The 56140-nt window shown below is 70.5% G+C and carries 51 protein-coding genes (1 of these 51 cut by a window edge); 25 read left to right on the top strand and 26 right to left on the bottom strand.

The window, feature by feature from the left end; all coding sequences use genetic code 11:
• On the bottom strand, positions 1 to 91 hold the beginning of the coding sequence (locus FGD71_RS28675; RefSeq protein ID WP_119103440.1) for a cupin domain-containing protein. 284 nt of this gene lie to the left of the window's left edge; 91 of the gene's 375 nt are visible here — the first part of the coding sequence; its start codon is at positions 89 to 91; its stop codon lies off the left edge, out of view.
• Between the two features lie 95 nt (positions 92 to 186).
• Between FGD71_RS28675 and FGD71_RS28670 the strand changes: the two genes are divergently transcribed.
• The 3 genes from FGD71_RS28670 (at position 187) to FGD71_RS28660 (ending at position 2185) form a co-directional block, all read left to right on the top strand.
• Entirely contained in the window at positions 187 to 633 is a 447-nt protein-coding gene (locus tag FGD71_RS28670; RefSeq protein WP_119103439.1) for a MarR family winged helix-turn-helix transcriptional regulator, read from the top strand.
• Positions 634 to 813: 180 nt separating this feature from the next.
• The gene (locus FGD71_RS28665; protein ID WP_119103438.1) at positions 814 to 1674 is read left to right on the top strand and encodes a lipase family alpha/beta hydrolase; all 861 of its coding nucleotides are present in this window, start codon (positions 814 to 816) and stop codon (positions 1672 to 1674) included.
• Between the two features lie 61 nt (positions 1675 to 1735).
• A complete protein-coding gene (locus FGD71_RS28660; RefSeq protein ID WP_119103437.1) occupies positions 1736 to 2185 on the top strand; it encodes a GNAT family N-acetyltransferase in 450 nt (149 codons plus the stop codon).
• A gap of 6 nt (positions 2186 to 2191) precedes the next feature.
• On the opposite strand, the gene FGD71_RS49740 is transcribed toward FGD71_RS28660, so the two are convergent.
• Positions 2192 to 2326 (bottom strand): hypothetical protein, encoded by a 135-nt coding sequence (locus tag FGD71_RS49740; protein WP_276147161.1) that lies wholly within the window; start codon positions 2324 to 2326, stop codon positions 2192 to 2194.
• A 177-nt stretch (positions 2327 to 2503) separates the two neighbouring features.
• On the opposite strand from FGD71_RS49740, the gene FGD71_RS28655 reads away from it, so the two are divergent.
• Positions 2504 to 3136, top strand: a complete 633-nt coding sequence (locus FGD71_RS28655; protein ID WP_420878356.1) for a class I SAM-dependent methyltransferase — start codon at positions 2504 to 2506, stop codon at positions 3134 to 3136.
• Positions 3137 to 3241: 105 nt separating this feature from the next.
• Here the strand turns inward: FGD71_RS28655 and FGD71_RS28650 are convergent, their stop codons facing one another.
• Positions 3242 to 3742 (bottom strand): ribonuclease FAU-1 family protein, encoded by a 501-nt coding sequence (locus FGD71_RS28650; RefSeq protein WP_119103447.1) that lies wholly within the window; start codon positions 3740 to 3742, stop codon positions 3242 to 3244.
• On the bottom strand, positions 3723 to 4643 hold the full coding sequence (locus FGD71_RS28645; RefSeq protein ID WP_119103435.1) for a GNAT family N-acetyltransferase: 921 nt from the start codon (positions 4641 to 4643) through the stop codon (positions 3723 to 3725). The genes FGD71_RS28650 and FGD71_RS28645 overlap by 20 nt, the downstream gene beginning before the upstream one ends.
• A gap of 71 nt (positions 4644 to 4714) precedes the next feature.
• On the opposite strand from FGD71_RS28645, the gene FGD71_RS28640 reads away from it, so the two are divergent.
• Entirely contained in the window at positions 4715 to 5089 is a 375-nt protein-coding gene (locus FGD71_RS28640; protein ID WP_181359296.1) for a GntR family transcriptional regulator, read from the top strand.
• A gap of 96 nt (positions 5090 to 5185) precedes the next feature.
• Here FGD71_RS28640 and FGD71_RS28635 read toward each other — a convergent pair whose 3' ends face one another.
• Both FGD71_RS28635 and FGD71_RS28630 read right to left on the bottom strand, forming a co-directional pair.
• Complete coding sequence (locus FGD71_RS28635; RefSeq protein WP_119103434.1) at positions 5186 to 5986, bottom strand: DUF72 domain-containing protein; 801 nt, start codon at positions 5984 to 5986, stop codon at positions 5186 to 5188.
• A 51-nt stretch (positions 5987 to 6037) separates the two neighbouring features.
• Positions 6038 to 7132, bottom strand: a complete 1095-nt coding sequence (locus tag FGD71_RS28630; protein ID WP_119103433.1) for a DUF5925 domain-containing protein — start codon at positions 7130 to 7132, stop codon at positions 6038 to 6040.
• 189 nt (positions 7133 to 7321) lie between these two features.
• Between FGD71_RS28630 and FGD71_RS28625 the strand changes: the two genes are divergently transcribed.
• On the top strand, positions 7322 to 8740 hold the full coding sequence (locus tag FGD71_RS28625; RefSeq protein WP_119103432.1) for a GH39 family glycosyl hydrolase: 1419 nt from the start codon (positions 7322 to 7324) through the stop codon (positions 8738 to 8740).
• 75 nt (positions 8741 to 8815) lie between these two features.
• Here the strand turns inward: FGD71_RS28625 and FGD71_RS28620 are convergent, their stop codons facing one another.
• From FGD71_RS28620 to FGD71_RS28595, 6 genes are all read right to left on the bottom strand, one after another.
• The gene (locus tag FGD71_RS28620; protein ID WP_119103431.1) at positions 8816 to 12841 is read right to left on the bottom strand and encodes a lipopolysaccharide biosynthesis protein; all 4026 of its coding nucleotides are present in this window, start codon (positions 12839 to 12841) and stop codon (positions 8816 to 8818) included.
• Positions 12834 to 13628 (bottom strand): polysaccharide deacetylase family protein, encoded by a 795-nt coding sequence (locus FGD71_RS28615; RefSeq protein ID WP_181359295.1) that lies wholly within the window; start codon positions 13626 to 13628, stop codon positions 12834 to 12836. Before FGD71_RS28615 ends, FGD71_RS28620 begins: the two co-directional genes overlap by 8 nt.
• A 37-nt stretch (positions 13629 to 13665) precedes the next feature.
• The gene (locus FGD71_RS28610) at positions 13666 to 14670 is read right to left on the bottom strand and encodes a glycosyltransferase family 2 protein (protein WP_119103430.1); all 1005 of its coding nucleotides are present in this window, start codon (positions 14668 to 14670) and stop codon (positions 13666 to 13668) included.
• A complete protein-coding gene (locus FGD71_RS28605) occupies positions 14667 to 15488 on the bottom strand; it encodes a glycosyltransferase family 2 protein (protein ID WP_119103429.1) in 822 nt (273 codons plus the stop codon). Before FGD71_RS28605 ends, FGD71_RS28610 begins: the two co-directional genes overlap by 4 nt.
• A gap of 333 nt (positions 15489 to 15821) precedes the next feature.
• Positions 15822 to 16943, bottom strand: coding sequence for a GNAT family N-acetyltransferase (locus FGD71_RS28600; protein ID WP_119103428.1), 1122 nt, complete (start codon positions 16941 to 16943; stop codon positions 15822 to 15824).
• Position 16944: 1 nt separating this feature from the next.
• Positions 16945 to 17295 (bottom strand): hypothetical protein, encoded by a 351-nt coding sequence (locus FGD71_RS28595; protein WP_338120087.1) that lies wholly within the window; start codon positions 17293 to 17295, stop codon positions 16945 to 16947.
• A gap of 361 nt (positions 17296 to 17656) precedes the next feature.
• Here FGD71_RS28595 and FGD71_RS28590 point away from each other — a divergent pair, with 361 nt between their 5' ends.
• Positions 17657 to 18466 (top strand): SGNH/GDSL hydrolase family protein, encoded by an 810-nt coding sequence (locus tag FGD71_RS28590; protein WP_181359294.1) that lies wholly within the window; start codon positions 17657 to 17659, stop codon positions 18464 to 18466.
• 3 nt (positions 18467 to 18469) lie between these two features.
• Here FGD71_RS28590 and FGD71_RS28585 read toward each other — a convergent pair whose 3' ends face one another.
• The 4 genes from FGD71_RS28585 to FGD71_RS28570 form a co-directional block, all read right to left on the bottom strand.
• Positions 18470 to 20146, bottom strand: a complete 1677-nt coding sequence (locus FGD71_RS28585) for a serine/threonine-protein kinase (RefSeq protein WP_119103425.1) — start codon at positions 20144 to 20146, stop codon at positions 18470 to 18472.
• 44 nt (positions 20147 to 20190) lie between these two features.
• The gene (locus FGD71_RS28580) at positions 20191 to 21801 is read right to left on the bottom strand and encodes a HoxN/HupN/NixA family nickel/cobalt transporter (protein WP_119103424.1); all 1611 of its coding nucleotides are present in this window, start codon (positions 21799 to 21801) and stop codon (positions 20191 to 20193) included.
• A gap of 17 nt (positions 21802 to 21818) precedes the next feature.
• Positions 21819 to 24053 carry a hypothetical protein gene (locus FGD71_RS28575; protein ID WP_420878355.1) on the bottom strand — a complete coding sequence of 745 codons (2235 nt, stop codon included), beginning with the start codon at positions 24051 to 24053 and terminating at the stop codon, positions 21819 to 21821.
• Positions 24054 to 24160: 107 nt separating this feature from the next.
• Positions 24161 to 25723 carry a DUF4331 domain-containing protein gene (locus FGD71_RS28570; protein WP_119103423.1) on the bottom strand — a complete coding sequence of 521 codons (1563 nt, stop codon included), beginning with the start codon at positions 25721 to 25723 and terminating at the stop codon, positions 24161 to 24163.
• Between the two features lie 263 nt (positions 25724 to 25986).
• On the opposite strand from FGD71_RS28570, the gene FGD71_RS28565 reads away from it, so the two are divergent.
• The 3 genes from FGD71_RS28565 to FGD71_RS28555 all read left to right on the top strand — a co-directional run bounded on the left by FGD71_RS28565 (position 25987) and on the right by FGD71_RS28555 (position 27744).
• On the top strand, positions 25987 to 26529 hold the full coding sequence (locus FGD71_RS28565; protein WP_119103422.1) for a sigma-70 family RNA polymerase sigma factor: 543 nt from the start codon (positions 25987 to 25989) through the stop codon (positions 26527 to 26529).
• Positions 26526 to 27359, top strand: a complete 834-nt coding sequence (locus FGD71_RS28560) for an anti-sigma factor (protein WP_119103421.1) — start codon at positions 26526 to 26528, stop codon at positions 27357 to 27359. The genes FGD71_RS28565 and FGD71_RS28560 overlap by 4 nt, the downstream gene beginning before the upstream one ends.
• A gap of 115 nt (positions 27360 to 27474) precedes the next feature.
• Positions 27475 to 27744, top strand: coding sequence for a hypothetical protein (locus FGD71_RS28555; protein WP_119103420.1), 270 nt, complete (start codon positions 27475 to 27477; stop codon positions 27742 to 27744).
• 252 nt (positions 27745 to 27996) lie between these two features.
• Here FGD71_RS28555 and FGD71_RS28550 read toward each other — a convergent pair whose 3' ends face one another.
• Both FGD71_RS28550 and FGD71_RS28545 read right to left on the bottom strand, forming a co-directional pair.
• Entirely contained in the window at positions 27997 to 28779 is a 783-nt protein-coding gene (locus FGD71_RS28550; RefSeq protein WP_119103419.1) for an ABC transporter permease, read from the bottom strand.
• Positions 28776 to 29732 (bottom strand): ATP-binding cassette domain-containing protein, encoded by a 957-nt coding sequence (locus FGD71_RS28545; RefSeq protein ID WP_119103418.1) that lies wholly within the window; start codon positions 29730 to 29732, stop codon positions 28776 to 28778. The genes FGD71_RS28550 and FGD71_RS28545 overlap by 4 nt, the downstream gene beginning before the upstream one ends.
• A 63-nt stretch (positions 29733 to 29795) precedes the next feature.
• Here FGD71_RS28545 and FGD71_RS28540 point away from each other — a divergent pair, with 63 nt between their 5' ends.
• Positions 29796 to 30527 (top strand): TetR/AcrR family transcriptional regulator, encoded by a 732-nt coding sequence (locus FGD71_RS28540; protein ID WP_119103417.1) that lies wholly within the window; start codon positions 29796 to 29798, stop codon positions 30525 to 30527.
• Between the two features lie 53 nt (positions 30528 to 30580).
• Here the strand turns inward: FGD71_RS28540 and FGD71_RS28535 are convergent, their stop codons facing one another.
• The 3 genes from FGD71_RS28535 to hmgA all read right to left on the bottom strand — a co-directional run bounded on the left by FGD71_RS28535 (position 30581) and on the right by hmgA (position 34014).
• Positions 30581 to 31780 carry a type ISP restriction/modification enzyme gene (locus FGD71_RS28535; RefSeq protein WP_119103416.1) on the bottom strand — a complete coding sequence of 400 codons (1200 nt, stop codon included), beginning with the start codon at positions 31778 to 31780 and terminating at the stop codon, positions 30581 to 30583.
• Positions 31781 to 31889: 109 nt separating this feature from the next.
• Positions 31890 to 32636 (bottom strand): GntR family transcriptional regulator, encoded by a 747-nt coding sequence (locus FGD71_RS28530; protein ID WP_119103444.1) that lies wholly within the window; start codon positions 32634 to 32636, stop codon positions 31890 to 31892.
• 28 nt (positions 32637 to 32664) lie between these two features.
• The gene (gene hmgA / locus FGD71_RS28525; protein ID WP_119103415.1) at positions 32665 to 34014 is read right to left on the bottom strand and encodes a homogentisate 1,2-dioxygenase; all 1350 of its coding nucleotides are present in this window, start codon (positions 34012 to 34014) and stop codon (positions 32665 to 32667) included.
• A 198-nt stretch (positions 34015 to 34212) separates the two neighbouring features.
• Between hmgA and FGD71_RS28520 the strand changes: the two genes are divergently transcribed.
• The 9 genes from FGD71_RS28520 (at position 34213) to FGD71_RS28475 (ending at position 46496) form a co-directional block, all read left to right on the top strand.
• Positions 34213 to 34734 carry a hypothetical protein gene (locus FGD71_RS28520; RefSeq protein WP_119103414.1) on the top strand — a complete coding sequence of 174 codons (522 nt, stop codon included), beginning with the start codon at positions 34213 to 34215 and terminating at the stop codon, positions 34732 to 34734.
• 64 nt (positions 34735 to 34798) lie between these two features.
• Complete coding sequence (locus FGD71_RS28515; RefSeq protein WP_119103413.1) at positions 34799 to 35416, top strand: TetR/AcrR family transcriptional regulator; 618 nt, start codon at positions 34799 to 34801, stop codon at positions 35414 to 35416.
• A gap of 166 nt (positions 35417 to 35582) precedes the next feature.
• Positions 35583 to 37838: a molybdopterin oxidoreductase family protein gene (locus FGD71_RS28510; protein WP_119103412.1), complete on the top strand. Its 2256-nt coding sequence runs from the start codon at positions 35583 to 35585 to the stop codon at positions 37836 to 37838.
• Positions 37839 to 37960: 122 nt separating this feature from the next.
• Positions 37961 to 39427 (top strand): CitMHS family transporter, encoded by a 1467-nt coding sequence (locus FGD71_RS28505; RefSeq protein WP_119103411.1) that lies wholly within the window; start codon positions 37961 to 37963, stop codon positions 39425 to 39427.
• Between the two features lie 35 nt (positions 39428 to 39462).
• Complete coding sequence (locus FGD71_RS28500) at positions 39463 to 40689, top strand: MFS transporter (protein WP_119103410.1); 1227 nt, start codon at positions 39463 to 39465, stop codon at positions 40687 to 40689.
• 179 nt (positions 40690 to 40868) lie between these two features.
• A complete protein-coding gene (locus FGD71_RS28495; protein ID WP_119103409.1) occupies positions 40869 to 42206 on the top strand; it encodes an ABC transporter ATP-binding protein in 1338 nt (445 codons plus the stop codon).
• Positions 42207 to 42316: 110 nt separating this feature from the next.
• Complete coding sequence (locus FGD71_RS28490; protein ID WP_119103408.1) at positions 42317 to 43708, top strand: aldehyde dehydrogenase family protein; 1392 nt, start codon at positions 42317 to 42319, stop codon at positions 43706 to 43708.
• 11 nt (positions 43709 to 43719) lie between these two features.
• Complete coding sequence (locus FGD71_RS28485; RefSeq protein ID WP_119103407.1) at positions 43720 to 44799, top strand: Zn-dependent alcohol dehydrogenase; 1080 nt, start codon at positions 43720 to 43722, stop codon at positions 44797 to 44799.
• A 374-nt stretch (positions 44800 to 45173) separates the two neighbouring features.
• Positions 45174 to 46496, top strand: a complete 1323-nt coding sequence (locus tag FGD71_RS28475) for an MFS transporter (RefSeq protein WP_119103405.1) — start codon at positions 45174 to 45176, stop codon at positions 46494 to 46496.
• A 72-nt stretch (positions 46497 to 46568) separates the two neighbouring features.
• Here the strand turns inward: FGD71_RS28475 and FGD71_RS28470 are convergent, their stop codons facing one another.
• From FGD71_RS28470 to FGD71_RS28460, 3 genes are all read right to left on the bottom strand, one after another.
• Positions 46569 to 47537, bottom strand: a complete 969-nt coding sequence (locus tag FGD71_RS28470; protein WP_119103404.1) for a DMT family transporter — start codon at positions 47535 to 47537, stop codon at positions 46569 to 46571.
• A gap of 121 nt (positions 47538 to 47658) precedes the next feature.
• Positions 47659 to 48393, bottom strand: coding sequence for an ArsR/SmtB family transcription factor (locus tag FGD71_RS28465; protein ID WP_119103403.1), 735 nt, complete (start codon positions 48391 to 48393; stop codon positions 47659 to 47661).
• Between the two features lie 91 nt (positions 48394 to 48484).
• Complete coding sequence (locus tag FGD71_RS28460; protein WP_119103402.1) at positions 48485 to 49126, bottom strand: TetR/AcrR family transcriptional regulator; 642 nt, start codon at positions 49124 to 49126, stop codon at positions 48485 to 48487.
• A gap of 182 nt (positions 49127 to 49308) precedes the next feature.
• Here FGD71_RS28460 and FGD71_RS28455 point away from each other — a divergent pair, with 182 nt between their 5' ends.
• Both FGD71_RS28455 and FGD71_RS28450 read left to right on the top strand, forming a co-directional pair.
• Positions 49309 to 49596: a YiaA/YiaB family inner membrane protein gene (locus tag FGD71_RS28455; RefSeq protein WP_119103401.1), complete on the top strand. Its 288-nt coding sequence runs from the start codon at positions 49309 to 49311 to the stop codon at positions 49594 to 49596.
• A 152-nt stretch (positions 49597 to 49748) separates the two neighbouring features.
• Complete coding sequence (locus FGD71_RS28450; RefSeq protein ID WP_119103400.1) at positions 49749 to 50375, top strand: TetR/AcrR family transcriptional regulator; 627 nt, start codon at positions 49749 to 49751, stop codon at positions 50373 to 50375.
• 47 nt (positions 50376 to 50422) lie between these two features.
• On the opposite strand, the gene FGD71_RS28445 is transcribed toward FGD71_RS28450, so the two are convergent.
• The gene (locus FGD71_RS28445; RefSeq protein WP_119103399.1) at positions 50423 to 50884 is read right to left on the bottom strand and encodes a MaoC family dehydratase; all 462 of its coding nucleotides are present in this window, start codon (positions 50882 to 50884) and stop codon (positions 50423 to 50425) included.
• Positions 50885 to 51007: 123 nt separating this feature from the next.
• Here FGD71_RS28445 and soxR point away from each other — a divergent pair, with 123 nt between their 5' ends.
• Both soxR and FGD71_RS28435 read left to right on the top strand, forming a co-directional pair.
• Positions 51008 to 51550, top strand: coding sequence for a redox-sensitive transcriptional activator SoxR (gene soxR / locus FGD71_RS28440; protein WP_119103398.1), 543 nt, complete (start codon positions 51008 to 51010; stop codon positions 51548 to 51550).
• A gap of 130 nt (positions 51551 to 51680) precedes the next feature.
• On the top strand, positions 51681 to 52199 hold the full coding sequence (locus tag FGD71_RS28435) for a hypothetical protein (RefSeq protein WP_119103397.1): 519 nt from the start codon (positions 51681 to 51683) through the stop codon (positions 52197 to 52199).
• A 78-nt stretch (positions 52200 to 52277) separates the two neighbouring features.
• On the opposite strand, the gene FGD71_RS28430 is transcribed toward FGD71_RS28435, so the two are convergent.
• Entirely contained in the window at positions 52278 to 52880 is a 603-nt protein-coding gene (locus FGD71_RS28430; protein WP_119103396.1) for a hypothetical protein, read from the bottom strand.
• 307 nt (positions 52881 to 53187) lie between these two features.
• Between FGD71_RS28430 and FGD71_RS28425 the strand changes: the two genes are divergently transcribed.
• On the top strand, positions 53188 to 56049 hold the full coding sequence (locus tag FGD71_RS28425) for a penicillin acylase family protein (protein WP_119103395.1): 2862 nt from the start codon (positions 53188 to 53190) through the stop codon (positions 56047 to 56049).
• The last annotated feature ends 91 nt before the right edge of the window (positions 56050 to 56140 follow it).

Here is a 56140-nt window from a genome sequence, read left to right as displayed (position 1 = left end):
CCTTGCTGCCGGTCAGGGGAGTGGCGTACGAGATGAAGCGGGCGCCGTGGATCTCGTGGGTCACGGCGTCGGACGCGCGGACGACTGGCATGGATGCCTCCGAAGACTGAGATGGTCAAGCTGGTTGACTATATGGCTTATGGTCAAGCAGCTTGACTACTTAGTCAAGGGTGTTTCAATGCATGCGTGCAGAACTCCGAGGCCATGGCCCTGTCCGCCGCCCTGCTCGCTGTCGCGGGCGAGCTCACGCAGCACATCCATGACGGGGTGGAGGCGCGTGGCTTCGAAGGTCTGCGGCCCGCGCACGGCTTCGCCTTCGCCCGGCTCGCCCCGGACGGTGGGACGGTCACCGAACTCGCCGCCCATCTGGGCGTGACGAAGCAGGCGGCGAGTCAGCTGGTGGACGAGATCGTGCGCAAGGGGTACGCCGAGCGGCGGCCGCATCCCGATGACGCCCGCGCGAGGCTGGTCGTACTGACCGAGCGAGGGTGGGCGTGTACCCGTGCCGCCGAGGAGGCGGCCGCGGAGGCCGTACGGCCGTGGGCCGACTTGCTCGGTGAGCGTGAAGTCCGGGCGCTGCGTGACGGTTTGCTGCGTATCGCGCCCTACGGTCCCATCAAGCCCATCTGGTGACAGCGCGTCAGCATGCGTCAGGCCCACCGCTGCCGCCAGCTGGTACGGGAAGTTTTTACTGACGCGTAACTTCACACTTTTACTACTGGATCGTAATTTGACAGAAGAACAGCATCCTCGTGATCCGGATCACAGGGCGTACGCCGTCGCAACTCCCTTGAGCCGCAAGGAGATCACACGATGCTGCCCTGGAAGCGAGTGCCCAGATTCCTGACCGCGCTCCTGCTGACCGCCGCCGTCACCGTCGTCCCCGCCGCCACCGCCCGAGCCGAATCCCCGCCCAGCACCGGCTGGAACGACTACTCCTGCAAACCGTCCGCCGCTCATCCACGCCCCGTCGTCCTCGTCCACGGCACCTTCGGGAACTCCATCGACAACTGGCTGGCCCTCGCTCCGTATCTGAAGAAGCGCGGCTACTGCGTCTTCTCCCTCGACTACGGTCAGCTGCCGGGCGTCCCCTTCTTCCACGGCCTCGGCCCCATCGACAAGTCGGCAGAGCAGCTCCGGGCCTTCGTCGACAAGGTGCTCGCCGCGACCGGCGCCGCCGAGACCGACCTCGTCGGCCACTCGCAGGGCGGCATGATGCCCCGCTACTACCTCAAGTTCCTCGGCGGAGCCGCCAAGGTGAACGCTCTCGTCGGGCTGGCCCCCGACAACCACGGCACCACACTGTCCGGCCTCGCCAACCTGCTGCCGTATTTCCCCGGCGCCGGCGACCTGCTGTCCAAGGCCACGCCGGGCCTCGCCGACCAGATCGCCGGCTCCGCCTTCCTGGCCAAGCTCAACGCGGGCGGCGACACCGTCGCGGGTGTCCGCTACACGGTCATCGCCACCCGGTACGACGAGGTGGTGACGCCGTACCGCTCGGCGTTCCTCGACGGGCCGAACGTACGCAATGTCCTGCTCCAGGACCTGTGCGCGGTCGATCTCTCCGAGCATGTGGCGATCGGCCTCTTCGATCGCGTCGCCTACCACGAGGTGGCGAACGCCCTTGACCCTGCGCGCGCCACCCCGACCAACTGCGCTTCCGCCTTGGGGTAGGCCTGCCCGGCGGAACAGATCACCGACCCGGTGATCCTGCTTCCGGGCATAGCGTTCGGGTATGACCGACGACATCCGCCTCGCCGAAGCCGAAGACGAACCCGCCGTGAAGGCCGTGATCGACGCGGCGTTCCATCCCTACATCGAGCGCATCGGGATCGTCCCCATGCCGATGGAAGCGGACCACGCGGCGAACATCACGGCGGGGCGGGTGTACGTCACCGGGGATCCGGTCGTGGGGCTCCTCGTCCTGGAGGAGCACGCGGACCACCTCTACCTCGACATCATCGCCGTCCACCCGAACGCCCACGCGCAGGGCATCGGGCGGCGGCTTCTCGCCTTCGTGGACGCACGCGCGCGTGCGCTCGGACTGCCCGAGATCAGGCTCCTCACGAACGCGATGATGTGGGAGAACCAGAAGATCTACCCGAAGTACGGGTACGAGCTCATGGAGCGTCGTGTGGAGGGGCCGTACGACCGGCTCCACTACCGCAAGCGCCTGACACCCTGACGGTTCTCATCCGTCGGGCCACCAAGTGCGGGCGATGTCTTTTCGGACCTCCGGGCGCTCGGCGGTCCGTTCGTCGGCCTCGTCCCGTACACGGCGGGAATCCGACTTCCTGAGGGGCTTCTGCAGGGTCACACGACGCATGACGGCCTCCTTGTGTCTACCGGGTTCCGTGTTTGTACGGAGGTAGACCCTTTCGGGGAGCGTGACTCATCGACGTCCACCTGTCAGTGGCGACGGTCACGCTCCTGCCTGCGTTGTCAGTGGCGGTCGTCACGCTCCCTCCCCGTCGTTGTCAGTGGCGGGTGTCACTGTGGGCGCATGACGAGTAACGGTGACATGTCCATCAACAGCGATATCGAAACGCGGTCGGGCGTCGACTGGGACGCCGAGTCCGCCGATTTCGACGACGAGCCGGACCACGGGCTGCGCGACCCCGCCGTGCGGGAGGCCTGGGCGGCCCGGGTGGCGGCCTGGCTGCCGCGCGGCCCGTCCGACGTGCTGGACCTGGGCTGTGGCACCGGCAGCCTGTCCCTCCTGGCGTCCGAGCAGCGGCACCGGGTCACCGGCGTCGACCTCTCGCCCCGCATGGTGGACCTCGCCCGCGCCAAACTGGCCGGCCGTGACGCCGTGTTCCTCGTCGGTGACGCCGCCGCCCCGCCGGTCGGCGAGCAGCGGTTCGACGTGGTGCTCGTACGCCATGTGCTGTGGACGCTGCCCGATCCCGAGCGCGTCCTGCGGCTCTGGTGCGGGCTCCTGCGCCCCGGAGGCCGGCTCGTCCTCATAGAGGGCGTGTGGGGGACGGTGAGCCCGGTCGGTATATCCGCCGACCGGCTGACCGGGCTGCTCGCGCCCCTGGTGAGGGACGTGCGAGTGGAGCGGCTGTCGGACGACGCACTGCTGTGGGGGCGGGAGGTGGACGACGAGCGGTACGCAGTGGTGGCGGTGGTCTGAGCTAGGGCCTGTCCGGCGGATCATGCCGACTCCAGCTGACGGCGCCCAACGCCGCAGATGTGCGTGCCAGACCCCGCGGCCCCGGCATGATCCGCCGGACAGGCCCTAAGCGAGGAGCGCGTCGAAGCCGCCTTCGCGGGCCAGGTGTTCCAGCTCGTCGAGCGCTGCCACGGCGGCCGCCGCGGCCTCGGGGTCCGTCTCCGTCAGGCCGCTCTCGGCGAACTCGTCCTCGTCCAGGCGCAGTACGGACGTGCCGTCCGCCGAGCGCCAGAGGTCCAGGTCGAGGTCCTCGGCGATCAGTTCGGTGCCCCGGAGCGTGGCCGGCCGGGTGATGTCGCAGTACCAGCCCTTGAGCGTGCCCGTGGAGTCGCGCACCTCCTTCACCGAGTACCAGCGGTCGCGCCAGTAGTACTCGGTGAAGACGTCACCGGCCTCGAACCGTACGAAGCCGAAGTCGCGGACGCCTTCGCCCGCCCACGGGGCGCGGACGGCGATCCGGTTGCCGTCGTCGTCGAGTAGTTCGGCGGCGTAACGCAGCTTTGTGCGGCCGCCTTTGACGAGGACGACCTCCAACCGGCCTGCGGCCTCAGTGGAATTCACGGACATGGCAGACCTCCGTCGCGCAGACCTCGTAGCCGAACCAGTCGTTGATCGCCAGCATCGGGCCGTTGCCGCTGTCGTTGCCCGTGAACGCCTCCGTGTACCCGGCGGCACGGGCGCGGTGCAGGGAGTCGTTCTTGGCGAGCTTGGCCAGTCCGCGGCCGCGGAAGGCACGGCCGGTGCCGGTCATGACGGTGCCGTAGCGGGTGGCACCGTCCGTGCGGGCCGCGCTGAACGCGGCGAGGTGCCCGTCGACGAGGGCGACCGTGGTCAACTCGTGGCTGAGCAGCGGGTGGTTCCAGGTCTCCCGGAGCCAGGCCTCGTAGTCCGTGAACTCGTGTGCGATGTCGCTCGGTTCGTCCGCCAGTGCCTCGGCGTCCAGGGCGAACAGGGGCCGCGGGTCGTCCGCGAAGTCCGCGCCGCTGCGGAGTTCGACGTCCGGCGGGAGCGCCTGGCGCGGCGGCAGCGTGCCGTTTGCCAGGTCGAGGCGGAGGAAGTGCGCGGAGCGGCTCGCGCGGTAGCCGCGTTTCTCGGCGAAGGCGCGGTTCGCGGGGGCGTCCAGGACCCAGGCGAAGAGCTTCGTCGAGCCCAGCACGGCCAGGCGCTCCTCGGCCGTGCGCACCAGCAGCGAGCCCGCGCCGTGGCCCTGCCGCTCCGGGTGCACAAACACGTTCAGATAACCCTGGCCGGGCTGCGGGCTGTCGTACACCAGGCCCACCTGGGCCGTGCCGATCAGTTCGCCGTCCTTCTCGGCGACCAGCGGCTGGAAGTGGGCTTCGGGATGGGCGTGCGCGACGTCGTAGGCGATGGACTCGGCGGTGAAGAGCATGAAGGGGAGGGACAGGCGCCGGATGCGGGCGAAACCCTCGGCGTCTTGCGGCCGGAAGTCGCGGACGATCACTGTCATGAGGCCGCACGCTACGCGTGGGCGTGGCCGGGGTGCCTCTTATTTTTCGTGGCGTGCGGGACAATCACTGCGTGACGTTGGAGATCGACATTGATGACGGTTCGGGGGTCGCACCCTACGAGCAGGTGCGGTCGCAGATTTCCGAGCAGGCTCGGGCCGGGGACCTGCCGGTGGGGTATCGGCTGCCCACCGTGCGAGGGCTGGCCGAATCGCTCGGCCTCGCCGCTAACACGGTCGCCAAGGCGTACCGGGCGCTGGAGTCCGACGGGGTGATCGAGACGCGGGGCCGCAACGGAACGTTTGTCGCGTCCGCGGGGTCGGCGGCTGAGCGGGAGGCCGCGTCTGCCGCGCAGGCTTATGCCGAGCGGGTGCGGCGGCTCGGGCTTGCCGAGTCGGCGGCGCTCGACGCCGCGCGGGATGCGCTGCGCGCGGCTTACGGTGGCTGAACGCTGCGCGGCCGGGTGGAGTGACGGTGCGGGGCGGTCGTGGCTGGTCGCGCAGTTCCCCGCGCCCCTGAGGGGGCGCTTTCCGTCGGCGCGTTCTCAGTCGGCGAGCCCTCTGTGGGCGTCCGCCGCGGTGGGCGGTAGCCGGTGTGGGGTGCGGGTGACCGTCAGGCCTGTCGCTGTGGCGGCTCGGGCGAAGGCCAGGGCGTCCTGGACCGCCGCGGCGTGGGGGTCGTTGTTGAAGTACGTGTACACGTCGCGGTCGTCGGGCCAGGCGTCCTGGATCCGTCGCGCCCAGGTCAGCAGGGACTGCCGGCCGTAGTGCGGCCACTGCCGGGCACGGCCCACATGGAAACGGACATAGCCCCAGTCGGTGGTCCGCCACAGCGGGGTCACCGGCCGGGACAGGACATCGGCCCAGCAGAGCGCGACGCGCCGTGCCTGGAGCACCTCGCGGACCGCGGGCGTCCACCAGGAGTCATGGCGCGGCTCGACCGCGACCCGGGTGCCGGCCGGGAAGGCGGCGAGGCAGTCGTCGAGGAGGCCGGCGTCGGCGCGCAGCGTGGGCGGGAGCTGCAACAGCACCGGTCCGAGCCGGTCGCCGAGTCCGGCGGCGTGGCTCATCAGCCGGTGCACCGGCTCCTCGGGGTCCCGCAGGCGCTTGATATGGGTCAGGAAGCGGCTCGCCTTGACGGCCACGACGAAGTCCGGCGGTGTGCGCTCCCGCCAGGCCTCGAACGTCTCGCGCGACGGCAGCCGGTAGAAGGCGTTGTTGATCTCGACCGTGGCGAACCGCGCCGCGTACTCCTCCAGCCAGAGCCGCGTGGGCACGCCGGGCGGGTACAGGACACCGCGCCAGTCCTTGTACTGCCATCCCGACGTACCCAGGAAAAGGGTCATACCCCCATCAAAGCACCACTCGCCGTACGATCCGCCGGCACATCCTCCGCGCTACAGGTACAGCCCGGCGTCCGCGCCCTCACGAGCGCCCGGAACCGACGTCGGTGACGTGCCCCGGCGCAGGGCGTACAGCTCGGCCAGGGTCGCGCCCTCGCGGCCCACGCCTTCCTCGGTGCCCAGCCAGTTGACCGACTCGCGGTGGGTCAGGGGACCGACCTCGATGCGGGCCAGGCAGCGGCCGGGGCGGACGACGGCCGGGTGGAGGCGCTCCAGGTCCTCGTTCGTCGTCACGCCCACCAGGACGTTGCGGCCCTGTCCCAGCAGACCGTCGGTGAGATTGAGCAGGCGCGACAGTGCCTGACCCGCCGTGTGCTTGGCCTCGCCGCGGATCAGTTCGTCGCAGTCCTCCAGGAGCAGCAGCCGCCAGCGTCCCTTGCCCGTGCTGTCGTCCTCACCGATGGCGATGTCCATCAGATAGCCGACGTCCGAGAAGAGGCGCTCGGGGTCCAGGACGCAGTCGACCTGGCACCAGTCCCGCCAGGAGCGGGCCAGGGTGCGCAGCGCCGAGGTCTTGCCCGTGCCCGGCGGGCCGTGCAGCAGGAGCAGCCGGCCCGCGATGTCCTCCGGTGTGGTCTTCATCAGGTGGTCCATCGCGTCCGCCACCGGCGCGGTGTAGTTCGGCCGCACCTCCTCCCACGTACCCGCCGAGATCTGGCGCGTGGTGCGGTGCGGACCGCGCCTCGGTGAGACGTACCAGAAGCCCATCGTCACGTTCTCGGGCTGCGGCTCCGGGTCGTCGGCCGCGCCGTCCGTGGCCTGGTCGAGCACCTTCGCGGCCAGCTCCTCGCTGGTCGCGGTGACCGTGACGTCGGCACCGCGGTTCCAGCGCGACACCAGCAGCGTCCACCCGTCCCCCTCGGCGAGCGTCGCGCTGCGGTCGTCGTCGCGGGCGGATCGCAGCACCTGGGCATCCGGTGGCAGCAGAGTCGCCCCGGACCGCACCCGGTCGATGTTCGCGGAGTGCGAGTGCGGCTGCTCGCCCGTCGCGAAGCGGCCGAGGAACAGCGCGTCGACGACGTCCGACGGCGAGTCGCTGTCGTCGACGTTGAGCCGGATCGGCAGAGCGTCGTGTGGGTTCGCAGACATGCCGCCATGATCCGTCACCGAGGCGTCTTATGCACCGAATTTCCGCGGCCCGTCCGTGGGGTCTCCTGACACGGGCTCGGTCGAAGGCTCTTCGGGCGGGAGGTCCGGGGCGCACCTCGAGGAAATGCAGCCCCAGGTGTGCACCGGAAGCCGCCCCACCGCCGCCCCACGACGTTACTGTTGTCCTTGATGGGACGTCATGGGTGGAATTCGGGTGCGCGGCGGTGGCGACTCACCGCTCTGCTCGGCGTGGGCGTGGCCGCTCTGGCCCTGGTGCTGACCTTGATCAACACTCTGCCCGGGGACGAAGGGAGCGCCGCCGGCACGACACGCGACGGCGACAAGGTGCACGGCTCGCCCGCCGTCCCGCGGGGGAAGACGAAACCGGACGTCGGATGGGGCTTCACCCACACCCAGTTCAGCGCCGACGAGGGCAGCGACGCCGCCACGAAACGCGTGGAGGAACGCCTGCGCGCACAGCCCCTGCCGCAGATCCAGCACATCATGGGCTGGGGCTCGGGCAACCCCGAGCCGGTCAAGGGGCTCTACGACTTCGAGGACATGGACCGCCGTATCGACTTCATCCGTGAGTCGCGCGGCACCCCGGTCGTCACCCTGTGCTGCGCCCCGGACTGGATGAAGGGCGGCAAGTCCGGCTCCGACAACACCGACTGGAGCCAGGAGGCCCTGGAGACCGCCCCCGAGCGCGCCCACTACAAGGACTTCGCGGCGCTCGCCGCGACCGTCGCCAAGCGCTATCCGGACGTACGCCACTTCGTCGTCTGGAACGAGTTCAAGGGTTTCTGGAACGACGCCGTGGCCCGTTGGGACTACGAGGGCTACACCGAGCTCTACAACCTGGTCTACAAGGCGCTCAAGAGCGTCAACAAGGACATCCAGGTGGGCGGTCCCTATCTGGTGATGGACAGCCTCGACCCGCGCGAGGAAGACGCCTCGGCCACCGTGAAGGGCCCGTGGGGCGCCATGGACCAGCGCGTCCTCGACGCCTTCGACTACTGGAACAAGAACAAGGCGGGCGCGGACTTCGTCGTGGTGGACGGCTCCAGCTACACCAAGGACGACGAACTGATGCCCGACGAGTTCGCGGCCACCGCCAAGTTCACGGCCGTCTCCCGCTGGGTGCGCGAGCGGACCGGCGGCCTGCCGCTGTGGTGGGCCGAGTACTACGTGGAACCGGCCGACGCCGACGACGAGCGGGAGGGCTGGTCCGAGCCGCGCCGTGTCGCCGTCCAGGCGTCAGGCATGATCGCGATGGCCCGCGGCGGGACCACCTCCGCCTTCTACTGGAACCCCGAGAACGAGAAGGGCCCCGACTGCGCCGGCTGCCTCTGGTCTCCGACGGACACCAGTGACGGCGGTAAGGCCTTGTCCATGCTCGACCTGCTCTCCCGCTTCAACAAGGAGTTCCCGCCGGGCACGAGGTACGAGAAGGTGTCCGTCGCCGCCGACGACGTGCCCGACGTACGGGTCCTGGCCGACGACAAGGCGGTCGTCGTCGTGAATACCCTGGACCGGGAGATCAGCGTGAAGGTCGACGGGAAGCGGTTCGACATGGGCGCGTACGGGGTGAAGTGGCTGAACCGCTGAGCCACTGAGCCGCTGAGCCAATGGACCGCTGAGCCACTGAACCGCTCGTCGGCCCCACCCCGCACCCCGCGCGCCTCACGCCATCGTCACGAACCGCTGTACCAGCGAAGCCAGCAGCACCGCCAGCAGCGGCAGCGAGAACCAGAAGCTGCTCTGCAGCCACCGCAGTTGCCGCACGCTCGGCCGCACGGCCACCCGTACCACCTCGCGTGCCGTCAGCAGCACGATCAGCGCGATCGCCGCGAGCCCGCCCACGACCGACCAGGGCGTCCAGGTCACCTGTGGGCCGATCGGCCCGGGTTCGGGCTTCGCGGCCTTGCCGTCCGGCTGATCGCGCATGGTGTACATGGTCACGTCGTCGTTGACGAAGACCTTCTTGAGCTCCTGCCGGTCGTCGAGGTGGCGGATGAGCCGGGACTCCCAGGTCGCCGAGTAGCCCACATCCATCTGGAGATAGATCACCTGGCTGCGGTTGATCATGAGGTACGAGTTGGGGCCGGCGTCCTTGAGCGACTTCACCAGGCCCGACACCAGCACCGGATCGGCGGGCGCGAGCGTCGGCACGTATTCCACCCTCTCCATGTCCCGGGCACCCCAGGGCATCGAGGGCGTCACGGTGTTCACCGTGTCGTCGCTCATCCACAGCAGCCGTGCGGTCGGCTTGTCGTGCTCGTACACGTACTCCATGGCGGCGACCTCGCCCGGACGGATCCGCTCGAACGGCTCGTTGCCCCAGCGGGCCAGCAGGAAGCCGCCGATCAGGACCAGCCCCGCCATCAGGGCGGCGAGCGGGGCGAGACTCATCCGGTCGCGCTCCCGCTCCTTCGCGGTGACTCCGGTGCGGGGGAAGAGGGCGAGTCCGGCGAGCAGCGCCGCGCCCGGCAGGGCGAACATGAAGACACGCAGGGCCATTTCGCCGCCGTACGACTGCATGCCGAAGCCCAGGAACGGCACGAAGGTGAGGACGAGCAGCGACCGCTCGCGGTACTTGTGGTCGCGCCGCCGCCACCAGCCCCAGCAGGCGAGAGCCATCACCGAGCCGGCGAGGGCCACGCGCGCGTACAGCACGAGTTTGTGGCTCGAACTGCCCTCGCCGATACGGCCGGAGACCGACGAAGACACATTGCCGCCCACTCCGCCGACCCCGCCGAACATCTCTTCGAAGTGTCCGGACCAGTACGGCTCGGCGAGGAAGCCCACCCATACGGTCACCATGACGGCGAACAGAACGGGCAGGCCGCGCAGTTCGGAGCGGCCGATCAGGACGAGGACCGCGAGGACGCCCAGCATCACGAACGGCGTGAGCTGATGTGCCGGGACCGTCGCCATGAACAGGCCGATCAGGACCATCAGCAGCACGGCCCGCTGGCGCCGGTTCGTCGGCTCGACCTCCAGCTCGCCGGGACGCCGTTTGGTCCACAGCACGCGCGGCGCCCGGAACCACACGAGCAGGATCGCCACGAAGACGAGATACAGCAGGTAGGTGAAGCCCTGCGGCGAGAAGTAGTCCTGGCCGACCCAGCCGCTGAGCACGAAGACCCACACGCCCGTCCACTTGGCCCGCCAGCCGGCGCGCATATGGCGTACGAGCAGGAACATCGGTGCCAGATAGAGGAGTTGCATGGTCAGCGGCCACCAGCGGATGACCTCGGTGAGGTCGTCGACCCCGCAGGCCTTCGCGACGAACGCGGCCGCCGCGAAGAAGCCCGGCCAGCTCCAGCGCGCGTCCAGGTCGGGCACGGCCGAACCGGTCCGGTCGATGTAATCCAGGAACCCGAGGTGCTGCCAGGCCGTCGCGAACCGCGGTTCGGTCTCGATCACCGCGGGCAGCGCGTGCAGCGAGACGACGGTGGCCAGCAGGGTGACCAGGAGCAGCCCCCTGTGCTCGCGGTTGCGCCAGAGCAGCGAGGCGAACACCGTGACCAGCAGCGCGGCCCCGGCCAGTGTGGGCAGGGGCAGGATGGACACCAGCCCGAGCCCGTCCATCCGGTCGAGGTCCCTCTCCCCGAGGGCGGAAGCGGGCACCCAGTACAGGACGAGCGCGGCCAGCAGCAGACAGCCGAGCACCACGCCGACCTTGGTGGGCCGCAGTCGCTCCCACGGCGACGACGGCGGTCCGGCCGGCGGCAGGGGCTGCGCTCCGGGCTGCTGTCCGGGCGGCGCGCCGGTCTCGTCGGTGCCTCCCTTGCGTCCCGCGTGTTCCTCGCTTCCCTCGCGCCCTTCGTGTTCCTCGCGTCGGCCATGGACGAGCGCGGAGGTGCCGAACGGCGCGTCGACCTCGACCTCGACCTCGGCCTCGACCCCGGCCTCGACCCCGGCCTCGACCTCGGCCTCGATGTCGGCCGGTCCCAGGGAGGTCTCGCTGCCCGGTTCCCGCTCCTCGACGGGCAGGCCCACCTCTTGCCGTGGCGCCGGAAGGTGGAGGGGCGCCCTGAGAGCCCAGGTCGGCCGGTGATCCGTCCGGTGATCTGTTCGGTGATCGGAGCCGTGCTCAGGCCGGTGATCGGGCCGCTGTTCGGGCCGTTGGACGGCCGGTGACCCGGTGGGCGGCGTCCCCGGCCCGGGCCGTACGTCGGGCCGCCGCTCCAGGTGGTCGAAGTCGAGCTGGACACCGAGCGCGAGGGTGTCCGAGTCGAGCTTGTGCACCCAGGCCGGACCGCGCCCCTTCACCGGCTGGTCCTTCTCGGCTGTCGGTACCTCACGGGCGCCCAGGTCCGCGAGGTCCCCGTCGGGCGCCGCGTCCTCGGGTACGGCGGCGGGCGGCGCTGTCCTGACGATCCGGTACAGCATCGGTGCGGCGATCGCCACGATCACCGTGAGGGCGGAGATCTCCGCGACACCCGCACCCGTCAGGCCCATACGGGGCAGCAGGATCAGCGTGAGGCCGAGTACGAGCACGCACAGCAGGCCCTGCAGCCAGGCGAGCCCGGCGGTGCGGCTCTGGGCACGCAGCACCGCGAAGTACGTCTCCATGACCACCCGCAGCACGGCGCCCACCGCGAACCAGCGCAGCAGAGGTGTGGCGGCATCCGCGTATCCCTGGCCGAACACGCCCAGGATGTACGGCGCCCCGAAGAACATCACCGCGCAGACCGGCAGCATGATCCGGGCCATCCGGCGCAGTGCCGCCCGGGTGTTCGCGGCGAGCCGCGCGGGATCGTGCGAGCCCTCGACGGTGAGCGAGGCACCCATGTTGATGGCCAGCAGGTTGACCGTGCCGCCGATGGTCGTGGTGATGTAGAAGTACGCGTTGTCCGCGTCGCTGACCTGCACGGCGACGATCACCGGTACGAGGTACACCACGGCGAGCGAGAACAGCGAGCCGGTGTAGTCGCCCGCGAGGAACCGGCCCATCTCCTTCAGCGTCGGCGGCCGCGCGTGGTCCTCGGTCTCCTTCACATGCCGGGGCACCAGACGCCGGAACACCAGCCAGCCCAGCGGCAGTACGGACACCGCGATGGCCGCGACCCACGACACGAACACACCCATGGTGGGGATCGCCACCGCGAACGCGACGAGGAGCACCAGCTTCACCGCCGAGAACACGGTGTTCCCGACCGGCACCCACAGCGCGCTGCGCAGGCCGGTCAGCACCCCGTCCTGGAGCGTCAGCAACGACCAGGCGACGACGGCCAGGACGAAAACGAAGCCGTTGACCGGATCGTGCAGGAACCGGTACGAGGAACCCCAGAGGTTCGGCGTGAGCACGAAGGCGGCCGCGGCCAGCGCCACGACCACCGAACTGCCCGCGTACGTCCGCAGGATGAGCCGTCCGGTGCCGCGTCCCGCGACCGGGATGAAACGCGCGAGAGCACCTGTCAGCGTCACCGCCGTGAGCCCGGCGAGGAGCTTCATCGCGGCTATGGCGGCGGAACCCTGGCCGACCGCGGAATCGGAGTAGTAGCGGGCCGCGGCCAGCCAGAAGCCCAGCCCCAGCACGGCGGAGATCCCGGTGTTGAGCATCAGGGCATAAGCGTTCCGGAACAGCTGGCTGCCCCCCGATCCCTTGCTCATTCCGGGCAGGCGCAGCCGACGGCCGGGCCGTTGCTCGGCCACCCCGGTCGCGGGCGTCTCGGGCTGGGCTGTGGTCGTGTCAGACACGGGAACGGATGGCCTTCCGGACCTGTCGTGCTCTTCGGACCATGGCGTACCCCTTGGTGAGGGCACGGTCCCTGGCGAAGTTACGGGCGATGGCGCGGCCCTCGACGAGCCGCTCGAACTCCTCGATGCCGGTGTTGCGGTGGACGGTGACGCGCTGCAGCGCGTACGGCCCCTGGCGCCTGCGGGCCAGGGCGTTGCCGACTGCCAGCGCCTGCGCGTATCCCGCCTCGCGCACGGCCTCGCGCACCCGGCGGCTGGAATAGCCATAGGGGTACGCGAAGGAGACGGGCGCGGTGCCCAGTTCGTCCGCGACGATCTCCCTGCAGCGCGTCAGCTCGAACCGGAGCGCGTCGTCCGTGAGCTGGTCGAGCTGAGGGTGCGTGTGGCTGTGGCCGCCGATCTCGACGCCCTCGCCCGCGAGCTCGCGCACCTGGTCCCAGTCGAGCATCGTGTCCAGGCCGCCCCCGGTGTCGTACGTGCCGCGCAGCCAGCCCGTCGAGACGAACAGTGTGGACGCGAAGCCGTGCTTGGCGAGCACGGGCAGCGCGTGCCGGTGCACGCCTTCGTAGCCGTCGTCGAAGGTGATGAGCACGGGACGGTCGGGCAGCGGTCCCGTGGCGCGCCACCACTGCGCCAGCTGGGCGGTGCTGACGGGAGTGAACCCGAGGTCGTCGATCAGGGCGATCTGCTCGGCGAACGCCTCGGGCGCCACGGACAGGGCCCGTGTGGCGTCGTTGGGTGCGGTCGAGACGGCGTGGTACATGAGGATGGGCACCGGGGCGTTCATCGGACATCACCCCGGGTCCCGCACATACGCGTACCGCTCATGCCGCTGCCCCCTCGTCGCCCGGGACCCCCTCGATCTCCACCACGGAGAAGGTGGGGCCACCCCTGCGCGCCCGGACGCTCCCGAGTACGTACCCACCCGCCGCGGTCACCACTCCGGCCACGATCGCGGCGGCCCGGCCCGCGCCGCCGGGGCGGGCGAGCAGCGCGTCCCGCAGCCCCCGGGCGACTCCGGCGGGCAGTACGCGCGTGGTGTAGCGGCGCTCGGACTCAAGTCCCTTGTCGGCCCCGACACTCCGGGCGACCAGCGCCTTCGACAGCCCCTCCGCGTACGTGCGCGTGCGGAAGTACGCGAAGTGCTCACGTGCCGCCGGCACCCGGTGGTGGATCACCGCGCGGTCGTCGATCAGCAGGATCGCGTCCGGCCTGGCGCGGGTGAGACGGATGCACAGCTCCGTCTCCTCGCAGCCCAGCGGCCGCTTGTCGCCGTCGCGCCCGATGCCGGTCGCGAAGCCGCCCGCCGCGTCGAACGCCGTACGGCGGAACGAGGCGTTGCCGCCGAGCACGTTGCGCACCGGTACGCGCCCCGGAGGCAGGCCCTTGTACGTGCAGCCCACGACCCAGTCGAACTCCTCCGGAAACCAGGCGGGCCGGCGGCCCGAGGCCCAGACCGGCATCGTCCGGCCGCCGACGGCCATCACCCGCGGGTCCGCGTACGCCGCCGCGAAGTGGCGCAGCCAGTCGCGCTCGGCCACCGCGTCGTCGTCCAGGAACGCGATGACCTCGCCGTACGAGGCGGCGATGCCGGTGTTGCGGCCGGCGGACAGGCCTCGGGGGCCCGCGTTGGCGAGCACCCGGACCTCCCGCGTCTCCTTGTACTCCTGGGAAAGCCGGTCCAGGAGCGCCTGGTTGTGGTCCACGACCAGGAGCGTCTCCAGGGCCGGGTGGGACTGCGCCCGCACCGAGGAGACCGCCGCCAGGATGTCCTCCCAGCGGTCCTCGGTGTAGACGCAGATCACCACGGAGATGTCGGGTGAGCTCAAGACATCTCTCCCCGGGTGGTGTGGAGCGCGACCGTGTGAGGACGGCGGCGCAGCGAACGGCGGTTGGAGCGCTCCTTGAGGATCACCTTGAGGACCCGCAGCCCGTCCCGGACGGCTCGGAGATTGCTCGCGCCGTGGATCCGCAGATACTCATGGCTCGGAATCTCCTGGACCTTCAGCCCGGCCTTGACCACCCGGATGTTCATCAGGGTCTCCACCTCGAAGCCGGTGCAGTCGAGGTCGATCTTGTCGAGGCAGTGCCGCCAGAACGCGTTGTAGCCGTAGCAGAGGTCGGTGTAGCGCGCGCCGAACTTGCGGTTGACGGCCGTGCACAGCGCCCAGTTGCCCAGCTTGCGGATGGGCGTCATGTCGTCCGTGCCGCCGCCGTTGGCGAACCGCGACCCCTTCGCGAAGTCCGCGCCGGAGACCAGCGCGGAGACGTACGACACGATTTCCTGGCCGTCGGCCGAGCCGTCCGCGTCGACCATCACGATGATGTCGCCGGTGGACGCCGCGAACCCGGTGATCAGGGCATCCCCTTTGCCCTTTCCGAGCTGCTTCACCACCTTGACGTCCGGCCACAGATCACGCGCCACCGCGACGGTGTCGTCCGTGGAATTGCCATCGACGAGCACGACTTCGTGGATCCAGTCGGGCAGCGTCTTGAAGACATAGGGAAGATTCTCCGCCTCGTTCATGGCGGGAATCACGACACTCACCGGAGGCGCGATGGCCAGGTGAGATGAGATGGGCCGGTACTTCTTGGTGGCCAACGACGGATCCTGACCCGAAACCGCCGGGCGCAGAAAAGAACTCATGAGTCTGGTCCCTCTCGTCCGGTGGACCGCCCGCCCCTGGGCGGTCCGGCATTGTGTCCGGTTCGAAAGGGGGGTTCTCACTTACGGCATGCCGAAATGGATCTCCGTGTACGCCGGGTGAGCTGGCAAAACTGGCCGACGGGCAAAGTCGGTCTCGCGGCACGGCTCGATACGGATGTGGTCACCGAGCACGGCACCCCCCTACCGCGCCCCGCGCCGGAACCCATCGCGGTCCTTGAGCCCTCCCCTAGAGCCGCTACTGATGGGCCGATGCGGGTGGATGTACGACGATATTGATGATTCAGTCCCTATGGCAAGACCTGGAACGAGACCTCACATTTTCGTTGTTTTGGACGTTACCTGACCACTCGAGCGGATTTTGCCCATCCGTTTGAGTATTTTGTCGGCCGGCTCCAACAGCTCCGGCCGCGCCAGCACCGCGTTCCGCAACGCCCGGACCGGAGCGCGTCGCGCCCGGTGCCCGAGCGCCACCGGATGGCGGCGCGTCACCCACCCCTCGGACACGGTGAGTTCACGTGTCTTCAGGGAGTCCTTGTATTCCTTCTGCCCCCGGCCCAGATCCAGATAGGCGATGCCGTCGGCGGCGGCCGCCTCGGCCATGCGCAGATGCAGGACAAGACCGGGGGAGTACTTCGAGAACGCCGGGTCGTACGCCGGGAACCAGCACGCCAGCACCCGCTCGGAACGCAGTCCGAAGTGTGCGGCGACCGGCTTGCCGTCCGCGTAGAGCACCGACAGGATCCCCGCGAACGGCTCGGAACGGGTGTGGAAGAGCTGGTGCACCAGCCGGGTGATCCAGGGGTGCGCGAAGCGGTCACTGCGCCCGGTTCTGCGGTACTGCGCCGACTTCCACTCCATGAGGGTGCGCAGTGCCGCGGGATCGCGCTCGTCGTGCACATAGCGCAACTCGCCGTGGTCACGGCCGAGCTTGCGCTCCTTGGCGAGTGTCGTCCTCGTGAACTTCGGCGACTGGGCCCGCAGTCGGCCCAGATAGGCCTCGTATCCCTGGTCGACGTCCATGACGGGGGACGGGAACGTACCGGAGGCCTCGGCCTCGAACGGCGTCTGGCCCTCCGCCAGGTGGTCGAACTCCCACACCGCCAGCCCGCAGGCCCGCAGCAGATCCCGCGCGTCCCACGTGAAGCCGGGCCGGTGCACCAGGCCCTGGCAGTCCGAGACGCCGAGACCGATGGCCCGTCCGACGCCGGTGGTGGTCCGCTGGAACGGGAAGAAGGCCGCCGGCTCTCCGCTCTCTCTGACGACCGCGATGCGCACGCCTCGCCGGCAGCGTCCCACCGCGAGCGTGAACTCCGGGGACAGGAACGGGTTCGCCAGCTCGGGCGAGCCGTTGAGGTGGGCCTTGGACTGCAGTGACGTCCACGCCGCCCGGTCGGCGGCGGTCAGTTGACCGGGACGGTACACATGGATGTCCACGTCAGGATGCCCGTCTTCTCGCTGTACGGCCACGCAGTCGCCGTACCAGGACCAGCAGGAGAATGAGTGAGCTGAGCGCGGCGACGGCCACGATCCCGCCCCGGACCGACCACCGGTGCACGGCCAGCATGCCCTGGGCGACCAGGAGATTGACGGCTATCGCCGCTGCCAGAGACGCCACGGTCCGGCCGAACGGTTCCAGCCCGCGCAGTGCGGCCGCGACCGCCGTACCGGGCGCGGCCAGCAGGAAGAAGAGCGTGAACGGGGCGCGCAGCGGTGAGTTCACATCGATGAGTGCGAGCACCGCACCGACGCCCGCGATGGCCGCCGCGGCTCCCGCGAGCAGCGGCAACAGGTCCCTCCCCGGATCCTGTCGCGGCGGCCCGCCGCTGTCTGATGAAGATGACTTGAGCCTTAAGGTCTGCATTGGCGACTTTGCCCCCCGACGCGCCGGATGCCGGGCTTCAATGTGGCGCAGCGGGCGTCCGGCCGTCAAGACGCGGAAGTGTCACGTGCCCGCGGCAGGCGGGCTCAAGGGAGTTGGGGGCGCGACGCAGCTTTGTCATGTCTTAGTCATGGGTAGGAAACGAAGTACACGGTGAACGCGTCGATGACTCCCGGTCGGTCCTGAAAAGTCTTGGCATGGACATTTCCTGTCAACGCGCGTAGCCGCTACGAAAGTTACGGCAGAGATCCTGCTAAAGGGAGGTTCCATGAGACGTTCCCGACTCACGGCAACCGTGACCTCGCTCCTCCTCGCCGCCGCGTTCGCCCTCACCGGGGCCACGGCGGCACAGGCATCCCCAGCGGCCGCAGCCACCGGTTATGTGGCCCTCGGCGACTCCTACTCCTCCGGCGTCGGTGCGGGCGGATACATCGCCTCCAGCGGTGACTGCAAGCGCAGTACGAAGGCATACCCGTACCTCTGGGCCGCTGCCCATTCACCCTCGTCGTTCCACTTCACGGCCTGCTCGGGCGCTCGTACGAGTGATGTCGTGGCGAACCAACTGGGCCCGCTCGGCCCCGGCACCGGTCTGGTCTCCCTCTCCATCGGCGGCAACGACGCCGGCTTCGCCGACGTCATGACCACCTGTGTGCTCCAGTCCGAGCAGTCCTGCATCGCCCGCATCAACACGGCGAAGGCGTACGTCGACTCGACGCTGCCCGGCAGGCTCGACACCGTCTACTCGGCGATCAGTGCGAAGGCTCCGGCGGCCCAAGTGGTCGTCCTGGGCTACCCCCGCTTCTACAAGCTGAACGGCAGTTGCGTGGCCGGCCTCACCGAGGGCGAGCGGTCCGCGATCAACAACGCCGCCGACTATCTGGACAGCGCCATCGCCAAGCGTGCCGCCGACCACGGCTTCACCTTCGGTGACGTCCGGAGCACCTTCACCGGACACGAGATCTGCTCGGGCAGCTCCTGGCTGCACAGCGTCAACTGGCTGAACATCGGCGAGTCGTACCACCCGAACGCGGCCGGCCAGTCCGGCGGATATCTGCCCGTCCTCAACCGCGTGGCATGAGCGCTACTGCGTAGTGGAGGCCCCGCCCGTCGGGGTCTCCGTCTCGCACGTCACGGAGAACGCCACCGAGTTGGACGTCGTGTGCACCGGGCCGCGCACCTCGACACTCATCTCGTTCTCGTAGGTACCGTCCTCGTCGTACGTCGTCTCCACATGGTTGACCTGCTGGGACTTGTCACCGCCGGAGAACGAGAGCGTCTTCCAGCCCGGGTCGGACGGCTCGCCGCTCTTCGTCACCCAGCGGTAGTCGACCTTCACCGGGACGCGGCCCACCGTGAGGGTCGCCGTGAACGTGGGTGCCTCCGCCCCGGGCGGTGGGCAGGCGCCGCTGTACCGCGTGTTGGCCCCGGTCAGGGTGACCTTGACCGACTGGGGAGGGGGAGTGGTCGTCCCGCCGCCGGTGGTCGAGTCGCCGGTCGTGCCGGAACTCTCGGTGATGGTGCCGCCGTCGCTGCCACCCCCATCGCTTCCGTCGCTCCCACCGCTCCCGTCGTTGTCGCCACCGTCCGTCGAACCGCCGGAGGAGCTCCCGCCGTTGGAGCCGCCGCCGGTAGTGGCGCTGTTGCCCCCGCTGCCTCCGTCGCCACGGTTGATCAGGGCGTAGGTCAGTCCCGCGAGGGCGAATGCCAGGGCGGCCATGCCCGCGATCACGGCGACCGTGGCACGGCGCGGGTGGGCGGGCTGCGCGGTGGTGGTCGCGGCGGCCGGAGTGCGCGACGGCGTGGAAGCCGTGGCTGCGGGCCGCGGTGGGGCCGGGTGAGGGGCCGCCTGGGGAGGAGACGGCTGGGGATGTGACGGCTGGGGGTTGGCCGCGACGGTCGGTGCGTAGGCGGCGGAGCCCGTACGGGGCGTGCCGCCCGCGCCGATCAGGCGCAGGTCCCGCTCGGCGGACTCGGCCGAGAGCCGCTCGGCCGGATCCTTGCGCAACAGGCCCTCGATGATCGGCGTCAGAGGGCCCGCGCGACGCGGCGGCGGCAACTCCTCGTCGACCACCGCACGCAGCGTGCTCAGCGGGGTGTGCTGACGGAACGGCGAGCTGCCCTCCACCGCCGCGTACAGCAGCACACCGAGCGACCACAGATCGGACTCGGGACCCGGCGTACGCCCCAACGCCCGCTCCGGAGCCAGGAATTCGGGAGAGCCGATCACCTCGCCGGTCATGGTGAGCGCGGAGCTCCCCTCGACCATGGCGATGCCGAAGTCGGTGAGGACGATGCGGCCGTCGTTCGCGATCAGTACATTGCCGGGCTTCACATCGCGGTGCAGCACCCCGGCCTCGTGCGCGGCGCGCAGGGCCGCCAGCACCTCGGCGCCGATGTGCGCGGTGCGCTGCGGCGGCAACGGGCCCTCGGCGTCCAGGAGATCGGAGAGGGCGAGGCCGCGGACCAGCTCCATCACGATCCAGGGGCGGCCCTCCTCCATGGCCACGTCGTAGACCGTCACCACGTTCCGGTTCGAGACGCGGGCGGCCGCCCACGCCTCGCGCTCCAGGCGGGCGTACATCCGCTCGACCTCGGGGGTCGGCAGCCCGGCCGGGGCGCGCACCTCCTTGACGGCGACCTCGCGGTGGAGCACCTCGTCACGGGCGCGCCACACGGTTCCCATCCCGCCCTCGCCCAGCGGGGACAGCAGTCGGTAGCGCCCCGCGATCACCCGTTCACTGCCCGGATCTTCGGACACGGAAGCCCCCCATTCGCACCCGCACGATTCAGAACAAAAGTAGCTCAACCGAGCGCGGTTGCCGCCCCCTTGAACACCAATCCCGCCCCGAGCGCCACCACCACGAACGCGGAGCCGAGCGGGGCGGACCGCCGGACCAGGCCGGCGGTGCGCCCGCTCGACCACCGGGCGCCGTTCTCGATGGCCTTCGACACCCGGCTGCCTACCCTGACCACGGCGAACCCGGCCGCCGTGAGAGTGAGCGCGAGCCCCGCGCCGTACGCCAGCACGAGCAGCAGCCCGAACCAGGCCTTGTCGAGCGCGGCGGCACCGACGAGGACGACGATCGCGGAGGGACTGGGGACGAGGCCTCCGGCGAAGCCGAGGAGCAGGGTGTCCTTGAGGGTGGGGGGTCGGGTGTGGCTGTGGGAGTGGCCGTGGGTATGGGCGTGGTCATGCCCGTGGTCGTGGCTGTGGCTGCTGTCGTGGTCCTCGTCGTGTCCGTGCGTGTGGCTGTGTCCGTGTCCATGACTGTGGCTGTGTCCGTGGCCGTGATCATGCGAGTGACCGTGACCGTGACCGTGACCGTGACCGTGCCCGTGGCTGTGTCCATGCCCGTGCCCGTGGCCCCGTGTGCGCCAAGCCCGGCGTACGAGGGTGGCGCCCGCGACGGTGACGACGATGCCGCTGGTCACGCCCAGCCAGGCGATGACCGAGGGGGCGGCCGCCGAACCGGCGACGACGAGCAGACCGAGGGCGACCACGCCGAGGGTGTGGGTGACGGTCACCGAGGCGGCCAGCGGCAGGACGTCGCGGAGGGTGGCCGTGCCGCGGGCGGCGGCCGTGGCGGCCATGATCGTCTTGCCGTGGCCCGGGGCGAGGGCGTGCATGGCGCCGAGCAGCACGGCGATGGAGAACGCGAGCGCCGCGAAGCCGAAGCTCAGGTCTTGGCGGGCCACCAGTGAGTCGAGGGCGCGGGTCCAGCGGTCGGCGCCGCGCGGCAGTACGGAGGCGGCCGGGGCGTCGGACTGCTCCTCGTCGAGGGCTTCGCCACCTGGGCGGGCACGCAGGGACGCGGTCGCCGTGTCCTCCGGGGACGACAGCAACTTCTCGGGGTAGCGGGTCAGTTCGCCGGAGACGGACTTCTGGGGAACGTCCGAGGAGGCGAGCGTCATCTCGTCGCCGCGTGCGGTGATCTCGCGCCAGCCTGGGCCGTTGTCGGCGGAGCCGTGGAAGCGCAGGGAGACGTTCCCCTCGGGCAGCGGCGCCGTCCAACGGCACTCCACCCGCAGGGTGTCCAGCCCCGCCTGCCCGGGCCGCACGCGGGCGCTGCTCTCGCCGACGGTGAGCGCGACCTGCCGCCCGCCCACGGTCACCCGGCTCTTCCGGGCCGCCGTCTCGCACCGCTCCCGTGCCCAGTCCGCCTTGCCCACCTTGTCGATCTGGGGCTTGGCCTGGGTCGCCGGGATCTCCGCGAGGTCTTCCACATGGTCGACCCGCAGCTTCTCGGGACCGACGACGAGACCGTCGTAACGGTTGACGGTGAAGTTCCCGAGCGGGTGAGCGGCCGCGGTGCCGGCGGGTACGAGCAGCAGGGCACAGATGGCCACCAGGAGGGCCACACAGGCGGCGAAACGGCGGCGGGGCAAGGAGCTCCTCCGGTTCCTTCGGTACATGTCCCGGATCCTCGCGCTCACTCGGCACCGCCCAGCGCGTCCAGGGCCGACCGGGCAGCCTTCGCTCCCAGAGGCGAGAAGCCCGGGTTGAGTTCCAGGGCGGCGGAGAGGTTGTCTCGGGCCTCCCGCTCGTGACCGGTGGCGCGTTCGATCATGCCGCGGTGGTAGAGGAACGTCGCGTCGCGGTAACCGGTCGCCGTGGCGCGGCGGGCGTAGGGAAGGGCCTCCGCGTCACGGCCGTTGACATGCAGGGCCCAGGCGAGGGCGTCCGCGGTGTGCACGGTGTGGCGGCGGTCCCAGTCGTCTCGGGCGGCGCGCAGGGCGGCCTTGCGGTCACCGTGGTCCGCCGCCGCGAGGGCGGTGTCGAGGTCGACGTTGACGCCGTTCGCGCGGGCCAGCGCGGTCCACGCCTCGACCAGGGCGTACTGCTCGCGGGCCTTCGCCCGGTCGCCCTTGCCGTCGCGGGCCTCGTACAGCTCGCCCAGTGCGACCAGCGGGCCGGGCAGCGGATAGCCGGCCACGACCTCCTCCAAGCCGCGGATCGCGGCCGCGCGGTCGCCGCTTGCGGCCTGGGCCCTGGCGCGGCCCTCCAGCGCGGGGAGGTACGCCCCGTCGGCCCGTAGCGCCCGCGTGTAGAACGTCAGCGCCGTCTCGTACTTGCCCTCGCGCCAGGAGAGTTGGCCGAGCGACGTCGCCACGTACGCGACGTCGCCGGGTGCCGTGGCGCTGGCGAGCGCCTGCTCCAGTACGCGCCGCGCCGTCGGTACGTCACCGCGCAGCTCGCGTACGTAGGCGTACCGCGTGAAGACCGGAACGCCGGGGCGGCGGGCGTCGGCTTGGTCGCTGGCCTTCAACGCCTCGTCGTAGCGGCCGAGTTCGACCAGGGCGTCGATCCGTGAGGCCAACGCCCGCTCGCTGTACGGGTTCTGTTCCAGCGCCTCGTCCGAGTACCGCAGCGCCCCGCGGAAGTCGTGCCGCGCCGCTGCCAGCGCCGCCCGCCCCGCGAGCGCCGGGTCGTTGTCGGGGCGCAGCTTCAGCGACCGGTCCAGCGCGCGCTGCGCCTGCGGATACCGCGACGGGTCGCCGTTGGTACGCGCCTGCTCGACATACGCGATACCCAGTGTGGCCCAGCCGGTGAAGTCCTTGGGCTGCGCTTTCAGATGGGACTGGAGGGCGGAGATGCTCGCGTCGAGGCTCCCGCTCGCCAGCAACTCGGGCGTGATGGCGGGAGCCGACGCCGCCGTACTCGCTCCGCTGTCCTCCCGTGCCCCCATGACCACGGCCGCCGCGGTCATGGCGACAGCGAGAGCGACGGCGCACGCCGCGAGCCGCAGCGCGCGTCGCCGCCCGGACCCCCGCCGCGCCTCGGGCGCTTCGGCACCGAGGCCGGTCGCGCGTTCGCCGGCGTGCGTGGTGTCCTCAGCGGACAGGACTGCGACTTCGCCGGCTGTGGGGGTATTCGCGTCCAGGGCGGGCGTGCCCTCGGCCCGGGAACGGGAAGCGCCCGCGTCCACATCGGCCGCGTCAAGGTCGGTCTGCGGTGGGGCTTCGCCGGAGCGTGAGGTGTTCTGGTCGGTCCGGGAAGTGCTCGGGCCGGGGCCGGGCGCGCTCTCGTCGGCCCGCGGGGTCGCGTCCCCGGAGGGGAGGACGTCTGCGCCGGCCTCGGGTGGTTCCCCGCCGGGTTCGGGTGTGGTCGCGCCCGACCGGGGCGCGCCCGTGCTCGACCGGGGCGTGCTCTGGTCTGTCCGGAGGGTGTCCGCGCCGGGCCGGGGTGTCTTCGCCTCCGTCAGGGAGGTGTGGTCGCCAGGTTCGGGCGTGCCCGTATCCGCCCGGAGGGCACCCATGCCGGACCCGGGTTTCACCGCGTCGGCCCGGGGACCGCTCTCGCTGGAGCCGGGAGCGCCTTCGTCTGCCTGGGCCGCGTTCTCGCCGGGGCCGGGCGTTTTCTCGGTGGAGCCGGGCGCGTTCGCGTCGGCCTCGGGGCGGGTCTGGCCGGAGCCGGGCGTGCTCTCGTCGGCCGTGGGAGAGGGCTCGCTGGTGGTGTCCGCGCGTGGACCGCTCTCGCTGGAGAGGGAGGCGCCCTCGTCCGAGGGGGGCGCGGTCTCCGTGGAGCCGGAGGCAGCCGGAGCGGACTCGGGAGGCCGGGGCGTGCCGCCGTTCTGCTGGAGCGGGGTGCCGGCGACGGGGGCCTTGTGTGGGGCCTCGTCGGCGCGGTTCCTCTCCTGCGCGTCCTCGTTCGTGCGCGGGGACATGCCCTCTCCTCAAATGTCCTGGGCGGAAGCGGAAGTCGTGGGGGTGAGCGGCGCGGCCCGCGCCGTGGGGGATTGTGGGTACGGGCCGCGCCAGCCGGTGGGGCGGCTCAGTAGTAGCCGTTGACCCGGCGACGGCTGCGCCACCAGAGCACGCCGGTGCCGAGCAGCAGGAACCCGGCCGCGCCGGAAACCGCCGAGACGGCGATCAGCGTGGTGTCGTCCATGCTGGTGATGTTGCCGCTGCCGCCGGCTCCCGCGGGCGTCAGCGCGTCGCCGAGCTGGTTGCGGACATCGCCCTTGGTGGCGTCCGTGCCCTTGGCCAGCGGGCCGCGCGAACCCGGGGTCGGCTCGGCCACGAACGGGAACTCCTTCTCGAACTTCTTGTCGTTCTCGTTGACCGCGTCACCCAAGTCGTTCTTGGCGCCCAGCAGTTCACCCTCGACGACCTGCAGCGAGGCGTCGATCACGTCGTCGGTGAGCCGGCGCCCGTTCGGGAAGCCCGCGTTGTCGCCGTCGAGCACACCGAGCCGCTTCGGCTTCTTCGCCGCCTTGATCGAGGTGTTGAGGCGCAGCATCTCCGAAGGCGTCACATGCGGCGGTTGGTTGAGACCGTCCACACCCTTCAGGAAGACGTCCACCAGGTCGTTCCTGGGCTCGTCCGGCGCCGGGATCTTGTAGATCGCCTCGATGAGCTTCGGCAGCTCGGGGTTGGTCACGTTCTTCAGGAACTGGGCGTCGTCCCACGGCGCGGACGCGTTGAACGTGTCCTTGTCCTTCAGCGGGTTGACGACCTCGTTGACCAGCGGGTTCCCGAGCCGCGAGACCTGCCGGAAGTGCCCGGACGCGCTCTTGCGGTTCGTCGTGGTCCAGATGCCGATGTTCGGCTGTTCGGCCGACTCCCGGATCAGCTCGTTCGGCAGCTGCAGGGCGATGGAGTTGGTGTTGTACTCCTTGAGCGTGTCATTGCCGACCTCGGTCAGGTTCCCGCCGTACAGCAGGTCGAAGACGCGCAGATCCGCGAAGAACGGATCGTCCGCCTGACCGGCGAACGACTTCGCCTCGTATCCCCCGAGCTCCTGGATCGCCTGGTCGCGCAGCTTGCCGTAGTCCGGCATCGACGCCTTGCCGACGTTCGACGGTGCCACCGGCGCGTCGTCCGCGATCTTCGTCCGCTTGGCGAGGCGCTGGTCCTTCAGCTGCAGCACTTCGAGGTCGTACGTCTGCGTGATGTTCAGGTCGGGGTCGTCCAGGCTCTCGACCGGCCCGGTGTTGTACAGGAAGCTCTTGTCGTTCTTGACGTCCGTGTCGAACGTGTAGCGGAAGAGCAGATCGCCCTGGGCGTCCCCGTCCTTGTCGATGTGGATGTCGTACTGGGCGTCCTCCGCGAACGTGTAGAAGTTCGGTCCGCCCGCCGGCTCCTCCATCGGGATCACGTTCGCCACGATCGTCGTCGTGTCGGGCTTGTCGGGGCTCGCGAACGCGTACAGGTCCGTGTTGTCGAACTGCGGTTGGCCCGAGATCAGCGGGGCTTCCCGGTGGCTGGAGGCGCTCGCCGTTCCCGGTTCGAGCGCCGTCACGCCGGCGGCTGCTAGCCCCCCGGTAGCCAGCGCACCACAGACGAGGGTCGCGAGGCTCCTGCGTCCCACGATCCTTCGGGTGTTAGGTGTCATGCCGTCCGTCCTCTGTTACAAGCTGCGTTCCGGCGGTTCTGGCGAGAGACGGCGAACGGTTGTCGTCCGGTCGGCCCTTGCGCTCGTGCCGTGTGTGTTTGTTGCCTGTCAATCGCCATTCGGTACGGCTGGGCGGGCGGATTGGTTCGACTTTCACCCGCATTTCTGGGGCAGTTGATCCGTAACCCCATCCGGAGGCGCTCTCGCGCCGAATGATTGAGTGAGCGGGGACGAGCCTTACGAGGCCGGAGAGAGGGGAACGGGTGGAGGCTGACGAACTTCTGGTGCTCGTGGCCGGAGGCGACCAGAAGGCCTTCGAGGAGCTGTACGGGCTGGTGTCCGGGCCGGTCTTCGGTCTGGTGCGCCGCGTGGTGAGGGATCCGGCCCAGTCGGAGGAGGTGGCCCAGGAAGTGCTGCTCGAACTCTGGCGCTCCGCCGGGCGGTACGACCCCGCACGCGGCAGCGCCCTCGCCTGGGTCCTCACCCTCGCGCACCGCCGGGCGGTCGACCGGGTCCGCAGCGCCCGCGCGGCCGGCGAGCGCGAACTGCGGATGGCCCGGCGCGCCAACGGGCCCGCCTTCGACCACGTTGCCGAGGAGGTGGAGGCCGGCCTCGAACGTGAATGGGTGCGCCGCTGCCTGGACCGGCTCACCGCGCTGCAACGCCAGTCCGTCACCCTCGCCTACTACGACGGCTACACGTACCGTGAAGTGGCCGAGCGGCTCTCCTTGCCGCTCGGCACCGTCAAGACGCGTATGCGCGACGGACTCACGCGGCTGCGGGAATGCCTGGGAGGTGCCGTATGACCGTCCTCTTCAGGCGCCGCGAACTGCACTCGCTCGCCGCCCCCTACGCGCTCGACGCCCTGGAACCGCCCGAACAGCAGCGTTTCGAGAAGCACTTGAGGCGCTGCGACCGTTGCGCCGCCGAGGTGCGCGCGCTGCGCGAGGACGCGGTCCGCCTCGCCTGGTCCACGGCCGCCCCGGCCCCGGCCGCGCTGCGCGACCGGGTTCTCATGGCCGTACGTACGACACCCCAGGAGGGCACCGCGGGGCCGACGCCACGCCCGCATGCCGCACAACAGCTGCCCGGCGCGTACGCCGCACAACGGTTGCCCGGCGCGCGTGCCGCCCAGTCGCCACGCGCGCGTGCCTCGCGGCTGCAGGGCCTGCTGTCCCCCCTCGCGGCCACCACGGCCGCGGCCGCGCTCGTCGTCGCCGCGCTCTTCGGGGTCCAGGCGTCGCGCACTCAGGACCAGCTCGACCAGGAACGCGCACAGGCACGTGAGATCGCCCACGTTCTCGGGGCACCGGATGCCCGTGCGACGTCCGAAGGCGAGGCCGGTGGACAGGGAATCAGCGTCGTCGCGTCCGCCTCGCAGCACACCGCCGTGGTGACCGCCGCGGGACTCCGCAGACCTACGAACGGAAGGGTCCACCAGCTGTGGCTCATGCGACCCGAGGTGAAACCGCGCTCCCTGGGCCTGTTCGACGGCGACACGCCTTTGGTCGCCACCGACCTGAATACGGACGCGACCTCACTGGCTGTCACCGTGGAACCGCAGGGGGGCTCTCTACAGCCCACTACCGCACCCATTGTCCAACTCGCCCTAAAAACAGTTGGATTCGGAGAGTGACCGTCAACAGCCTTACTGGGAAGGTGAATCCTGCTCCCGGGATACACGAGTGTGATGACGGAGCGATAGGGTTAACCTGCCCGGGCCGGGTGCCCTCGTACGGGTGGGGAGTGACATGGAACAGATAACAGTGCGTGGCAGGGCGCGAGTCCCTGCGATCACCTGCGGGAGCAGCGCAAGCAGCTCGCGCCTCGACCGCCATCTCTCGGTGATGGGTGGCCCCGCCATCCCTCAGGGCGAGACGGTCGAGGCGACGTCGCTGATGCGCGAGCTCACCGCACGTGACACCGCGCACGAGCGCAACAGCAGGCTCGCGCGCGTGAGGCGGGTCTCGCTCTTCGCGCCGCTGCGTCGCCTGCGCCGTTCCCTGTTCGGCGGCCGCTGAGCAGCGACCCCGGTCGCTGAAAGGCGACCGTCCCCGAGCAGGATCCCGACCCGCGCTCAGGTGTCCACACCGCTCCGGCGCCGCGCTGCGATCTCATCGTCCGTCATCCCCACGGCACGCGGCGGCGCTCCCGGTGTGTACCCCGAGCGCGGGTACGGCTCTCCATGCTCACGGAATGCCCCTCACCGCATGCCGCTCACCGCATGCCGCTCACCGCATGCCGCTCACCGCATGCCGGTTACCGCATGCCGCTCATCGTTCGGACCGCGTGTACCGGCGGACAGCGAGCGGCAGGAACACCGCGATGATCGCCCCGCACCAGGCCAGCGACCCGGCGACGGGATGCGCCACGGGCCAGGCGGCCCCGTCCGGTACGGGCGCGTTGCCGAACAGGTCGCGGACCGCCGTCGTCACGGCGCTGATCGGATTCCACTCGGCCGTCGTGCGCAGCCAGCCCGGCAGGTTGTCCGTCGGAATGTACGCGTTCGACAGCAGCGGCAGGATGAAGGTCGCACCGCCCAACTGCCCGGCGGCCTCCTCGCTCTGGGACGCGAGCCCCAGCAGGATGCCGATCCATGACGTCGCGAACCGGAAGAGCAGCAGCAGCGCGACGGCCGCCACGGCTTCCAGCGGTGACCCCTCGACGCGCCAGCCCACCGCGAGCCCGACCAGCAGCAGCGGCACCATCCCGACGGCGGTGAGCACCAGATCGGACGCCGCCTGCCCGAGCGGGACCGCGGTCCGGCTCATCGGCAGCGTACGGAAGCGGTCCATCACACCCCGGTGCGAGTCCTGGGCGGCCTGGAACATCCCCGTCATGATCCCGTTGGCCGCGGTCGCCACCAGCAGACCCGGCACGAGGAACGAGCGGTACTCCGCGCCCGGCATGGCGAGCGCGCTGCCGAAGACGTAGCCGAAGAACAGCAGCATCGTGATCGGCATCGTCTGGGTGAGGATCTGCAGCCCGGGGTTGTGCCGGACGCGCTGGAGCTGCCGGCCCACCATGGCCGTCGTGTCGTACGCGAGGGTGCTCATGCCACCAGGCCCTTCGGGTCGGCCGGCCTGTCGGTCAGGCGCAGGAAGACGTCGTCGAGGGTCGGCGGGCGCAGGCTCGCGTCGAGCAACGGCACGCCCGCGGCGTCGAGTTCACGCACCAGACGCGGCAGCGTGAGGGTCGGATCGGTGGTGACGGCGCCGACGGCACGCCGTTCGTGGTCGAAGTGCGGTTCGCCGCCGGTGAGTTGATCGAGTACGCCGGCCGCCGCGGTCATCGCGTCCGCGTGCGCGACGACCACCTCCGCGTACGAGCCGATGAGCGCCTTGAGCTGGGCCGGGCTGCCGCGCTGGGCCGCCCGGCCGCGGTCCACCAGGACGATGTCGTGGGCGAGTCGGTCCGCCTCCTCCAGATACTGCGTGGTCAGCAGCACCGTCGTGCCGTCCGCGGCGAGGTCGCGCACGGCCTGCCAGATCTGGTTGCGGCTGGCCGGATCGAGTCCGGTCGTCGGCTCGTCGAGGAAGAGCACCGCCGGGCGCGTGATGAGGCTGGCGGCGAGGTCGAGGCGGCGCCGCATGCCGCCGGAGTAGGTGGAGGTGGGGCGGTTCGCGGCCTCGGCCAGCTCGAAGCGTTCGAGGAGTTCGTCGGCTCGGGCGGACGCCTTCGGGGCGCGGTGCAGCTTCGCGAAGAGCCGCAGGTTCTCCCGCCCGGTGAGGTCGCCGTCGACCGAGGCGTACTGGCCCGTCACGCCGATGGCGCGGCGTACCGCGTCCGGCTCCCGCACAAGGTCGTGTCCCGCGATCCGCGCGGATCCCGCGTCCGGCCGCAGCAGCGTGGCCAGGACCCGCACGGCCGTGGTCTTGCCCGCGCCGTTCGGCCCGAGCACCCCGCAGACCGTGCCCTCGGCGACCGCCAGATCGAGCCCGCGCAGGGCTCGCACATCACGGAAGCGCTTCTCGAGACCTTCACTAAGTACGGCGTACGTAGTAGTCATGAGAAGACCATAGCGCACTACGTACGGTGTACGTAACTAGGATGTGGGTGAGGTGATCGACTGATGGCAGCACGCGGGGCAGAACCCGAAGTGATCTGGAGCCGCCCCGAGCGCACGGGCCGCGGCCCCCGGCCGACGTACAGCCGCGCCGACATCGCCGCGGCGGCGGTGCGGATCGCGGACGCGCAGGGGCTGGAGGCCGTGTCGATGCGGCATGTGGCGGCCGAGCTGGGCTGCGGCACGATGTCGCTCTACAACTACGTGCCGCGCAAGGAGGACCTGCACGAGCTGATGATCGACGCCGTCGGCGCCGAGCACGACATCAAGGAGCCCTCGGGCGACTGGCGCGCCGACATGATCCGGAACGCGCATGAGACGCGCGCCCTCATGCGCCGCCATCCCTGGGTGCCGCGTCTGATGGCGGGGGTCTACGGTTTCGGCCCCAACACCCTGCGCTACCTGGAGCACTGCCTGACCTGCCTCGAACCGCTCGACCTCTCGTACGGCACGAAGATGGAGCTGGTCGCGTTGCTCAACGGCGTGGTGACGACGTACACCGCGAACGAGCTCGCCACCGCCGAGCGCACCCGCTCCATGCCGTGGTCCGAGGAGGAGGAGAACGCGGTCCGTATGGCCTACCTCGGCAGCCAGGTGGCCACCGGCGCCTATCCGCGGCTGGCCGCGGCCTTCATGGAGGGTGCGGACTCCGGGCCGATCGACCTGGAGGCGGTGTTCGAGCGGGCGCTCGGCAGGGTCCTGGACGCGTACGACCCGAAGCGGGGCGCCGAGCGCTGAGAGGCAAGCGCTGAGCGGCAAGCGCTGAGTGTCCAGTGCTGAGCGCCCAAGCCCTAGATCAGGGTGATCTGGCCCTCGGGGCCTTCTTCGTGATGGTCGAGCACGGAGGCGGGCCGGCGCGCCGCCGCCGGAACCGGGAGCACGCCCGCGCGGCGCAGCTCGGCCGCCGTGACCGGTGTGCCGGTCGCCAACTCGGTTTGCTGGGGCCTCAGCTCCGCCAGCAGTGCCAGGACCGTGATCACTTCCAGCAGCTCGGACGTCCAGGTCTGGGGCCACGTTGCGGGGCGGACGGCCTCCAGGGTGCCGGGTTCGGGCGGTGTGGTCCGGGCGGTGAACCACTGCTCCAGGACCCGTACGCCCCCCACCTCGAAGTCCCAGGCGGCGGGCGGCACGGGGGAGATGCGGCCCTCGCCGAGGTACAGGGCCTCCTCGTCGCGGTCGTAGCGCAGCTCGAGCGGGCGGGCCGGGAGCGGGGCGCGCACGTAGGGGCGGCGGCCGCCGGGCAGCTTGGGGCGTTCGCCGTCGCGGCGCATGAGCCACAGCATGCGGTGGCCCAACTCGGTGCCGTACGCCCAGAGTTCGGGGTCGGCGGTGAGCGGGACGGTGCAGCCGTCGGGCCCCGGCCGCGCGACCGCGACGGTCCAGGCGAGGATGTCGAGCGGAGCGGGGGAGTGGCCCAGGTGTTCGGCCAGGTGGTCGACCAGTCCGGGCGCCAGGTTCGGTTCGAGGCCGCCGGGGCGCCGGTACAGGGGCCGGATACGTCCGGGACGGGCCGCGGGGACGTTCTTCGCCTGGGGCGGGATCACGGCGAGGACGGACGCGACGAGCAGCGCGGGTCCGTCGGGCGCGGCCGCCTGCTCGACGGCGAACACCTGCCGCTCGTCCGCCACCCGCCACAGCTCGGGGCGGGCCGCGTCGATCAGCCGGTGGTCCGGGATCAGCCAGTGCTCGTCGAACGGCCCGTGCAGCACCGGCACGGGCTCCGGGCAGGGGCCCGAGGCGCGGGCCAGCCGGCCGGTCCCGCTGGACTGGCCCGGCAGTTGAGCCACCGCCGAGTGCAGGTTCCGTGCGCGTGTGACACCGAACAACGCCTCACGTTCGGGCCCGTCGGCCTTCACGAAGGCGTCCCAGCGTGCTTTCAGGGATGCCGCGTCGGGTGCCGTCGGCCACCCCCGGCCAAGCCGCGGCGGTGCGACGGACCACGGCATGAGGTCCGCGAGCAGCGGAGCGTCGTCGTGCGTCACGCTCGGCATCGTACGACGTGGCCGGCGACCGTGTCGGGGTGGCGGCTGCGAGGTGGCGGCCCCCGGAGCAGGTCCTGAAACGGGCCCGCAGCCAGAGATCGGCCTCACAGCGGAGCGCTCAGGCGTCGAGGGTGACCGTGAAGGAGAACCGGTCTCCGCGGTAGTGGATGACCGCCACGTCGAGGACCTGTCCGCCGTCGTCGTAGGCGACGCCCGTGTAGTGCAGGATCGGGCTGAGCAGCGGCACTTGCAGCAGACGGGCCGTCTCCGGGTCCGCAAGGCGGGCTTCGACGGTGTCGGTGATGCGGCTGATGTGCGTGCCCACCACGTCCCGCAGCACCTTCGTCATCGGCCAGCGGGCCAGATCTCTCAGGTCGATGCGCGCGGCCAGCTCGGGCCGCACGTAGTTGCGGGCGTGGTTCGTCGGCTCGCCGGTCTTCTCGTCACTGCGCAACCGGTGGTACGTCGCGGCCTCGGTCAGATCCGGGAAGTACTCGGCGAGTTCGGCCGGCACGGGCGCCGTGCCGTGACCGAGCATCTCCGTCGCCATACCCGACTGCTGGGCCACGATCGCGTCCACCGAGCCGAGCAGCCGCACCGGCGTGCCCCGCTGGGCACTCGGCTCGATGAACGTGCCGCGCCTGCGATGGCGCGTGATGAGGCCCTCGTCCTCCAGCTCCTTGAGCGCCTGCCGCATGGTCAGGACGCTCACCCCGTAATGCCCCGCCAGCTGTTCCTCGGTCGGCAGGCGCAGCGGGTCCTCCGGCGACCGCCCGAGTATCGAGGCTCGCAGCGATTGCGAGACCTGATACCAGAGCGGCAGTTTGCGGTTCAGGACGATCGAGTCCGGGGCGAATGAGGTCACGGAGGTATCCGTACCGGTCACGATGCGTTCAGTGCAACGGGCCGAAGTGACGTTCGAGGCCCTGCCACACGTCGTCGTACGCACGCTGCAGGTGCTCCGCGCGGGCCGCCTGGGCCGTGGCGGTCACCGGCCAGCGCGTCTCGAACATGAAGGCAAGGCCGTCGTCGACCTTCTGCGGCTTCAGCTCGGCGGCGCTCGCCCGGTCGAAGGTCTCCCGGTCCGGCCCGTGCGCCGACATCATGTTGTGCAGCGAACCCCCGCCCGGGACGAAACCCCCCTGACCAGCGGCCTTGGCGTCGTACGCGCCCTCGATGAGCCCCATGTACTCACTCATCACGTTCCGGTGGAAGTACGGCGGCCGGAACGTGTCCTCGCCCACCAGCCAGCGCGGGGCGAACACCACGAAGTCGACGTTCGCGAGGCCCGGCGTGTCCGACGGGGAGGTGAGGACGGTGAAGATCGACGGGTCCGGGTGGTCATGGCTGATGCTGCCGATCACATTGAAACGGCGCAGGTCGTAGACGTACGGCAGATGGCTGCCGTGCCAAGCGACGACATCCAGCGGCGAGTGGTCGTACGTCGCGGTCCACAGATTGCCGCAGAACTTGTTCAGCACCTCCACCGGGCCCTCGACGTCCTCGTACGCGGCGACCGGCGCCAGGAAGTCCCGAGCGCTCGCGAGACCGTTGGCGCCGATCGGGCCGAGCTCGGGGAGCTCGAAGGGCACCCCGTAGTTCTCGCACACATAACCCCGTGCGGCCGGGCTCTGCCCGCCGTCCGGCCCGGCGTCGAGGAGCTCCACGCGGAAGCGCACCCCACGGGGAACCAGCGCCACATGCCCGGGTTCCACCCGCAACAGTCCGAACTCGGTACGCAGCAGCAGCCCGCCGCTCTCCGGCACGATCAGCAGCTCGCCGTCCGCGTCGCTGAACACCCGCTCCATCGAGGAGTTGGCGTGATACAGGTGCACGGCCATGCCGGTGCGCTGGGCCGCGTCGCCGTTGCCGCCCAAAGTCCACAGGCCCCGCACGAAATCGGTGCCCGGCTCGGGCTCCGGCAGCGGGTCCCAGCGCAGCCGGTTCGGATCGGGCACCGTCTCCGTGAAGGGCGCCGTGCGGAGGTTGCCGTTGTCGGTGCGGGTGAACGCCGGGTGGGCGGCCGACGGGCGGATCCGGTACAGCCACGAACGGCGGTTTCGCGCCCTCGGCTCGGTGAACGCCGAACCGCTCAGCTGCTCCGCGTACAGCCCGAGCGGTGCGCGCTGCGGTGAGTTGCGGCCGAGCGGCAGAGCGCCCGGCACCGCCTCCGAACTGTGCTCGTTGCCGAAGCCCGAGAGGTACGTCAGCGCCTCGGCGGTCTTGCGCGCATCCCCGTTCATGATCGCTCCCTCGTTCTTGATTCCTATGCAACACCGTAGGATTCAGGGTTTCCGGGCGCAAGGCGTGCGCAAGCGGAGACCATGGGGGATGGCGGGAGACGGCGGGAGACGGCGCGATCGGGTCAAGGTCGCCGTAGGGCCCGAGAACCCGACTTCAGGGGGATTCGCCTGTCAGAGCGGTGCCCTAATCTCCCCGGCATGTCGTGGACGCGCGGACTCCTCACCGTGCTCGCGGTCTGTGCCCTGCTCGCCGCCCTGCCTGCCGGGCTGACGGGCTGCGACTCCGGCGGCGCGGGCGAGGGCGATGGGGTGAATCCGTCACCGGTGGGGAAAGTGCTGGAGGACACGGACGAAGAGGGGCGGCACTACCGTGAGATCGACAAGAAGCGCGCACCCGAGGTCGCGATCGAAGTGCAACCCGACGCCGACGACGGCTGGGACGTCCGTGTGACCGTCCGCGAGTTCCGCTTCTCACCGGCGGGCACGAAGGAAGGGGCCGTGGAAGGACGCGGCTATGCCCTCCTCCGGCTGGACGGCCGCGGCATCGCCGTGCTCCGCGACCCGGTCCACCACTTGGTCGGCAGTCTCGTCACCCGGGGCACGCACCAGGTCACGGCGCGCCTGTACGCCGACGACGACACCGTCTGGGCCGTCGACGGTGAACCCGTCGAGAGCACCGCGGACATCACGGCGTCCGAGCCCGGACCTCGCCGGCGATGAGGGAAAGTGGCATCGACGGGCGTAGGGAGGGGCACGGTTCACCGCGTCCCCGCGGAAAGGCATCATGAAGCCCGTGCCCCACGCGACCACACTCCGCCGTGCGCCTGTCCAGCGCCGTAGCGCGGAACGACTCACCCGTATCCTCGACGCCTGCGCCGACCTCCTCGACGAGGTCGGCTACGACGACCTCAGCACCCGTGCGGTCGCCCTGCGCGCGGGCGTCCCCATAGGCTCCGTCTACCGCTTCTTCGGCAACAAGCGCGCCATGGCCGATGCCCTCGCCCAGCGCAACCTCGACCGCTACGCCGAGCGTGTCACCGACCGCCTCGAAGAGGTCGGTCCAGGTGGCTGGCGTGCGGCGATGGACGCCGTGCTCGACGAGTACCTCGCCATGAAGCGCACCGCGCCCGGCTTCTCCCTCGTCGACTTCGGCAACCAGATCCCCGTCGGCACCCGCGGCGCCGAACCCAACACCCGCGTCGCCGACCGCCTCACCGACCTGCTCTCCGCCTACCTCGGCCGCGAACCCGACGACGACCTCCGCCGTACCTTCCTGGTGGCCGTCGAGGCCGCCGACACCCTCGTCCAACTCGCCTTCCGCCTCAACCCGTCGGGCGACGAACGGATCATCGAGGAGACCCGGGCGCTGCTGCGGGCGTATCTCGCGAGGTCACTCGACTGAAGGCCGGACGTGTGAGGGGAGAGGGGGCGGACGGCGGACGGCGCGCGAATTTCCGACGTGACCTCTCGCCGGGCCTCCCCTCACTGCATACCGATCGGTATGCTCGACCGTGGTCCGCATCCCGTCGGGCCGTCGTGCCATCGTCGCCGCGCCTCCGGGAGGACCCGTGTCCACCACCCCCGACTCCCGCACCGCCCTGCGCATCTGTCCGCTCTGCGAAGCCACCTGCGGGCTGACGCTCACCATCGAGGGCACACGCGTGACCGGCGCCCGCGGGGACCGCGACGACGTGTTCAGCCAGGGGTTCATCTGCCCGAAGGGGGCCTCGTTCGGGGCCGTCGACGCGGACCCCGACCGGCTGCGCACACCGCTGGTGCGCAAGGACGGCGAGCTGCGCGAGGCCACCTGGGAGGAGGCGTTCGACGCGGTCGCCGCCGGACTGCGGCCGGTCGTGGAGCGGCACGGCCCGCATGCCGTCGGAGTCGTCCTCGGCAACCCGAACGTCCACACCATGGCCGGCGCCCTCTACCCGCCGGTCCTGCTGACCGCCCTCGGTACCCACAGCGTCTTCACGGCGTCCACCCTCGACCAGATGCCCAAGCACGTCTCCAGCGGACTGCTCTACGGCGACGCGAACGCGATCCCCGTACCCGACCTGGACCGCACCGACCACCTGCTGCTGATCGGCGCCAACCCGCTCGAATCCAACGGGAGTCTGTGCACCGCACCCGACTTCCCCGGCAAGCTCAAGGCCCTCAAACAGCGCGGCGGCACCCTGACGGTCATCGACCCGCGCCGCACCCGCACCGCCAAACTCGCCGACCGGCACGTCGCGATCCGCCCCGGAACCGACGCGACTCTGCTGGCGGCGATGGCCCATGTCCTCTTCGAGGAGAAGCTCACCGACCTCGGCGAACTCGCCCCATTGGTGCAGGGACTCGAGGAAGTCGCCGACGCCGTAAGGGACTTCACCCCCGAAGCCGCCGCCGAGGCCTGCGACATCGACGCCGGTACGATCCGTACGCTCGCCCGCGAACTGGCCGCCGCGCCCACCGCCGCCGTCTACGCCCGCATCGGCAGCTGCACGGTCCCGCACGGCACCCTGGCCAGCTGGCTCGTCGACGTACTGAACATCCTCACCGGCAACCTCGACCAGCCCGGCGGAGCCCTGTTCCCGCAGGCCGCCACCGACAAGACGCCCCGCCCCGCGGGACCCGGCCGCGGCTTCGCGCTCGGACGCTGGCACAGCAGGGTCAGCCGGTACCCGGAAGCCAAGGCCGAACTGCCGATGGCCGCGCTCGCCGAGGAGATCGACACCGCCACCGACGACGGCGAACCCGTACGCGCTCTCATCGCCGTCGCCGCCAACCCCGTCCTTTCCGCACCCGACGGCGAACGCCTCGACAAGGCCCTCGACTCGCTCGACTTCATGGTCAGCGTCGACCCCTACCTGAACGAGACCTCCTGCCACGCCCACGTCGTGCTGCCGCCGCCCCCTCCCTCGCAGAGCCCGCACCACGACTTCGCGTTCAACACCCTCGCGATCCGCAACCAGGTCCGCTACACCCGCGCAGCCGTCCCCCTCGAACCGGGCCGCATGGCCGAGACCGAGATCCTCGCCCGGCTCGTCCTCGCGGCCACCGGCATGCACGGCGCGGACCCTGAAGCCGTCGACGCCATGGTCATCGACCAGACCCTCGGCAAGTCCGTCAAGGAACCGCACTCGCCGGTGCACGGCCGCGACCCCCGCGAACTCGCCGCCGCGCTCATCGGCGAGAGCGGCCCGGAGCGACGGCTCGACATGATGCTGCGCCTTGGCCCATACGGCGACGGATTCGGTCTGCGACCGGAAGGGCTGAACCTCGACAAGCTGCTGGACCAGCCGCACGGCATCGACCTCGGACCGCTCCAACCGCGCCTGCCACAGCCCCTGAAGACCCGTAGCGGGCGCGTCGAACTGCTGCCGCGGCCGATCGCCGACGACCTGCCACGCCTCAGGGCCGCCCTGCGCGAGCGCCCCGAGGGCCTCGTCCTCGTCGGTCGCCGCCATCTGCGCTCCAACAACAGCTGGATGCACAACATCCCCGCCCTCACCGGCGGCTCCAACCGCTGCACCCTGCACATCCACCCGGACGACGCCGAACGCCTCGGCGTGCGGGACGGAGCGCCCGTACGCGTCAAGGGCGCCGGGGGAGAGGTGACCGCTCCCGCCGAGGTCACCGACGGTGTACGGCGCGGTGTGGTGAGCCTGCCGCACGGCTGGGGACACGACCGGCCCGGCACCCGGCTGACCCATGCCGCCGCGTCACCCGGCGTCAACGTCAACCAGCTTCTGGACGGCAGTCTGCTCGACCCGCTGTCCGGCACGGCGGTGCTCAACGGAGTGCCCGTCGACGTCGCGCCAACAGGGGCAACGCTGTGACCAGGAGTTTTGCGCTTATTGCTCGCACGTCAACATCTTGTTAACCCTTACGGGCCCGCCCTAACGTCGGCCCAACCGCCGGCCCTGGTGGCTGTTCAAGGGCGAACGTTAGGTAACCATTCATGTTGACCATCCTCGGCTTCGCCATGATCGCGACCTTCCTGGTCCTGATCATGATGAAGAAGATGTCGCCGATCGCGGCGCTCGTACTGATCCCGGCACTCTTCTGCGTATTCGTCGGAAAGGGGGCCAAGCTCGGCGACTACGTCATCGAGGGAGTGGGTCAACTCGCGCCCACCGCCGCGATGCTGATGTTCGCCATCGTGTACTTCGGGGTCATGATCGACGTCGGGCTCTTCGACCCGATCGTGCGGGGCATCCTGCGCTTCTGCAAGGCAGACCCCCTGCGGATCGTCGTCGGTACGGCCCTGCTGGCCGCGATCGTCTCGCTCGACGGCGACGGCTCGACGACCTTCATGATCACGGTCTCGGCGATGTACCCGCTGTACAAGCGGCTCAAGATGAGCCTGGTCGTGATGACCGGTGTCGCCGCCACCGCCAACGGCGTCATGAACACCCTCCCGTGGGGCGGCCCCACCGCCCGCGCCGCCACCGCGCTCAAGCTCGACGCCGGCGAGATCTTCGTCCCGATGATCCCGGCCCTCGCCGTCGGTCTGCTCTTCGTCTTCGCGCTCTCGTACGTGCTCGGCCGCCGCGAGCGCAAGCGGCTCGGCGTACTGAGCCTGACCGACGTCCTGGAGAAGGAGCCGGAGACGGAGACGGTCCTCGTCGGCGCCGGCTCGGGCGGCTCCGGCGACAAGAAGGGCAGCACCGCGAAGACCACCGGCGGCGCCGGCAGCGGGACGGACGCCGAGTCCTCCGACGGTTCCAACGGTTCCAACGGCTCGGACGACTCCCAGGGTGACGACTCCGAAGACGACGCACGGCTCCAGGGCCTGGACCCCAACCGTCCGACGCTGCGCCCCAAGCTCTACTGGTTCAACGCACTGCTCACGGTCGTTCTCCTCACCGCGATGATCATGGAGTGGCTGCCGATCCCGGTCCTGTTCATCCTCGGTGCCGCGCTCGCGCTGACCGTCAACTTCCCGCGCATCCCCGACCAGAGGGCCCGGCTCGCGGCCCACGCCGACAACGTCCTCAACGTCTCCGGCATGGTCTTCGCCGCCGCCGTCTTCACCGGCGTCCTGCAGGGCACCGGCATGGTCGACTCCATGGCCAAGTGGATCGTCGACAGCATCCCCGGCGGCATGGGCCCGCACATGGCGCTCGTCACCGGCTTCCTGAGCCTGCCGCTCACCTACTTCATGTCGAACGACGGCTTCTACTTCGGCGTCCTGCCGGTGCTCGCGGAGGCGGGAGCCGCGCACGGGGTCTCGCCGCTGGAGATCGCCCGCGCCTCGCTCGTCGGCCAGCCGCTGCACATGTCGAGCCCGCTGGTGCCGGCCGTGTACGTCCTGGTGGGTATGGCGAAGGTCGAGTTCGGCGACCACACCAAGTTCGTGGTGAAGTGGGCCGCGCTCACGTCGCTCGTGGTACTCGGCGCGGGGATCGTGTTCGGCATCATCTGACCCCGTTCTCCTGACCCTTCTTGGAGGAACACATCGTGAGGCCCGGTGCAAACCGCGGCTGGCTGCTCCGCCTCGTCATCGCCTTCAGCTTCGCGCAGGGGGCGGTGTCGATGGCCCGGCCCGCCGTCTCCTACCGGGCCCTCGCGCTGGGCGCGGACGAGCGCGCGGTCGGTGTCATCGCGGGCGTGTACGCGCTGCTGCCGCTGTTCGCCGCCGTACCGCTCGGCCGCAGGACCGACCACGGCCGGTGCGCTCCACTGCTGCCGGCCGGCGTCGTGCTCATAGCTGGTGGCTGTGCCCTCAGCGGTACGGCGAACTCCCTGCTCGCGATGGCGGCCTGGAGTGGGGTGATGGGCCTCGGGCACCTCTGTTTCGTGATCGGCGCCCAGTCGATCGTGGCCCGCCAGTCCGAGCCGCACGAACAGGACCGCAACTTCGGCCACTTCACCATCGGCGCGTCCCTCGGTCAGCTGGTCGGCCCGATCGCCGCGGGCGCCCTGATCGGCGGCCCCGACATGGCCGGCACGAGCGCGCTCGCGCTGCTCGTCGCCGGCGCGGGCGCCGCGGTCTCGTTCACCTCGCTGTGGCGCATCGAGCACCGCGCGCCGGCCACGTCCCGTACCCGCCAGGGTGAACGCGCCCCCGTGCACCGCATCCTGCGCAGCCGGGGCGTCCCCGCGGGCATCTTCATCAGCCTCGCCGTCCTCTCGGCGACGGACATCCTCACCGCGTACCTTCCGGTGGTCGGCGAGCACCGGGGCATCGCGCCGTCCGTGATCGGCCTGCTGCTGAGCCTGCGCGCGGCGGCGACCATCGCGTGCCGTCTGGTGATGACGCCGATGCTGCGGCTGCTGGGCCGGGCCGCGCTGCTCACCACGACCTGTCTGCTGGCGGCCGTCCTGTGCGCGGGCATCGCGCTGCCGGTCCCGGTCTGGGCGCTGGCCGTGATGCTCGCGGCCCTCGGCTTCTGCCTGGGTGTCGGCCAGCCCCTGTCGATGACGACGGTGGTCCAGGCCGCCCCGGAGGACGCCCGCTCAACGGCCCTGGCGCTGCGTCTGACCGGCAACCGGCTGGGCCAGGCCGCGGCACCGGCGGCCGCGGGCCTGATCGCCGGAGTCGCGGGCACGGCCGCCCCGTTCGTGATGCTGGGCGCACTGCTGCTGATCGCCTCGGGGCTGGGGCTGCGGCCGCATCGTACGGGGGGCGCGCGGACGCGGAAGACGGAGCATGCGACGTCCGCGCCGGAGCACGAGCGGCACTGATCCCGCGCACAGCTGGCGTGCGCCGAGTTGAAGCGGAGAATCCTCTTCCGGGTACTCCATAAACGGACCGTACCAATCCTTCGGATGGTCTTCCCCGCGCCCGTGCGGTCCGTTAGTTTCCGTGACCCCCACGACTTTTTCCCGCGCACGCACACCGGAAGTCCCGGGGGAACCACGCAATGACACGCGCCATCTCCCTGAAAAGGGTCAGCAAGTCCTACCAGCGCGGCATCCGCGCGGTGGAAAAGGTGTCACTCGACATCAAGCCCGGCGAGTTCCTCGTCCTGCTCGGACCCTCGGGCTGCGGCAAGTCGACCGTGTTGAGGATGATCGCCGGACTGGAGGAGGTCACCGAGGGCGAGGTGCTCCTCGACGGCGAGTACGCCAACGACCTCGATCCCAGCGAGCGCAACATGGCCATGGTCTTCCAGAGCTTCGCCCTGTACCCGACCATGACGACACGCGGAAACATCGGCTTTCCGCTGCGCATGGAGAGCCCCGGCGAGGACCCCTCCCCGCGCGTGGACGCCACGGCCCGGATGCTCGGCATCGAGGACCTGCTGGGCCGCTACCCCCACCAGCTCTCCGGCGGCGAACGCCAGCGCGTCGCCATGGGCCGTGCCATCGCCCGGCACCCCTCCGCCTTTCTGATGGACGAGCCGCTGTCCAATCTCGACGCCAAGCTCCGCAACCACCTGCGGGCCGAGATCTCCAGGATCACCAGGGAGGTGGGCGCCACCACGGTGTACGTCACCCACGACCAGGCCGAGGCGATGTCGCTGGGCGACCGCGTCGCGGTGCTGCGCGGCGGCATCCTCCAGCAGCTGGACACCCCGCGCATGGTCTACGCACGACCCGCGAACGTCTTCGTCGCCGCCTTCATCGGCACCCCGCGGATCAATCTGCTGCGCGGCGTCGTCCGCGCGCCGCTCGACGGAGCGATGTCGATCGGCCTGGGCCGCCAGGCGTTGCGGCTGCCCGAACCCCTCTGCCTGGACCACCAGTTGCTGCGGGTGCAGCAGGGCCGCGAAGTCATCGTCGGCCTGCGCTCGGAGGCCGTACGCCTGGCCCCGCGCTCCGCGGCCAGACCCGCCGAGGTGCCGATCAGCGGTCTGGTGGAGCACGTCGAGTACCAGGGGCACGAGGTGCTGGTGCACCTCAACACCGGCTCGCAGCCCGCCGTCGTACCGGAGCTGGAGGCCCCCCGCCCGCAGCCGACCGTACGCCGTCGCAGGGACACCCGGATGACCGTGCTCGACCGGCTGAGGGAACGCGCGGTCTCCCTGCGGGCCGGACCGGTGGTGGTGCTGGACCGGGACGGCGACGAGTACGAGCCCAGGGAGGAGCGACTGCCCGCTCCCACGGGCGATCTGGTGGTCCGCACCACCCCCGACATCGACCTCCGCCAGGGCATGCAGGTCCCCCTGCTCGTCGACCTCGACCACCTCTTCGTCTTCGACCGGTACGGGGAGCGCATCTCCCCGGCCCCGGACCATGCGCCGGACCTGGGGTGGTGAAACCTGGCTCCTCCGCCTGGTGAACCTCGGCTCCTCTGCCGCCCCTGGCGTACCAAAACTAACGCCGCTAGTTTGAGGGGCGGACGACAGGAACAGCCAGGGAGGAAGTCATGAAGGCCCACGACGGCATGTACATCGGCGGCGAGTGGCGCGGCGGTATCGGCACCCAGGCCGGTATCCCGGTCGTGAACCCCGCCGACGAGCAGCTCATCGCCACGGTCCCCGCGGGCAGTGCGGAGGACATCGATGCCGCCGTGCGTGCCGCCCGTGCCGCGCTCCCGGGCTGGGCGGCGACCGAGCCCGCCGAACGCGGGGCCCGGCTGGCGGCTCTCCGGGACGTTCTCGTCGCCCGCAAGGACGAGATCGCCGAGACGATCACCGCCGAGCTCGGTTCACCGCTGCCGTTCTCGCAGAAGGTGCAGGTGGGTCTGCCGATCCTGGTCGCGGGTTCGTACGCCGAACTGGCCGCCACGTACCCCTTCGAGGAGAAGGTCGGCAACTCGACCGTCTACCAGGAGCCGGCCGGAGTGGTCGGCGCGATCACGCCGTGGAACTATCCGCTGCACCAGATCGTCAACAAGGTCGCCCCCGCACTGGCCGCGGGCTGCACGATCGTCCTCAAGCCCGCCGAGGACACTCCGCTGACCGCCCAGCTCTTCGCCGAGGCGGTGCACGAAGCCGGGATTCCGGCCGGGGTGTTCAACCTGGTCACGGGCCTCGGCCCGGTCGTCGGCCAGGCGCTCGCCGAGCATCCGGGGGTGGACCTGGTCTCCTTCACCGGCTCCACGGCGGTCGGCAGGCAGATCGGTGCGACCGCCGGTGCGGCCGTCAAGCGGGTCGCCCTCGAACTCGGCGGCAAGTCCGCCAACGTCATCCTGCCGAGCGCCGACCTCGCCAAGGCGGTCAACGTCGGCGTGGCCAATGTGATGTCCAACTCCGGCCAGACCTGCAGCGCCTGGACCCGCATGCTGGTGCACACCTCGCGGTACGACGAGGCGGTCGAGCTGGCCGCCGACGCCGCCGCCAAGTACGCCGACCGCATCGGCCCGCTCGTCAACGCGGGGCAGCGGCAGCGCGTGCGCGGCTATATCGAGAAGGGCGTCGCGGAGGGCGCCCGGCTGGTCGCGGGCGGTCCCGAATCCCCGCGTGAGCAGGGATACTTCGTCAGCCCGACCGTTTTCGCCGATGTGACGGCGGAGATGACGATCGCCCAGGAGGAGATCTTCGGGCCCGTCCTGTCGATCATCCGGTACGAGGACGAGGCGGACGCCCTGCGCATCGCCAACGGCACGGTGTACGGGCTGGCCGGCGCCGTGTGGGCGGGGGACGAGGCCGAAGCGGTCGCCTTCGCACGCCAACTGGAGACCGGGCAGGTGGACATCAACGGCGGACGGTTCAACCCCCTCGCTCCGTTCGGGGGTTACAAGCAGTCCGGGGTGGGGCGGGAGCTCGGCTCGCACGGGCTCGCGGAGTACCTCCAGACCAAGTCCCTCCAGTTCTGAGGAGTTCGTACGTGGTTCGCGCTGCCGTATTGCCCGCCGTCGGTGCTCCGCTGGAGATCACGGAGATCGATCTGCCGGAGCCCGGTCCCGGGCAGGTCCGTGTCAGGCTGGCCGCCGCCGGGGTCTGCCACTCCGACCTGTCGCTGTCCAACGGAACCATGAGGGTGCCGGTCCCGGCCGTGCTCGGCCACGAGGGAGCGGGCACGGTCGTCTCCGTCGGCGAGGGAGTCACGCATGTCGCGCCCGGCACCGACGTCGTACTCAACTGGGCGCCCTCCTGCGGGAGTTGCCATGCTTGTTCCCTCGGTGAAGTGTGGTTGTGCGCGAACGCGCTGGCCGGCGCGGCGGACGTGTACGCGCATCGTGCCGATGGCACGGAGCTGCATCCCGGGCTGAACGTCGCGGCGTTCGCCGAGGAGACCGTCGTGGCCGCCGGGTGCGTGCTGCCCGCCCCGGACGGCGTCCCCCTGGCCGACGCGGCCCTCCTCGGCTGTGCCGTGCTCACCGGATACGGCGCCGTCCATCACTCGGCGAAGGTCCGGCCGGGGGAGTCCGTCGCGGTGTTCGGGGTCGGCGGGGTCGGTCTCGCGACGTTGCAGGCGGCCCGGATCGCGGGCGCCTCGAAGATCGTCGCGGTCGATGTGTCCCCGGAGAAGGAAGGGCTGGCCCGCGAGGTCGGCGCCACCGACTACGTCGTCGCCTCCGAGGACACCGCGCGCGAGATCCGTGGCCTGACCGGCAAGCAGGGGGTCGACGTGGCCGTCGAGTGCGTGGGCCGTGCCGTCACGATCCGTGCGGCCTGGGAGTCCACGCGGCGCGGTGGCCGCACGACGGTCGTCGGCATCGGCGGCAAGGATCAGCAGGTCTCCTTCAACGCCCTGGAGATCTTCCACTGGGGTCGCACGCTGGCCGGCTGCGTGTACGGCAACTCCGACCCGTCACGGGACCTGCCGGTCCTGGCCGAGCATGTGCGCGCGGGGCGTCTCGACTTGGGGGCGCTGGTGACGGATCGGATCGCGCTGGAGGGGATCCCGGCGGCGTTCGACAGCATGGTGGCGGGGAAGGGCGGGCGGGCGCTGGTGGTGTTCTAGGGGCACGGTGGGCGCCGCAGGTTTTTCGCCCCCGCCGCCCCTACCCGTCCCATCCCTGGGAGCTGCGCCCCCAGACCCCAGCTATCGGCCTTAACGGCCTCGTCCTCAAACTCCCCCAGCTACCGCTGGGAGGTGCCCCCAGACGGGCTGATTGATGCCGGCCTGGGCTTGAATACTTCAGCCCCTCCGGCGTTTGAGGAGCGGGGTCTGGGGCGGAGCCCCAGGGGATGGGAATGGGTAGGGGCGGCGGGGGCGAAGAAACACCCACCCACCCCAAAGCGTGTCTCAACCGGTGCGCGCACGACCGTTGACCTACATACCGTCCGGTCAGTACGTTCCCCGCAACGTCCCCGCACCCACCGGAGTGTGCACGCATGGACACCGCACCTTCCGCTCTCCCCGACAGCACAACCAGACAAAACACCAGAAACCGCCGCAAGGTGGCCACCGCCGCCGCCCTCGCCTCCGCCGTCGAGTGGTACGACTACTTCGTCTTCGGTATCGCCGCGGCCCTCGTCCTCGGAGACCTGTACTTCCCCGCAGGCAGCCCCTCCGCAGGAGTCCTCGCTTCGTTCGCCACCTTCGCCGTCGGCTTCCTGGCCCGCCCGCTCGGCGGAGTCATCGCGGGCCAACTCGGCGACAAACGGGGCCGCAAGCCCATGCTGGTCCTGGCCCTGGTCCTGATGGGCGTGGCCACCACGGGCATCGGCCTCCTCCCCACGTACGCGACGATCGGCATCGCCGCCCCCGTACTCCTCGTCGTACTGCGCGTGATGCAGGGCATCGCGGTCGGCGCCCAGTGGGGCGGCGCGATGCTCCTCGCCACGGAGTACGCCCCCGAGGGCAAGCGCGGCGTCTACGGCAGCGTGGTCCAGCTCGGCGTCCCCATCGGCGTGGTGACCGCCAACTCGGTCTTCCTGCTCGCCGGCGCCCTCACCAGCGAGAGCGCGTTCGCCTCCTGGGGCTGGCGGGTACCGTTCCTGGTCGGCCTGCTCGTCCTCGGACTCGCCTGGTACATCCACACACGCGTCGAGGAGACCCCGGAGTTCCGCGAGGCCGAACGGGCCCTGGCCGAGAAGGAGAAGGGGGAGAAGAACTCACCTCTGCGTACCGTCCTGCGCGGTCATCTCGGCACGGTGTTCCTCGCGGGCGGCTCGTTCGCCGTCAACACCGCGACCTTCTACATCATCATCACCGGCGTCCTCGACTACACGACCCGCGAGCTCGACATGGAACGCGGCGCCGTCCTCACCGTCTCGCTCTGCGTGAGCCTCACCCAGCTCGTGCTGATCCCCGCGGCGGCCGCGCTCTCCGACCGGGTCGGCCGCATCCGGATCTACGGGTTCGGCGCGGCCGGGATCGCGCTGTGGGCGGTGCCGATGTTCCTGCTGATCGACACCGGCTCGCTGCTGTGGCTGGCTGTCGGCACGTTCGTCGCCAGTTGCTTCCTCAGCATCATGTACGGCCCGCAAGCCGCCCTGTTCGCCGAGCTGTTCACGCCCGAGATGCGGTACACGGGCGCCTCGCTCGGCTACCAGATCGCGGCCGTACTCGGCGGCGGACTCGCGCCCTTCGTGATGGTGCTGCTGCTGGAGGCGACGGGCACGTCGATGTCCGTGTCCGGCTACATCATCGGGCTCGCCGTGATCGCGCTCGCATCGATCAAGGTCCTCGCGAACAGGGCGCGTTCACGCTGAACAGCAGGTGACTGACGGCTGCTGTGCCGGCGATGTAGTCGTGCCGCTGTGCCTCACGGCTGTACGCGGCGGCTAAGCCTGCTCGGGCTGCGGCTCCGGACTCTCCTCCGGAGCCGCAGCCGTGGCCGTGACGGCGGTGGTCGTGACCGCCCGCTCCCGAGGCCGGGACCGCGACACCGCGACGCCCGCCAGGCACACCAGCCCGCCGACGAGGGTGACCCACCCCGGTACCTCGTCGAGCGCCAGCCAGGACATCAGCACCACCAGCGCGGGCACCGCGTACGTCGTCGCGCCCATCTTCCCGGCCGTCGTACGGGCCAGGGCGAAGGCCCAGGTGGTGAACGCCAGGGCAGTCGGAAAGACGCCCAGGTAAAGCATGTTGAGGGTCGCGGACAGCGGAGCGTCACCGGCCTCGGAGACCAGCTGACCTGCGAACGGTAGACAGGCCACCGCGCCGATCGCACAGCCGAACGTGGTCACCTGGAGCGGGGAGCCGTGCCGCAGAGCCGGCTTCTGGGCGACGACACCGCCCGCGTACGCCACCGCGGCGAGCAGGCACAGCAGGACACCGAGTACGGACGCGCTGCCCTCGCCCGACATCGACAGACCGACGACCGCCGCGCCCGCGAACGACACCGCCATCCCGGCGAGCAGCCGCGGCGGCAGCCCCTCCTTGAGCAGCCACCCCGCGAGAAGGGCCATGACCAGGGGGCCGACGTTCACCACCAGGGCGGCGGTTCCCGCGTCGACCTTCTGCTCACCCCAGTTGAGCACCACCATGTAGAGCCCGAACCAGAGCAACCCGGAGACCACGACCCCCGGCCAGGCGGCGCGCGGCGGCAGCCCCTCCCCGCGCAGGAGGCATATCAGGCCGAGCACGAGCGCCCCGGCCAGCAGTCGCCCGAGAGCCAACGCCCCGGGGGAGTACGCGGATCCCGCACTCCGGATGGACACGAACGCGGAGGCCCACAACACGACGGTCACCGCTGCGGCACCGGCAGCCAGCAGGTCGGTACGACGGGAGGACAGAGGAGACTTCATCACGCTCCAGAGGCTAGGTGGGAAAGGCCGTGAGGGCTCGCGGATTTCGGACGCGGGGCTGGGAGCGGAGCCCCCTGCGGACAAGGCGGTCTGTGGAGCGCCTGGGCGGAGGCTCGCCGGCTCAGTGAAGCGCCGCCGGCTCGATCCCCAGAAGCTCCGCGAAGGCCCGATCGCCCTGGTCCGTGACCTTCACGGCCCGTTCCGAGCCGATGCGTACGCACCAGCCCGCGTCCAGGGCGTGCCGGCACAGGGCGGCGCCCGCGACGCCCGCGAGATGCGGCCGTCGTTCGGTCCAGTCGAGGCAGGCGCGGGCGAGCGGCCGCCGCCCGGTGCGTACGAGAGGGATGCCCTGGCCGTCGAACCAGGCCAGCCCGTCGTCCGTGAGCGCGAACCCGTTGTCCTGACGCAGCAGGCCAAGTCCGGTCAGGGCGTCGGTGACGGCGATGCCGAGCCGCCCGGCGAGGTGGTCGTAGCAGGTGCGGCCCCGCGCCATCGCGGACCCGGCACTGGACTCGCGCAGGCCGCGCGGCCGTTCGGCGGCGGCCGGAGACACCTGGGCGGCGAGATCCTCGACCAGTTGCGCGACCTGCGCGTCGGCCAGCCGTACGTAGCGGTGCCGTCCCTGCCGCTCCTCGGCGAGCAGCCCGCCGGCGACGAGTTTGCCCAGGTGCTCGCTGGCCGTCGACGCGGCGACCCCCGCGTACCGGGCCAGCTCGCCGGCGGTCCAGGCCCGTCCGTCGAGCAGCACCAGCAGAAAGGCGGCCCGAGTCTCGTCGGCGATCAGCCCGGCCAGCGCCGCGAGCCCAGGAGCCTGTGCGCTCCCGGGCCGTGCGCGGTGTGTGTTCCTGGTGCTCATGGCTCCAGCATGGAACACGGACGGTTCGGTGAGTGCCGAACCGTTCCGGGAGGGTGCTTGGGAGACCGCCGGTGTCCGTCCCGGCTCCGCGTCACACCGTGCGCCGCACCTGTTCGTACTGCAGCGCCAGCCCGTCCAGCAGCGCGGCGAGTCCCGTCTCGAAGGCCCGTTCGTCGATCTTCTCCTGCTGCTCGGAGAGCAGATGGGCCTGCCCGAGGTGCGGATAGTCGGCGGGGTCGTACGCGGTCTCGTCGTCCACGAAGCCGCCGGCGAAGGAGCCGAGCGCGGAGCCCATGATGAAGTACCGCATCAGCGCGCCGATGGACGTGGCCTGCGCGGGCGGCCAGCCCGCGTCGACCATCGCGCCGAACACCGCGTCCGCCAGGCGCAGACCGGCCGGGCGGCGGCCGGGACCGCGCGCGAGGACCGGGACGATGTTCGGGTGGTCGCGCAGGGCGGCCCGGTAGGAGACGGCCCAGTCGTGCAGCGCGGTCCGCCAGTCCCGGCCGTCCTCGAACATCGACAGGTCGACCTGTGCGCTCACCGCGTCGGCCACCGCCTCCAGGATCTGGTCCTTCGTACGGAAGTGGTTGTAGAGCGAGGGCCCGCTCACCCCGAGCTCGGCGGCGAGCCGGCGCGTGGAGACCGCGGCCAGGCCCTCCGCGTCCACGAGTGACCGTGCCGTCGCGACGATGCGATCGGTGCTGAGGAGAGGCTTGCGCGGTCGGGCCATGGCGCACATCGTAGGGCGGGGCATGGAAACCGGCAGTGCCATCAGTGGGCGACGGTCCGCTGCGCGACTTCGACGTCAGTGTGCGGCCGCGCCGCACGGCTGCTGACGTTTCGGCCTTCTGAGTATCCGGCTGAGTATGTGGGCGGATACGCGCTTCGGCCCATTCGTCGAAACTTGCCCGCATGAGTGAGACACCGGTCAAGCAGCAGAGCACGGCAGCCTTCTACGGTCAGGCCGTCGCCTCGTTCGGCGTCGCGATGGCGGCCACCGCTCTCGGCATCTTCAACCTGCACGCCGACGCCTGGGTGCGCGGCTTCCTGGGGATCGCCGTCCTCTACCTCGTCACCTCGGCGTTCACGCTGGCCAAGGTGATCCGGGACAGACAGGAGGCCGGGCAGATCGTCAGCCGGGTCGACCAGGCCCGGCTGGAGAAACTCCTCGCGGAGTACGACCCCTTCGAGAAGGTGTGACCCCTCGCGCGGGTCGTCGCGGCTCGTCGCCCGCCGCGGGGGAGGGGCAGCCGGGTGGACGTCATACGCTCGCTAAGCGCCCGCTCAGGTCCCGGGGTATTGTGGTTCGTCCTGCCAGCGGAGCGGCGTCAGTGGAGAAGGGGCGAACAGCGATGAGTACGGCGGAGGAGACGTCCGGCGGCGAGATGCGGCCGTGGGCCGAGGTCACCCCGGACGCGGCCCGGCGGCTGCTCGTCGCCGCCGTGGAGGCCTTCGCCGAGCGCGGGTACCACGCGACGACCACCCGCGACATCGCGGGCCGTGCCGGCATGAGCCCGGCCGCGCTCTACATCCACTACAAGACCAAGGAAGAGCTGCTCCACCGGATCAGCCGTATCGGGCACGACAAGGCGCTCGCCATCCTGAACGCGGCGGCCGACGGCGAGGGCGGCGCGGCCGAGCGGCTCTCGGTCGCCGTACGCTCCTTCGTCCGCTGGCACGCCGCGCAGCACACCACCGCGCGCGTGGTGCAGTACGAACTGGAGGCGCTCGGCCCCGACGCCCGGGCCGAGATCCTCGCGCTGCGCCGCCAGACGGACGCCGTCGTGCGGGGCATCATCCAGGACGGTGTGGCGGCGGGCGAGTTCGACGTGCCGGATGTACCGGGCACCACGCTCGCGGTGCTGTCCCTGTGCGTCGACGTCGCACGCTGGTTCAACGTGAACGGCCCCCGGACACCCGACGAGGTCGGCGCGCTCTACGCCGACCTCGTGCTGCGGATGGTGGGGGCCGGCAAGTAGTTCGTCGGGCGCTCGGGATCAGTCCGGCGCTCGGGATCAGAGGGCCCTCAGAAGTAGTAGCGGGACACCGACTCCGCCACGCACACCGGCTTGTCGCCGCCCTCGCGCTCCACGGTCACCGCGGTCGTGATCTGTACGCCGCCGCCCGCCTCCGTGACCTCCTTGAGCACCGCTGAGGCGCGCAGCCGCGAGCCCACGGGCACGGGGGAGGGGAACCGCACCTTGTTGGTGCCGTAGTTGACGCCCATCTGCACGTTCTCGACGCGCAGGACCTGCGGCACGAGCGTGGGCAGCAGCGACAACGTCAGATAGCCGTGCGCGATGGTCGTGCCGAACGGCCCGGCCGCCGCCTTCTCCGGGTCCACATGGATCCACTGGTGGTCGCCGGTCGCCTCCGCGAACAGGTCGATCCGCTTCTGGTCGATCTCCAGCCAGTCGCTGTGCCCCAACTGCTCGCCCACGGCCGCCTTCAGTTCGTCGGCTGACGTGAAGATCCTCGGCTCTGCCATGTTTCCCGGCCTCCCGCGTGACGGTGTCTAAGCAACTGCTTAGCATGGCCCGTCGCGGAGCCCCTGTCAACGTACCGGGAGCGTGCGGAGGGGAAGTGCGACGAGGTGGGTAGGCTTCACGGGATGCCGCAGATTCCAGAGAAGATCCATGAACTCACGGTCGGCCAGCTGTCGGCCCGCAGCGGCGCAGCAGTCTCCGCCCTGCACTTCTACGAGTCCAAGGGCCTGATCAGCAGCCGCCGGACCACGGGCAATCAGCGTCGCTACCAGCGTGACGCACTGCGGCGGGTCGCGTTCGTACGGGCCGCGCAGCGCGTCGGCATCCCGCTGGCCACGATCCGTGACGCACTCGCCGAGCTCCCCGAGGAACGCACGCCGACCCGGGAGGACTGGTCCCGCCTCTCGGAGGCCTGGCGGTCCGAGCTCGACGAGCGCATCAAGCAGCTGGGCCGCCTGCGCGACCACCTCACGGACTGCATCGGCTGCGGCTGCCTGTCCCTGGAGACCTGCGTGCTGTCCAACCCGGACGACGCCTTCGGCGAGGAGCGGAGCGGCTCGCGGCTCATGGTGGAGCGCGCCGCCGGGCAGCAGAGGCGCAAGCGGCTGGAGATGACGCCCGAGGGCTGCGCGCCGAAGGTGCCTGAGGACTGCGCCGAAGGTGCCTGAGAAAGGCGACTGAAGGTGCCCGAGGACTGCTGAAGCGGCCGCCGGCCCCCACCCCGCAACCGCTTTCTCCGTCAACGTGTCTTGTTCACAAGGGACTTGGGACAGACCCGGCACGGAGAGGAGAACGCTCATGAGCACCGCCATCTGCTCGCTGAAGTGGGAATCCGCGCGCTCGGGGACACAGAGGATCACGTACGACCCGGACGGCTACCACCTGGTGCGCTTCCCGTACGTCACGGGTGAGGAGCAGTACGACCCCTGGAAGATGCACGACCCGGCGAACGGCTCGGGCGCCGCCTCGCGGTTCCCGGACCCGCGCTCCGGGCTGATCTGGCCCAGCCATGACGGCTGGGGCGTGCTCTGCGCGATGGTGTTCTGGCAGGCGGACACCCGTGCACACGAGTACCGGGCGCGCTTCGTGCGCGACCCGCTGAACGCAACCACGGGCTACAACTCGACCGGTACCACCGACATCCAGACGACCCGCGGCGGCCAGTACCGCACCTACGTGTGGCAGATGTTCGTGCATCCCGGCACACCGCTCGGCCTGAAGATATCCGCGCGCGGAACCGGCGACACGAAGGTCGCCGTGCCGATATTCCTCGCGGAGTTCAAGCTCGCCATCCACACGGATGTCGTGCGGCCGTAGGCGTCACGCGGTGTCAAAACGCCATCACGGTATTACGTGCACGGGGGTGCGGCTTCGACCGGCGCACCCCCGTCGTGCTCAGACCGACACCAGCATGCGCCCCCGCCTGGCCTCGGCCAGGGCCTCGGGTGTCAGAACGGGCCGCGGGACCACGATTCCGCAGCTTGTGCAGACCGGGCCCGAGGACGGCTCGTGGGCCAGGTCGTACTTCCATGTGAGGCGTTCGCCCGAACACGCCGGGCAGACGGAGCCGGGCTCGCGCTCCAGGGCCGCGATCAGCCGGCGCAGTACCTCCGCCAGCGGCTCATCGGGGTGGACTCGGGGGTCGTCGCACCATGCGACTCCGAAACCGCCCCAGGTCAGCCGGTGCCAGTCGTCCACACTGCCTGGCCGGCGTAACCCGTCGTGCTTTTCCTTCCTGCGGCGCTCGGCGAACGCGTCCTCGTAGGCGAGCCACACCGAGCGCGCCTCCTCGAGTTCGTCGAGCGCGGCCACCAGCCGTGCCGGATCCGGGGAACGGTCCTCGGGTCCGAACCCGGCCCGGGAGCACAGATGGTCCCAGGTGGCCCGATGCCCGTAAGGGGCGAATCTTTCAAGGCACTTGCGCAGTGAATAGCGCCGCAGTGCCAGATCGCTCCTCGGATCGCGCACCTGTCTCGCCAGACTCCGGAAACCGGCCATCGCCCTGCACCTCCGTCACACCTGCACCTGTACTTCGGTCACTTCGGCCGTCGTCGTACGGACGTCGCCGAATAGACGTATCGACACCCGATTCGGCTCCATCCAATTTCCGATGACGGCCATAAACCCCCCGTCAGTCCCTCGTTGGAACGGCTTTCGGCCGCCTTCCCCACCCCTTTCAGCCACACGCCCGAGGTGTTGCCCGCGCCTCCCCGACGCGATGAGGAGCAAAGCTGACGCCTGCTCATCTTCAACTTCCCTGCTACCGGCGGTAACCTCCGGCTCAACAATGTCGGGAGGAGCAGTTATGCGACGGCGCACCTCACGCACCACCCTCACCAGACTGAGAACTCCCCGCGGATTCGCGGGGTTCCTGACAGCCGTATCAGTGTTCGTTCTCACGGCCGGCCTGCTCTCACCTCTGCCACAGTCCGCCGCCGCCGATCCGGCGGCCGCCGCGACCGACCACTGCCAGGGGCAGTGCGCGGACATCCTGCCGCCGGGTGCCAACGGCAGTGCCACGCTCGCCGAGATCCTCACCCATCGGGTTTTCGGCACGCAGCCCTCCCATGCGGACGATCAACTCGGCCCGTACGACGCGCTGTCGTCCGGGTACCCCTCTCTCACCGACGACACCCTCAAGAACTTCTACGCCGACGCCTCCTTCGGCGTGCCGTCCGACCAGGTCGCCTCCGTCACCCGGCCCCGTGACGACGTGGCGATCACGCGCGACAAGAAGTACGGCATCCCGCACATCGAGGGCACCACCCGCTACGGCACCGAGTTCGGAGCGGGGTACGCCGCCGGCCAGGACCGGATGTGGCTCATCGACCTCTTCCGGCACATCGGACGCGGCGAGTTGACCCCCTTCGCGGGCGGCGCGGCCGCCAACCAGGGGCTGGAGCAGGAGTTCTGGCCGCAGGCCCCGTACACGGAGGCCGACCTCCAAAAGCAGGTCGACTGGCTGCTCAACAACTCCGGCGAGCGCGGAAAGCAGGCCATGGCGGACGCCCAGGCCTATGTCGACGGCCTCAACGCCTACCGCGTGGCGGCGAAGAACGGACGCTACTTCCCCGGAGAGTACGTCCTCACCGGCAAGATCGACTCGGTCACCAACGTGGGCGAGATCGAGCCCTTCAAGGTGACCGACATGATCGCGCTCGCCTCGGTCGTCGGCGCGCTGTTCGGAACCGGCGGCGGGGGAGAGGTCGAGTCAGCGCTCTCCCTCCTCGAAGCCCAGCGGAAGTACGGCTTCGAGGAGGGCGCCAAGGTCTGGGAGTCGTTCCGCGGACGCGACGACCCGGAGACCGTGCTCACCCTCCACGACGGCAGCAGCTTCCCGTACGGGCAGAAGCCCGCGAAGCCGAAGGGCACCGCCCTGCCCGATCCGGGCTCCGTCGAGAAGGAGCAGCTCGTCCACGACCGCACGGGCTCGGCCCGGACCGACGCGCGGACGACCACCTCCGCGGTGCGGACGCCGAGCGCGCTGAAGCCCCTGAAGGGGATCTTCGACGACGGGGTGCTCCCCGAGGACCTGTTCAGCGGCGGCGCGAGCAAGAAGGGCATGTCCAACGCCCTGCTCGTCTCCGGGAAGTCCACGGCCAGTGGCCACCCGATCGCCGTCTTCGGCCCGCAGACCGGCTACTTCGCCCCGCAGTTGCTGATGATGCAGGAGCTCCAGGGCCCCGGCATCAGCGCACGCGGCGTGTCCTTCGCGGGCGTCGGCATGTACGTGCAGCTCGGCCGGGGACAGGACTACTCCTGGTCGGCCACCTCATCGCACCAGGACATCACGGACACCTACGCCGTCCAGCTGTGCGAGCCCGGCGGCCGTACACCCACCAAGCAGTCCACGTCCTACCTCTACCACGGCGTCTGCACCCCCATGGAGAAGCTGGAGAAGACCAACGCCTGGAAACCGTCGACCGCCGACTCCACGGCCGCGGGCTCCTACCGTATGCAGGTCTTCAGAACGAACTACGGCATCGTCACCCACCGCGCGACGATCGACGGCAAACCCGTCGCGTACACCTCGCTGCGCTCCACCTATCGCCACGAGGCCGACTCGGTCATCGGCTTCCAGATGTTCAACGACCCGTCGTACGTCAAGGACGCGAAGTCCTTCCAGCAGGCGGCACAGCACATCTCGTACGCCTTCAACTGGTTCTACACGGACTCCCGCGACACCGCCTACTACATGAGCGGCGACAACCCGGTGCGGGCGAAGGACGTCGACGGTTCCTTCCCGGTGAAGGCCGAGAAGGCGTACGAGTGGCAGGACTTCGACCCGGAGCACAACACGGCCGCGCACACCCCGCCCGCCGAGCATCCGCGGTCGGTCGACCAGGACTACTACATCTCCTGGAACAACAAGCAGGCCAAGGACTTCAGTGCCGCAGACTTCAGCCAGGGCGCGGTGCACCGAGGTGACCTGCTCGACGAGCGGGTGAAGAAGCTCGTGGCGAAGGGCGGGGTCACCAGGGCGACCCTGACGCGGGCGATGGCGGAGGCGGCGGTCACCGATCTGCGTGGTGAGCAAGTACTGCCGGAACTGCTGAGGATCCTGCGCAGCAAGCCGATCAGCGATCCCGCGCAGGCCAAGGCGGTCGACCAGTTGGCGGCCTGGCTGAAGGCGGGTGCCCAGCGCAACCAGACGTCCGCGACCTCGAAGACCTACGCGCACGCGGACGCGATCCGGGTGATGGACGCGTGGTGGCCGCTGCTGGTCGAGGCCGAGTTCAAGCCCGGCCTGGGCCAGGATCTGTGGGCTGCGCTGACCGCGCAGCTCACGGTCGACGAGTCGCCGTCCGCGGGGCACGGTCCGACCGGGGGGCATGCGGGCTCGGCCTTCCAGTACGGGTGGTGGGGCTACGTCGACAAGGATCTGCGTACGGTCCTCGGTGACCCGGTGGAGGGCAAGCTGGGCCGTACGTTCTGCGGTGACGGGGGTCTCGATGCCTGCCGGGACGCTCTGCTGAGCGCCCTCGGCCGGGCCGTGGCCAAGCCCGCCAGCGAGGTCTACCCGGGCGACGATCGGTGTTCGGCCGGGGACCAGTGGTGCTCGGACGCGATCGTCCAGCGAGCGGTCGGCGGGATCACCCACCGCCCGATCCAGTGGCAGAACCGGCCCACGTATCAGCAGGTGGTGGAGTTTCCGTCGCATCGGTAAGGGTGTGGGGGTGGCGGGCTCCGGTTTTTCGCCCCCGCCGCCCCTACCCATTCCCGTCCCCTGGGGCTCCGCCCCAGACCCCGCCAGGGGG

Origin of the sequence: Streptomyces sporangiiformans, assembly GCF_005768555.2 — a bacterium.
GTDB lineage: Bacteria > Actinomycetota > Actinomycetes > Streptomycetales > Streptomycetaceae > Streptomyces > Streptomyces sporangiiformans.
Note: the sequence above shows the minus strand (reverse complement) of the source record. Positions and strands in the feature narration are given on the sequence as shown.

Excerpts from the sequence above, each read along its gene's own strand:
- FGD71_RS28505 (WP_119103411.1), top strand. The coding sequence starts at position 37,961 with ATGTTGACCATCCTCGGCTTCGCCATGATCGCGACCTTCCTGGTCCTG.
- FGD71_RS28665 (WP_119103438.1), top strand. The coding sequence starts at position 814 with ATGCTGCCCTGGAAGCGAGTGCCCAGATTCCTGACCGCGCTCCTGCTG.
- FGD71_RS28605 (WP_119103429.1), bottom strand. The coding sequence starts at position 15,488 with ATGAGTTCTTTTCTGCGCCCGGCGGTTTCGGGTCAGGATCCGTCGTTG.
- FGD71_RS28560 (WP_119103421.1), top strand. The coding sequence starts at position 26,526 with ATGACCGTCCTCTTCAGGCGCCGCGAACTGCACTCGCTCGCCGCCCCC.
- FGD71_RS28520 (WP_119103414.1), top strand. The coding sequence starts at position 34,213 with ATGTCGTGGACGCGCGGACTCCTCACCGTGCTCGCGGTCTGTGCCCTG.
- FGD71_RS28615 (WP_181359295.1), bottom strand. The coding sequence starts at position 13,628 with ATGAACGCCCCGGTGCCCATCCTCATGTACCACGCCGTCTCGACCGCA.
- FGD71_RS28635 (WP_119103434.1), bottom strand. The coding sequence starts at position 5,986 with ATGACCCTTTTCCTGGGTACGTCGGGATGGCAGTACAAGGACTGGCGC.
- FGD71_RS28445 (WP_119103399.1), bottom strand. The coding sequence starts at position 50,884 with ATGGCAGAGCCGAGGATCTTCACGTCAGCCGACGAACTGAAGGCGGCC.
- hmgA (WP_119103415.1), bottom strand. The coding sequence starts at position 34,014 with ATGAACGGGGATGCGCGCAAGACCGCCGAGGCGCTGACGTACCTCTCG.
- FGD71_RS28645 (WP_119103435.1), bottom strand. The coding sequence starts at position 4,643 with ATGACAGTGATCGTCCGCGACTTCCGGCCGCAAGACGCCGAGGGTTTC.
- FGD71_RS28555 (WP_119103420.1), top strand. The coding sequence starts at position 27,475 with ATGGAACAGATAACAGTGCGTGGCAGGGCGCGAGTCCCTGCGATCACC.
- FGD71_RS28580 (WP_119103424.1), bottom strand. The coding sequence starts at position 21,801 with ATGTACCGAAGGAACCGGAGGAGCTCCTTGCCCCGCCGCCGTTTCGCC.
- FGD71_RS28545 (WP_119103418.1), bottom strand. The coding sequence starts at position 29,732 with ATGACTACTACGTACGCCGTACTTAGTGAAGGTCTCGAGAAGCGCTTC.
- FGD71_RS28475 (WP_119103405.1), top strand. The coding sequence starts at position 45,174 with ATGGACACCGCACCTTCCGCTCTCCCCGACAGCACAACCAGACAAAAC.
- FGD71_RS28430 (WP_119103396.1), bottom strand. The coding sequence starts at position 52,880 with ATGGCCGGTTTCCGGAGTCTGGCGAGACAGGTGCGCGATCCGAGGAGC.
- FGD71_RS28515 (WP_119103413.1), top strand. The coding sequence starts at position 34,799 with ATGAAGCCCGTGCCCCACGCGACCACACTCCGCCGTGCGCCTGTCCAG.
- FGD71_RS28630 (WP_119103433.1), bottom strand. The coding sequence starts at position 7,132 with ATGTCTGCGAACCCACACGACGCTCTGCCGATCCGGCTCAACGTCGAC.
- FGD71_RS28425 (WP_119103395.1), top strand. The coding sequence starts at position 53,188 with ATGCGACGGCGCACCTCACGCACCACCCTCACCAGACTGAGAACTCCC.
- FGD71_RS28540 (WP_119103417.1), top strand. The coding sequence starts at position 29,796 with ATGGCAGCACGCGGGGCAGAACCCGAAGTGATCTGGAGCCGCCCCGAG.
- FGD71_RS28625 (WP_119103432.1), top strand. The coding sequence starts at position 7,322 with ATGGGACGTCATGGGTGGAATTCGGGTGCGCGGCGGTGGCGACTCACC.
- FGD71_RS49740 (WP_276147161.1), bottom strand. The coding sequence starts at position 2,326 with ATGCGTCGTGTGACCCTGCAGAAGCCCCTCAGGAAGTCGGATTCCCGC.
- FGD71_RS28450 (WP_119103400.1), top strand. The coding sequence starts at position 49,749 with ATGAGTACGGCGGAGGAGACGTCCGGCGGCGAGATGCGGCCGTGGGCC.
- FGD71_RS28495 (WP_119103409.1), top strand. The coding sequence starts at position 40,869 with ATGACACGCGCCATCTCCCTGAAAAGGGTCAGCAAGTCCTACCAGCGC.
- FGD71_RS28650 (WP_119103447.1), bottom strand. The coding sequence starts at position 3,742 with ATGTCCGTGAATTCCACTGAGGCCGCAGGCCGGTTGGAGGTCGTCCTC.
- soxR (WP_119103398.1), top strand. The coding sequence starts at position 51,008 with ATGCCGCAGATTCCAGAGAAGATCCATGAACTCACGGTCGGCCAGCTG.
- FGD71_RS28535 (WP_119103416.1), bottom strand. The coding sequence starts at position 31,780 with ATGCCGAGCGTGACGCACGACGACGCTCCGCTGCTCGCGGACCTCATG.
- FGD71_RS28660 (WP_119103437.1), top strand. The coding sequence starts at position 1,736 with ATGACCGACGACATCCGCCTCGCCGAAGCCGAAGACGAACCCGCCGTG.
- FGD71_RS28490 (WP_119103408.1), top strand. The coding sequence starts at position 42,317 with ATGAAGGCCCACGACGGCATGTACATCGGCGGCGAGTGGCGCGGCGGT.
- FGD71_RS28550 (WP_119103419.1), bottom strand. The coding sequence starts at position 28,779 with ATGAGCACCCTCGCGTACGACACGACGGCCATGGTGGGCCGGCAGCTC.
- FGD71_RS28655 (WP_420878356.1), top strand. The coding sequence starts at position 2,504 with ATGACGAGTAACGGTGACATGTCCATCAACAGCGATATCGAAACGCGG.
- FGD71_RS28460 (WP_119103402.1), bottom strand. The coding sequence starts at position 49,126 with ATGGCCCGACCGCGCAAGCCTCTCCTCAGCACCGATCGCATCGTCGCG.
- FGD71_RS28465 (WP_119103403.1), bottom strand. The coding sequence starts at position 48,393 with ATGAGCACCAGGAACACACACCGCGCACGGCCCGGGAGCGCACAGGCT.
- FGD71_RS28570 (WP_119103423.1), bottom strand. The coding sequence starts at position 25,723 with ATGACACCTAACACCCGAAGGATCGTGGGACGCAGGAGCCTCGCGACC.
- FGD71_RS28470 (WP_119103404.1), bottom strand. The coding sequence starts at position 47,537 with ATGAAGTCTCCTCTGTCCTCCCGTCGTACCGACCTGCTGGCTGCCGGT.
- FGD71_RS28590 (WP_181359294.1), top strand. The coding sequence starts at position 17,657 with ATGAGACGTTCCCGACTCACGGCAACCGTGACCTCGCTCCTCCTCGCC.
- FGD71_RS28575 (WP_420878355.1), bottom strand. The coding sequence starts at position 24,053 with ATGTCCCCGCGCACGAACGAGGACGCGCAGGAGAGGAACCGCGCCGAC.
- FGD71_RS28455 (WP_119103401.1), top strand. The coding sequence starts at position 49,309 with ATGAGTGAGACACCGGTCAAGCAGCAGAGCACGGCAGCCTTCTACGGT.
- FGD71_RS28435 (WP_119103397.1), top strand. The coding sequence starts at position 51,681 with ATGAGCACCGCCATCTGCTCGCTGAAGTGGGAATCCGCGCGCTCGGGG.